The sequence below is a fragment of the Pseudoalteromonas sp. OANN1 genome (genome assembly GCF_024124685.1).
GTDB lineage: Bacteria > Pseudomonadota > Gammaproteobacteria > Enterobacterales > Alteromonadaceae > Pseudoalteromonas > Pseudoalteromonas piscicida.
In genome coordinates this window covers 1-57,671 of the sequence record NZ_JAMXSE010000018.1, presented here as the reverse complement: position 1 = coordinate 57,671, position 57,671 = coordinate 1, and the positions used below count along the sequence as shown (strand labels likewise).

The window sequence follows — 57,671 nt, the reverse complement described above, 5'->3', positions numbered from 1 at the left end:
GCATCATCCATCCTTGAAGCCGCGACAGGCATCGAAAAGGCGGTGATTAAACTCATCGAAATGGCATAGAGGCGATCACTTCCCCCCATCCATTCGTATTAGTAAAGAAAAACGTCAAGGCCGAGCAATTCGCATTTCGGCCTTGAACGATTGCAAATTTAGGCAGAAAAGCTTGCCCTAACGCAATAAATTAATGGTTTTAACCATTTATACTCAAGTTTACGTTTTATAAATGAACAGGTGACGTTATAATCCCAATAATTCCGTCATCCATTATCGTGATTGAACACGTTCAAACGAAGTGAGCAAGGTAAATGAAAAAACTTTCAGCAGCACTTTTATTGCTATCAACAGCCGCAGTTGCGCAACCATACGACAATTCTTTAACTGAAGAAGCGATTAAAAAACGTCTTCAGCCTATCGGCTCAGTATATTTAGCTGGTGCTGAAAGTGCAGCAGAAGCCGAGCCATCAGGACCTCGTTCAGGTGAGCAGGTTTATCAAGCGGCATGTTTCGCTTGTCACGGCACCGGCGCATTAGGTGCACCAAAAACAGCCGACGATTGGGCACCGCGTCTAGCGAAAGGTAAAGACGTATTACTAGATCATGCGATCAATGGCTTCAATGCAATGCCTCCTCGCGGTACTTGTATGAACTGCTCGGATGATGAGATTGCAGCAGCAATCGATTTCATGACAAGTAAATAAGTATTTCAACTTCTGTATTTAGGGTAGAAAGACTTATTGGACAGTGCAGCGTTTATCGCTGCATTTTCGTCTCAATATAGTGTCATCAAAGCCGTGATTAACACTGGTTTGATATCGCTTTATAAAGCGAACAGGAATGAGAAATTTACACTTGACCGTCTCGGCTAAAAGTGAAACTATTAAGCTCAATAATTAAACAACAATAAGAACTGGTTTCGTCATTGGAAGAGCCACAGCAACAGGTTAGGAGACTATCTCGGCGAACCGCCAGATTAGAGTCTTTACTCAAAAAGTATAAAAGAAAGTCTCAACTTCAATACACATTAATTCAGTTATCAGAACAGGCTAGCACTGTTGCTGAGCTTACCCTGTTGTATCCCGCAATCCACAATATTCTATCTCAATATTTACCTAGCAAAAGCTTTTACGTTGTCCTGCAAAATCGCTTTACTCAAGCGCTTGAGCTATCGTATTTTGTTGATGAGAAAGACGGTATTTCTGTCCCACTTCATGAAGCACATCACTTTAAAGATGGTGTGACTGGTTTTGTATTTAAAACTGGCGAAACCGTTTATCTCACCAAAGATGACATGCTATCGCGAGCCAATGCTGGCGAGTTTAAGATAATGGGCAGTCAAGCAGAGCATTGGGTGGGTGTACCTATCTACCGCGATGGCGCAATTATTGGCGTGATGGTATCGCAAAGCTACGAAGCCGAGCAATCCTACAGCGATCATCAAGTTGAATTGCTTGAAGTCATGTCACTGTATCTGGCCACAGCGATTGAACGCGTTAAAAAGCGTGAGTTACTAGAGTCTGAAGTGAAAATTCGCACGCGGGCACTAATGCAAAGTAATGAAGCACTTAATAAAGAGATAGAAAACCGCAAGCGTGCGCTAGAAAGACAGCAAATCTTATTCAAGATTTCTGAATTAGCAACCCAGTTCTCCGATATTGACGATGTTTACCAACAAGTTCACGACATTATTCGTTCTATTACTTTTGCCGACAACCTCTACATAGCGCTTTACGATAAAGAGACGAATTGGCTTACCTTCCCGTATAGCGTTGATGAAAAAACCAGTTATAACCCTCGCCCATTTGCAAAAGGGTATAGTGAGCTGGTCATTCGTACTGAGCAAAGCCAGTTAATAGACAGTACCCGTGCCAAAGCCTTAGCACTCGAAGGCACAGTAGAGCGCCCCGCAGGCTATAATCACAAGCTTGCTGCAACGAGTTGGCTTGGTGCACCATTAAAAACCGCTACTGGCGTCATCGGCCTGATCGCATGTCAGGCTTATGAGCACAAACACGAATTTAATTATGATGATGTTGAGCTGATCTCTTTTGTATCTAATCAGATTGCCTCTGTACTACAAACGCACCTAGCGAACCAAGCGCTTAAGATCAGTCACCAGCAGTTAGAACATCGAGTTGCGGAAAAAACCAAAGAGCTACAACAAGCCAATTTACACCTGCAAATGCAGATGGAAGAGCGCAAAAAGATTGAGCAACAGCTTTATCATGATGCTCATCATGATTCACTCACGGGCCTTCCAAACCGTAGTTTGTTTTTAACTCAGCTCGAAAAGACGCTGAAGAAACATCATCGTTATCCCGAAGATAACTTTGCCGTTCTTTTTATTGATTTAGATAAATTTAAAGACATTAATGATGAATTAGGTCACCAAGCTGGCGATCAGTTTTTGGTGTGGGTGGCACAGTCATTCTTAGAGTGTATTCGTGAACACGATTTATTAGCTCGACTTGCTGGTGATGAATTCGTGATCTTACTTGATCACCTAACCGATCGTCAGCAAGCGGAAGATGTCGCCAAACGTATTATCAAAGTCATGCAGCAACCTTTCTGTTTGAAGGGGGTATGCATGCAAAGCGGTGCCAGCATAGGGATCACCTACAGTAATAAGCTATACCGTAACACCGATGAAATCATCAGAGATGCCGATGCGGCAATGTACTATGCTAAAAACGCTGGCCGTGGTCGCTATGAATTTTATCATCCATTGCTAACCGCAAGCTCAAATGCTCAAAAGCAGCAAGAGCAGCATCACTTAGATAAGCTCCCTACCCACTTCCGCTGTACTGAAATCGTGAACTGGTCTGATAACGCCCAACCAATTGGCTTTTTGGAAGCCTTTGGCGAGCATCCAGTGTTAGGCAGCACCAGTTTTGATATTCTGAAAAAGTTTGCCGCAGAAAAATCTCAACTGCTTGAAATTGAATTGCACCTACTTAACAAAGCGCAAGAAATTGCCCTTAGCCGCGATGAAGATATGCTATTTGGCTGCTCTGCAATGTTACTAGAAAGCGCACATTTTGACGCGCTAAAGCAGCAGCTTAAGCGGCAAGACAAACCACTTTGTTTGCTCTTCGAAGAAAGCGAAATTCGCTTTGCTTCTAGTCAACAGGTATTAAATCTCAGAGCCCTAGCCGATATGGGGATCCCTATTGGCTTGAATAATTTTGGTAAAGATCGCTGCGATCTAACCCTAATCAGCCAAGTTGACTTTACCTATGTCTTATTAAGCTCGACGTTTAGTAAACGCGTCTTACAGCAAACGAGTTATGAGGTTCAATTACAAGGTATTTTAGCCGTTACTAAGGTGAAGAGTATTAAGGTCATCGCCCGGGGTCCTGCGATTTTAAACTTTAGAAGCTTGCTGGAAAAGCATGGCTTGCAGCTTTTTTTTGGCAAACAGCAAATGCTGGATAAGGGCAACGAACGTGTAGCCTTTATCCAGAGTTTTGATAACGAATCAGTCCCGTCTTAGCATTGCCCGTAAATTCGCAACGTTAGACTTACCTTTTTCCATTCGTTCTGCCTGTGTCGCCACAGGCTTTTTCCCTTCAATTTGTAAATCATCTTGCGGCAATTCTTGTACAAAGCGACTCAGCTCTGGGGTGATCTGCTCACCAAATTGACGACGACTTTTGGTATAAGTCAATGTTAAGGTTTGCTGAGCTCGAGTTATACCAACGTAGGCCAAACGCCTTTCCTCTTCGACATTATCTTCATCAATACTCGTTTGGTGAGGTAGTAAGCCTTCTTCCATCCCCACCATAAATACGTGTGGATATTCCAAACCTTTGGACGCATGCAGCGTTAATAACTGTACTGCATCTGAGTCATCTTCCTCTTCATTGCGCTCAAGCATATCTCTTAATGTGAGTTTGCTTACCACTTCTGGCAGTGTCATGGCGGGGTTATCAGCATCTCCCGTGAGCATATCACTTATCCAACGGTATAATTCTGATACGTTTTTCATCCGCATTTCCGCAGCTTTTGCACTGGGAGATGACTCGTACAGATACGCTTCGTAATTAATTTCACGGATCATATCTTTTACCGCTTCCAAGGTACCTCCGCGGGTTGCTCGGTCGGAAAGCTCAACCACCCAGCGCGCAAATCCCATCAATGCATTTAAGCCACGACCCGCCAAGCGATCTGAGAGCTCTGACTCAAAACACGCCGCAAATAGACTGATATGGCGCTCGTTGGCAAAGCTACCTAGCTTTTCTAGTGTCACCGGGCCAATCTCGCGTCGTGGGGTATTGACGATACGTAAAAATGCGTTGTCATCATCTTGGTTCACTAAGAATCGTAAATAAGCCATGATGTCTTTGATTTCACTGCGTGCAAAGAACGACATACCGCCACTGATTTTGTATGGAATACGGTTGGTCATGAGTGCCTTTTCAAACACTCGAGCTTGATGATTACCGCGATAGAGCAATGCATAGTCGCGATAGCTGGTACGTTTCATAAACTTGTGTGAAATGATCTCCGCGACCACACGCTCCGCTTCATGCTCTTCGTCACGAGTCGCTATCACACGGATCGGGTCGCCATACCCCAGCTCACTGAACAGTTGTTTATCAAATTCATGGGGATTGTTGGCGATAAGAATATTCGCGGCTTTTAGAATCCGACCTGCACTACGGTAGTTTTGTTCCAACTTGATAAGTCTTAGGCCCGGAAAGTCTTTGCTCAACAGCACTAAGTTTTGCGGTTTAGCGCCACGCCATGAATAGATAGACTGATCATCATCACCAACCACAGTAAAACGTGCGCGCTCACCAACGAGCAGTTTCACTAACTGATACTGGCTGGTATTGGTATCTTGATACTCATCCACCAGCAAATAGCGGAATCGTTGCTGCCAGCGCTCTCTCACATCAACCGACTGATTCAAAAGCAAAGTTGGGATCATAATAAGATCATCAAAGTCTAAAGCATTGTAAGCACGCAGCTGTGTTTGATAACGCGCATAAAGCTGAGCGAATAGCGCTTTTTGTGGCTCTCGCGCCTCTCGAATAGCACGCTCTGGCAAAATAAGCTCATTCTTCCAGTTACCAATCTGCATTTTTAGCAAGTTGAGTAAGTCTTTATCACGCTCAAGCTCTTTTTCAGTGAGTTCACTTAACAACTGATTGGTGTCTTGATCATCAAACAAGGAAAAGCCGGGTTTATAACCCAAGGTCTTGACCTCTTTTTTGATGATTTCCAGCCCTAATGTATGGAATGTCGACACCCATAAACCCTTAGCTTCTTGCTTGCCCAAAGTTTGTGCCACCCGTTCTCGCATTTCTTTCGCCGCTTTGTTGGTAAAGGTGACCGCTGCGATATTCTTGGCTTTGTATTCACACTGCTGCACTAGGTAGGCAATTTTATTGGTAATAACCCGGGTTTTACCTGAGCCCGCCCCTGCCAATACAAGGCATGGACCACTGATATATTTTACCGCTTCGTCTTGTTTTGGGTTGAGCTTCATGCAACTAATCCGGTTATCTTCTCGCTTGGCACAATGTTGGCAACAACTGTCAGTGCTGAGGGGTTGAGGCATTCTTATAAACTAAGCTCGCTAGTTTACCGTATTCATGTAAAACTATGAAGCGAACCTTTTCCGTCTGCGGCGCATAAGGTAAGATGGACTGTGTATACTGACTCGCAAGCTAAGGTAAGAAGATGATTAATCCAGCCAAAATTGAAGAAATTGCTAAGCAAATTTCCAGTAACATGCCACAGGGCGTAAAGAATCTTGCTGAAACATTTGAAGCAAGAACGAAACAGGCGATCCAGAGCAAATTATCAGAAATGGATTTTGTTAGCAGAGAAGAGTTTGATATTCAAAGCAAAGTGCTGATCCGCACGCGTGAAAAATTGGTTGAACTTGAAGAAAAAGTGGCGCAGTTAGAAGCACAACTTGCCAGCCAAGCATCCGACTCACAGGAATAAGCAACCAAAGCTTTGGAAAGTAAAGCGTGCGCTTGTGGCGCACGCAATCTCTAAACTATGTTGACCCTAGCAATAGCGCTGGTTCACGCCAAGCAGAGACTTTTCATAGCAAAGCGACAGTTGCTCCATATCTTCTACGGCGTTCACCACCTCATTCAAGAGACCATCAGCTAGACCATAGACCCACCCGTGTACCGTCAAAGTTTGACCTCGCTGCCAAGCATCTTGAACAATATTGCTCTGACACACGTTGCGCACCTGTTCAACCACATTTAGCTCACAAAGCGCCGCACACTGCTTTTCTTTGCTCACTTGTTCAATAATCGCTTGGTGTTTCTCTTTCACATCAGCGACATGACGCAGCCAGTTATCAATAAGGCCAAACTTAGCATTATCGAGCACCGCTTGCACTCCACCGCAACCGTAGTGACCAACCACCATAATGTGATCCACTTTGAGCACCTCAACCGCGTACTGCATGACCGACAAACAGTTGTGATCGGTATGCACCACGACATTGGCAACATTGCGGTGAACAAACAATTCTCCAGGCATTAAATCAACAATCTCGTTGGCAGGCACACGAGAGTCAGAGCAGCCAATCCATAAATAATCTGGATTCTGTTGTTGCGACAGTTTTTTGAAAAACTCAGGATCACTGGCATTGGTGCGATCTGCCCACTGTTTATTATTATCGAGTAAGTGACTCAGCGGACTTGGGCTCGTTTTACACATTAATGGTTCTCCGACTGACGTTCAGCCTGTATCAAAATATTCCTTGGGGTGAGTGACTTTTCGCAAAAAGTACTAAGGGTGACATCATACCCAGCTGCTTGCAGATATAAAACCCTATCTAGGACCAACCAGATCTCAATCGCACGACGAAACACGTGTCGTACTAGCTCAATTCTGTCCGTTACTTGTTTTCGTTCACGCCCAATACGTTCATATTGGTCAAAATCAATTCCATCAGGCAGGGCAAGCTGCTTCTGCTCAGCTGCCCAATAACAGAATTCACTAAACGACCCAGAAAAAATAGCCTTATTGACCGAAGGCACACTCACGTAATGTTTATCTGCGGTAAGTTCTCTACGAAGCGCATCAAACCCTAGGCGCCAACTTACCTCTTTTTTACGTACTTGTGCCACTCTCCCGGGCGCTGTAACTGTCTCTTGCAGCGCAAGCTTCATATCGTGATGAGACAAATTGAGCTGACTCTGCTGTGCTTCAACACTCATGGCTTGATAATCAGGTGGTGTAAATAAGTGATAGCAGCACGGAGAGAGCGATAGCTTTTTCATACCATTCGCCACCGCTTGGTGCATAAATACACGATGTAATTCACCACATGCATGCAGTGCAATACCATGGCGATTTTCAACGAAGTGGTGATGTATGTCATCTTTCAGCACGTCGGCACAATGAAAATGCAAGTTTAGATTTTGCCGCTTCGCGCTTTCCTCTCCTTGTCGACACAGATCCGCTTGAAGCTCAATACTGTTCACTTCAGGCGCGCCATGATAAGAAAGCAATCGACCTAAATGACCTTTACCTGCGCACCACTCTAGTACCGATGCCTTGGTTTCATTTACTGCGGCAACAAAGTCTTGAAGTTGCTCTAATTTACGCCCTTTTATGCCATTACTCAGCCAAAATGGTAACTCATCTCTACGGCCCACTTTTTGCGGTAAAGCACTTAAGACCGTAAGTTGTTCAAGTTCGGGAATATAGCGACTAAAAAAAGTAAAAAGGGCATCAGTGTCACTGTCTAATGTTGATACTGCATCGTCGCTTAACCGCAGTAATTCAGATTGCAGTTGTGGCCAGGGAATAGTGAGATGCTCAAAAGCAACGACTTGCCAATATTGTCGGGTATCGAATAATAATTTATCTAGAAGTTGAAAGCGTTTGCTCGGTTCCACAATGGCCACGGTTGTCAGGGAAACAATACCCTTATTCTAGCGTAATTGTTGATGATATTTACGAGAAAAAATTAAGTGGATATACATTGGGATACAAACCAATGTCAAAATCGCTGCAATAATCAACACCCAAGATAGCTTAGGTTGTTCATTCTTCACTTCTGAATAAATAAAGCGCGATTTGTGTTCATGAAATTGACTCACATCTAAGTGATATAGCTGTGCTATCCATTGCCATTTTGCCGTCGACATTGTTCCAATTGGAATATTAGCCACCTTTATGAACTCCCTTAACTTCTCTGCCTCAAATGCGAGCTGTTCTAGGGGTTTTTGGGTAGCGTATTGCTGTTTAGTTATCGCTAAGGTTTCTTCTAGATGTAACATAGCGTATCGCCAACCTTTAAGGCTCGCACGACGAAAACGTTTAACAAGCTCAGGACGGTTTTCTAGTACGCTTTCCGTAGTAAAGAGCACGTCAGCATAAACGTTTAAACCAAACTGCTTAGGGCAAATTTCACGGGTTGATAGACCGCTTTGCTGCACGGTATAGGGCTCATTGGTGCTATAAACTTGCATCGCATCAAATTTACCCGCGATAAAGTCTTTCAGTGGCTCACTGCCTGAATACAAGCGCATATTTTGTGTATTGACGCCTGCACGTTGCAACATCATGAGCAACTCACCGTTTTCTGTGTGTCCTAAATGACTGAGGCGTTTCCCCTGGAAATCACGGGGAACATAAATATCACTGTCGGCTCTTACCATCCAACAATAAGGAGAAGACTGTAGTATCGCAGCAAGCGCCACAAAGGGTTTACCTTTGAGCCTTTGTTTTAAAAGGCCTGAGTGAAACACACCGAACTGTGCTTGCCCGTATAGCACGCGAAAATCAACGTTAGGATTATTGGGATCGGCAGGAAGGATCTGAACGTCTAACCCTTCCCTATGATAAAACCCTTTTTCCTTTGCCATATAGTAACCAGCAAACTGAAATTGATGCGTCCACTTTAACTGTAATGTGACTTTTTCAAGGGCTGCAATCTGAGTGCTCAAAAATAAAAGTAATAACGCAACATAGTACCTAAACATCATATCCTTGCGTTTTTCAACTGATAATAGCTAACTATAGTTTAAGGTGCTCAGGCTGCCATTAAGATTGGGTAAGTATTGAATATAACAGTGAGTTAAGTACTACTTTAACTGACTAAGGTTCAAAGCAGCTGTACGTTGCAATTCTCTATATGTGTACCTAGTATGTTCTTAAGGTGATGATAGATCTGATCTTGGCTACCTTTGCACATAATGTCATAGCCATTACCATTATTCTTCTCGATGATCCCAAGGTAATTATCATCAATAGCGACAGACTCAACTTGCGCTATTGGCATCATAATTTTATTTGCCCCGTAGATGAGCATTAACTTCTCGCCCTCTTTTAATAACATTTGCTCTGGGCGTCTGTTGGTACCGATATCACCTTGGAGTACGACCGATATCACTGTAATTGCAAACGCAATTGGCAAGAAAAGTGTGTGTTCGATCAGATCTGGCCAAAGTGCACTCGCACCAAAATATAAGCCCGCAAGTAATACAAGCCTTGTAACTAACGTTATGAAGATGTCCTTGTTTTTTCTTTTTCTAATCATGTAATCCACTGATAAAATTAGATACTTTCATGACCAGCGTACCTAATTCAGTACTTATTATCCAGCCTTTTGCTTTGCTAACTGCTCGCCATGCAAAAAGCGTGTAAAACACGGGTTATCTGTTTCTTCTTGAAACTGATACGCTAACTTTGCAAGATGTTCATCAAAGCGCTCATAATCACTGGGCTCAACTTCAAAAGCGGCTAACACATTGCCTTGTGCCGCACCGTGATTGCGATAATGAAATAAAGTAATATTCCAATTACAGCCGAGCATGTCTAAAAAGCGTGCTAATGCGCCTGGATATTCAGGAAATTCAAACCGCAATAAACGTTCATTCATGACGCTCGGCGGTTTGCCGCCTACCATATATCGCACATGTAACTTTGCCAGTTCGTTATCTGATAAGTCATCAAACAGGTAGCCGTTTTGATGCAATGAAGCGGTTAACTCAGTTAGCTCTTGCTGGCCATTTCTAAGCCCAACACCAACAAAAATTTGCGCTTCGCCACAGCCGGCATAGCGATAGTTAAACTCAGTGATCGCTCGGCCACCAAGAGAGTGACAAAAACGCTTAAAGCTGCCTTTTTCCTCTGGAATAGTCACCCCGAGCAATGCTTCATGTTTAGCACCTAGCGCCGTTCTTTCGGCGATATATCTCAACCGATCGAAGTTTAAATTAGCGCCTGACAAGATAGCCGCAACACTCAGCCCCTTTTCACCCGTTTGCGTGAGCCACTTCTTCAAACCCGCGGTTGATAACGCGCCAGAAGGCTCTGCAGTTGCTCTCGTCTCCACAAAAATATCTTGAACCGCCGCACAAATTTCATCGGCATTAACCGTCACGACTTCATCACAAAACTTTTGTGCTAATCGAAAAGTTTCAGTGCCAATAAGCTTCACCGCTACGCCATCCGCAAAACCACCGACTCGCTCAAGCTCCACGGGTTTTCCCGCTTCAAGTGCAGCTTTAAGGCATGCACTGTCCTCAGCTTCTACCCCAATAATACGGATATCAGGGCGAAGTGACTTCAAATACACTGCCATTCCCGCAAGCAAACCACCACCTCCTACGGGAATAAATACGACGTCTAGTTCATCAAGTTGCTGAATTAACTCTCGCGCCACCGTACCTTGGCCGATGATCACATCTTTATCATCAAATGGCGGGACAAAAACACCATTTTGCGCTTCACAAAGATCTAGCGCGTACTGCTTTGCCGCATCAAAATGATGGCCGTGTAAGATCACTTCACCACCGAGCTTACGAACCGCGTTGACCTTGATCTCTGGCGTAGTCACAGGCATTACAATGGTAGCGTGCTGACCTAGATGCGTTGCACTTAGTGCAACCCCTTGAGCATGATTACCCGCAGAAGCGGTATACACCCGCGATCCTTTCGGTAACTGACGTAGCTTGTTATACGCACCACGCAATTTGAAAGAATAGACCGGCTGTTGGTCCTCTCTTTTCAGCCAAATTTGGTTACCAAGCTGGGCTGACATTTGCTCTAGTTGATTCACTTGCGTTACCTCAACGAGCGGTGCCACATTCGCCTGAATAATGGCTCTAAAGTAATCAAGCTCTTGGGAAACCATCGCTAGCCTAACTCCTCTAGTTTTTGTAAGTCACGTACCGCGCCTTTGTCTGCACTCGTGGCTAACAGTGCATAGGCTTTTAGCGCGGGACTCACATAACGTTCTCTGTTAACTGGTTTGTACGCTTCTTTACCACGAGCGAGTTGCTTTTCATGGCGCAGCGCCAACTCGGTGTCGTCCAGTTTAACGTCAATACTGCGGTTATAGATGTCGATAGCGACAACATCGCCGTTTTCAACCAGCGCCAGATTGCCACCACTGGCAGCCTCTGGAGACGCATGGCCAATAGAAAGTCCAGAAGTACCGCCGGAAAAACGACCATCGGTAAGTAAAGCGCAGTCTTTATCTAGCCCCATCGATTTAAGATAGCTAGTTGGATACAGCATTTCTTGCATACCCGGACCACCTTTAGGCCCTTCGTAGCGAATGATCACTACATCACCTTTCTTAACTTGGCCACCCAGTATCCCCTCGACGGCATCGTCTTGAGACTCGAATACCACAGCCGGCCCCGTAAAGCGCAGCATTTCATCGGCCACCCCGGCACTTTTCACGATACAACCATCAGGCGCTAAGTTACCTTTCAATACTGCAAGGCCGCCATCTTGCCTAAAGGCATGCTCGATAGAGCGAATACAGCCGCCTTCACGGTCTAAATCAAGCTCATCCCAGCGATACTCTTGGCTCATAGCTTGGGTAGTGCGGATCCCAGCAGGTCCCGCGCGATAGAAAGTTTGTGCCCGTTCGTTATCACGGTCTGCGGCATTCCAACGCGCAATAACTTCACCTAGATTTCCGCCAGCAACATGTCCCACCGACAAGTCCAATTTATCGCCTCTGGCCAGCTCGTTGAGAATGGCCATAATGCCGCCAGCACGGTGAACGTCTTCAATATGATATTGCTGTGTTGCCGGAGCAACTTTACATAAAAATGGTGTGCTACGAGATAAGCGGTCTATGTCATTCATATCAAAATCGACAAAGCCTTCTTGCGCTGCCGCCAATAAATGCAGCACGGTATTGGATGAACCGCCCATCGCGATATCTAATGTCATGGCGTTCATAAATGCAGCTTGGTTAGCAATGTTGCGTGGCAGCACTTGCTCATTGTCTTTACCATAGTATTCGTCACATAAAGCCATGATGCGCTTTGCTGCGCCCAAATACAGCTGTTGGCGGTCTTTGTGTGTCGCAAGTGTAGTACCATTACCAGGCAACGCTAAGCCCAGCGCTTCTAATAAACAATTCATGGAGTTGGCAGTAAACATACCTGAACACGAACCACAAGTAGGACAAGCAGAGCGCTCAACTTGCTCAGAATCTTCATCACTCACGGTTGGATCTGCGCCTTTCACCATAGCGTCGACAAGATCCAATTTTAGATCGATATCCGCTAAACGAGTTTTTCCCGCTTCCATCGGGCCGCCAGAAACAAAGATCACCGGAATATTCAACCGCAATGCAGCAAGTAGCATGCCTGGGGTGATTTTGTCGCAGTTAGAAATGCAGACCATGGCATCAGCACAATGAGCATTAACCATGTACTCTACCGAATCTGCAATTAAGTCTCGAGACGGAAGCGAGTAAAGCATGCCGCCGTGGCCCATGGCGATACCATCATCAATAGCAATGGTATTAAATTCACGGGGTACGCCGCCTGCTTCTGTTATCGCATCAGCCATTAATGCGCTAAGTTGATTGAGGTGAACATGACCCGGAACAAATTGGGTATATGAATTCACGACCGCAACGATCGGTTTATGGAAATCACTGTCCGTCATTCCCGTTGCTCGCCACAATGCACGAGCACCCGCGCGTTGTCTGCCCTCTGTAGTTGTCTTGCTCCGTAATTTAGCCATGCTTCACCTTTTTCTCGGCTTTGCCGAGCTCCTCATTCCCACAATTTACAATGCGCTTTTGTTCGGGACGCTTGGCCCCGATTCCAATAAAATTAATCGTTTACGTATTCTAACCAGCCATTTTCGTCATCAGCTTGACCTTTAACCAAAGCGAAATAGGCCTGCTGTAACTCTTCCGTAATTGGACCTCTACCACCATTACCCACGGTAATCTTGTCTACGCTGCGAACAGGTACTACTTCCGCTGCGGTACCAACCATAAAGAACTCATCAGCAAGATAAAGCGCTTCGCGAGCAATTGGCTCTTCACGTACTTCATAACCGCGTTTTTTTGCCAAATGAATGATAGTGTCGCGCGTGAGACCAGGTAGAATACAAGCTGTGGTTGGCGGGGTATAAAGCACGCCTTTTTTCACAACAAATAAGTTCTCACCAGCACCTTCGCTCAGGTAACCATTAACATCAAGTGCGATCCCTTCAACATAACCATTACGCTTCGCCTCACCTGAAATAAGTTGTGAAGATAAATAGTTACCACCCGCTTTCGCCGCGGTAGGCATGGTGTTTGGTGCAAGGCGGCTCCAAGAAGAAACACACACATCAACACCTTGCGCTAAGCCTTCTTCACCAAGGTATGCACCCCATTCCATCGCAGCGACTGTCATGTCTGCACGGTGCGATTTCGGGTTTAAACCAAGACCTACATGACCCAAAAATGCAAATGGACGAAGGTAAGCATTGGTAAAGTCATTTGCGCGGATAGTCTCTTTACACGCTGCGATTACTTCCTCTTTGGTAAAAGGAATTTCCATACGGTAGATCTTCGCGGAATCAAAGAGGCGTTGAATATGATCGGTTAAGCGGAAAACAGCTGGACCATTTGGCGTATCGTAAGCACGGATCCCTTCAAAAACTGAGCTGCCATAATGTAAAGCATGGCTAAGCACATGGGTGGTCGCTTGAAAATAAGGAACCATTTCACCGTTATGCCAAATTACTTCTGATGTTTGTGTCATTGTTAACTACCTTAATTCTTCTAAATTGCCTGTTTCTGTAGTGTATGCAAGTCAACCGCTTGCACTTCTACTAGCTTACTCAGTTGTGAGGTTAATAAATAGATAGGTTTGTCACTATCTACGGTCATTTTGACGTGGAATAAATCATCTTGACCTTGTAATTCCAAATTCGTTAAGCGAAATCCGCGATGTCTGGCTACGCGTAAAAAGCGCTCCACTGCGATGCTCTGTTGTTTTACTGCAACGGTTAAATGGTGTTTCATGAAAGGCTCTCCGTCATCATTTCATCATTGGCAGCACCAGGTGGAACAAGCGGCCATACGTTTTCTTTATCGTCGATACAAGCATGTAAAATATAGGGCCCTTGCGCATTCACTATGGCGTCAACGGCGTCATCTACTTGGTTTGCATGAGTAATTGTCTGCCCAGGAATACCGAACACGGCAGCCAAAGAGACAAAATCTGGATTGTCTGACAGGTCGGTTTCACTGTAACGACCGTCAAAAAAGAGTTGCTGCCACTGTCTCACCATACCCAGCCTTTGGTTGTCTAATATTAATATTTTAACTGGCAGGTTATTACGGCGGATGGTTGCCAACTCTTGAATATTCATCATGATGGAGCCATCGCCAGATACCGTGATCACTGTGTTATCTGGACGTGCTATCTGTGCACCAATTGCAGCTGGTAAGCCAAATCCCATCGTGCCTGCACCGCCACTACTTAAGTGATTGCTTGGATGAGTGAATTTCATGTGCTGGGCCACCCACATTTGATGTTGGCCTACATCGCAGCACACTACCGCTGTATTGGGTAGCTTTTGGCTCAGTTGATTTAACAAATACGGTGCAAATACTTTTTCGCCAGGATAGTCATAACGCCACGCATGTTGACGTTGCAGTGCTTCGATGGTCTCTAGCCATTCGCTATTCGTAACCACACATTCAAGTTGCGGCAATGACTGTTTTAAATCTGCAATAAGCGAAGCGGCCGCGGGTTTACGTTTACCCACTTCTGCAGGGTCGATATCTAAATGGATCACCTTTGCCCCTGCAGCAAACTTTGCCAAATTCCCCGTTACACGGTCATCAAATCGCGCCCCGATACATACCAACAAGTCACATTGCTGAACCGCCAGATTCGCCGCTTGAGTACCGTGCATACCGAGCATTCCTAAGTCATAATCATAATCTGGGGTTACGCTGCCCAAAGCTTTTAGCGTCGATACGGCCGGCATATGGGTCTTTTCTAAAAATTGCATCAGCTGTGACTGCGCATCGGCGCTTTGCACACCGCCGCCAATGTAGGCAACAGGTCGTTTAGCATCACATAATAATTGATTGGCTTTTGCTACTTCAGTTTGCGAAACCCTCGGCTGTTCGTCTTGTGGCGCAGCAAAAGGATGAAAAGGTACTTTAGCTAGCTGGATATCTTTGGGAATATCGACCAACACCGGACCAGGTCGCCCAGACTGCGCTAAGTACATGGCTTCTTGTAATATTTCAGCCAAGTCTTCCGCTCGCTCAACCATGTAGCTGTGCTTAGTACATGACAAAGACATGCCCAGCACATCCACCTCTTGAAAGGCATCCGAACCGATAGCAGCGGTCGGCACTTGCCCAGTGATAGCCAATAGCGGAACTGAATCCATCATGGCATCAGCAAGTGCGGTGATAAGATTTGTCGCGCCGGGTCCAGAAGTGGCAAAACAAACCCCAAGCTTGCCAGTGCTACGAGCATACCCAACAGCAGCAAAACCAGCACCTTGCTCATGACGAGTCAAATAATGCTTAACTGGCGCGCCATACAAAGCGTCATAAATGGGCATGATGGCACCACCTGGATAACCAAATACGTGTTTAACGCCTTGCTCTTCTAGCACCTTGATAACAAGTTGTGCGCCGGTTGTTGAATTGCTCATGATCTGCTCTCAGTTGCCTTTTTATGCCCTAAAACGAAAACGCCCCCCGAACCTTTTGGTGCGGGGGGCGTTTATGCTGATACTTTTCTTACAGCACTAACCAGCCCCCGCGGTAATAATAATCACCACGTTGATAATCACGACTAGTAGAGTTGCTGTTAGTAACATTGCTTGAATTCCGTAAATTTAAACTTGGCAATCATTCAGTGTAAGCACTGTGCTGCCTCTTTTTCTATTAATACCGCGCCTTGCACACTGAAGTCAACACAAAAAACTATGCTATTTAAAATTAAAAACCTGAGTTTAACGCATAAAAAAACCAAAAAACCAAAAACTAAAGAATTAAAACAACCACACATTTTAAAATGCGAATTTTCTATTGGTTCAGTTTCGATATAACGAAAAATTTACTTTCTCGATTTCCCTATATGAAATTTTTTCTACCGCCTAAGCGCACTTCATTTTTTAGTGACATTCACATTTCGATATCGCAGACTGACCCTTTAAAACCAACAGGGATCATTACTATGGTTAAAGTATTTTCACCATTGTTATTTATTTATCTTTGCTTAAGCCTTTTCAGCAATCTCGCCAACGCAGAAGTTGGCCTGTGGAAAATAGAAAAGGACAACAAAACGTCGTACTTATTTGGTACCGTCCACGTCGGTGACGAACAAATGCATGGTTTACCTGCCAAGGTAAAAAGCGCCATTGCGAGCAGTGATAGAGTCATGGTTGAAGTGAACTTAGAGGCGCTCTCTCCATTTGCGATCCAACAGCGCTCCATGCCATTTATGCTGTTAAAAAACAACCAAACTCTAAAAGACCAACTCTCCGCAGAAGTCTATCAGAAGCTACAAGACTACTTTTCGAAAAAGCAAATAGATATCGCCTTATTTGAACGCTATGCGCCATGGGCCGTGATGGTAACTATGCTACAACTGGAATATCAAAAGCTTGGATTTACCGATACCAATGGCATCGATAAACAAGTAATAGCCTATGCAAACGAAAAGAAGATCCCAATTGGTGAATTTGAAACCTTAGAATATCAGCTTGAAATGTTCAGTCAGCTGAGTATTCATAGTGACGCTATGCTCAAGGAAACATTTGCACAGATGTCTGATTTGAATACCTACTTCTTGGATTTAGTTTCCGCATGGCGAAGCGGCGATTTAGAGAAGTTATCCCATTACTATCAGGTAAGTTTTTCGGATGATAAATATGGCAAATTAGCCGAGCAATTGATGATCATTGAACGCAATAATAACTGGGTGAAAATGCTTAAAAAGCAGCTCCCTAATGAATCAACGTTTATTGCCGTTGGTGCATTACATCTTGTTGAAAAATATGGCCTTGTTGAGCAACTTAAAAACAATGGTTATTCAGTCACCCGACTATAACACTCAGCGCTATCTTGCTAAGAGGTAAGCAGTTTACTTTGTAGGCGTGTTAAACAGATACTTCCATTAACACGCCCTAAAAAAATAAAAATCTTTTTAAACCTTTTCATTTTTATGTGCGACTTACCTTTCAAACACTCTCGTTGAAGGTAAAAAATAATGAAAAAGGTAGCGTTAGTTTTAGCATTAAGTGCAGCGGCAATGACTGCACAAGCAGAAGATTCAAAAACCATTACAGCATCATTCCCAAGCAATAGCCTAGCCGAGTTAGAAGTGGATATTGCCGTAGGTAAAATCGACCTACAAACTTACAACGGCGACACCATAGAGGTCGAAATTTTGGTTGAACCGAAAGAGTCAGACAGTTGGTTTGGTAAACCAGATGTGAGTGAGGCCACCCTAAACAGCAACACATCAGGGGATAAATTATCACTTGAGATCAATTCAGATGATTATGAACTATCTTGGCAAGTTAAGGTGCCTGTTAATTTGGCCTTAGATGTTGAGGTTGGTGTTGGCAAAATTGATATTCAAGATCTTAATAACTCTGCTGATTTAGAGGTAGGCGTAGGAAAAATTAAAATTGAGACTACCACCACCGATTTCAAAAAAGTGTCTTTAGATTCAGGTGTTGGTAAAACAGCAATGTCGGGTTTTGGCAATGTAGAAACTTCCGAAAAGAGTATGGTTGGCTCGACAACAGACTATCGTGGTCAAGGCCAGTATTCCATCGATGCAGAAGTCGGAGTTGGAAATATTCGTTTAAGACGAGACTAAGTCTCCACACTTATTCAGTAATAGCGCCACTTTGCTATGCAGCACATCCGGTTGCAACGGCTTATACAAATGAGCCGTTGCGCCAAGTGCGTAGACCTTATCCAGATCCTCCGCATTGGTATTTGCGGTCACGACCAAAATAGGCACAGCTGGATCTAGCTTTCTCAAACGCTCAGTGGCTTCAAAGCCATCCATCACAGGCATATTTAAATCCATTAGCACGATATCGAACTTACCCACCTCATATACTTCAAGGGCACCTTCACCATGTTCAACATGCGTTACTTGTTTGGCTACGGGCTGGAGCATTTTTTCAATCACGCGCGCATTTAGTAAGTTATCTTCCACTAGCAAAATGCGAGCTGACACCGGCTTCATTTTACGAGCCAATGTCTGTTGGTTGTCAATTTCAATGGGAACTCTCAAGGTTGCTCTTGTACCCGTTGGCTCCCTCTCAATAAAATCTAATCGTCCCCCAAGCGCTGAGGTGAGTAATTGGCAACGTTTAAGCCCTAACTGCGCCCCTTGAAAATGTTCGCTATGCACAGCTTCTCGTAGCTGCTGATAGTCGAACCCAGGCCCAGTATCTTCAACAACAAACTCTAAATATGGCGTATCTTCATCTACAACCAGATCCGCAAATACTTGAATGCTGCCACGCTCAGTAAATTTAATTGCATTATTGACCAATTCACTGATCAACCAACCAACACGCTTACAATCACAATAACAGGTCACATCTAACTCATTGCTCAATGCCAAATTAAAAGCGAGAGATTTCTTGTGTGCGGTTAGTTGAAAGGCAATACAGGCTGATTTTATTACTTCTCGCAACGCGACTTGATGACGCTCAATTACCACTTCTTGCTCGGAAAGGTTATTAAAATCTTGAACCGAATAAAGTAATACATCCAATTGATTTGCCGCGCTTTTCACATGCTGTAAGTGTTGGATTTCTTTGTTACTCAGATATTCATCTAAATACCCATGAATAGCCTGCAATGGCGTTCTTAGCTCGTGACTAACGCGTGCTAAAAATCGTGATTTTGAGTGTAGTGCATCGTCGGCAAGCTTTCTTGCCGCCTCTAATTTATCAAGTGTCTCAGCAATTTCTTGTGCCATTGGACGAAATACAAATTTCGCTTCTATAAACAGCAGCAACAGTCCGAGCAGCCAAATTAACAATTCAATTTTCCTCACCATCTCTGTCTTACTTCGCGCTTGCTGCTCGAATAGTGAAACGGCCTCATTCAGTTTTGGGAGTATATGCTGAGATGCAGTAAAGATTTGTTCCACCAGTTGAGGAGTGGATAGCTGTAACTGAGACCTTGATAAAGTGATAAAAGTATTACTTTGCAAATCCAATTGCACTGGCTCTTGGTAGTAAAGCGCTGCAAGCGCCTCATTCAAATAAATAGCCTCTCCTCCCTCTGTTTTAGTTAAAAACTCATGATTACTTTCAAATTTATCAATGGTTTGACGCAGCACCTCACTGTCTATTTTATCCTCTTGTGCACTGAAAAGTGCGATACGTTGGGACAGCATCCGCTGCATACCCGCAATATTAATTACGTGTGCGTCTTGGCTCTGCTGATACAGTAAATACTGCATAACCCCCATCGCCATCGACAGCAATATAGCCATAGCTAGTAATGCCCCGATATAACGATTTTTAACTTTATTTATTAACGACATTTTTTTGTTTTTCATCTCATCGCATTGTCTCAGCTGCAATGCTAAGTGTAGTTAACAATCGTAATATTTACAGTCTGATGCTTGACACCTAGACGGCCAAAATGTTTCAATGCGCGCTCACCCTATTTAGATAGTTTGATGCTACGGCGTCAAACTGAGGGCTGGAAGAGGTGCGTTATTCAGGTAACTAAGTGAAGGAGAGCAAACTCCGTTGCAGCTTAGTGAGGGGAATATACGCCGAGAAATTGAGTTATTGTTTGCTAATACTCATTTCGGGCGACTGGGCTGAATCCCAGCGACTGTCACCAACATACTTGGTGGAGAGCTTCTGGTCTTAGAAAAATAAGGCCATTGGCTGCCTTATCCTTTTTAAGTCCATTGCTCTTCGAATTTTAACAGTTCGAAGTTTGGACACCCTCCTAACTCCGAACATGATTTAAGTTCGGTAGAGATGAAATCACAATTCAATTTATCTGACTATCCGTTGTGGACTGCTTTAGTAACGCCTTTTGATGCTGAAAATCAGGTTGATTTTGGCGCATTAACGACGCTTGTACGCGATCAAGAGCAAGCTCGTAACGGTATTCTTTTACTAGGCAGTACCGGCGAAGGCCTTGCGCTTACCCAACAAGAGCAGCAACAAATCGTTGAGTTTGTTTGCCAGCTCGCCCCAAGCGTACCACTCATGGTTGCCGTTGGCGGCAGTAATCTTGAGCAGCAAACACAATGGGTGCGCTTTTGTAATACGCAGCCCATTGATGCACTCTTACTTGGCTCACCAATCTACGCAAAGCCCGGCAAAGTTGGTCTGACGCATTGGTTTAGCACACTACTCGATGAGAGCCACAACCCTTGCATGCTCTACAATGTACCTGGTCGCAGTGCCGTTGCTATCGCCCCTGACCTACTCGGCGAACTAGCTTGCCACCCTAATCTGTGGGCACTAAAAGAAGCCAGTGGTGATATTGCCACCTTTGAAGCATTTCGTCAGGCAGCACCTGATGTCGCCATCTATAGCGGCGACGATGGCTTAATGCCCTACTTTGCACAAGCAGGTGCAACGGGGCTAGTGTCTGTTGCGGCAAATGCATGGCCACAGCAAACCGCAGAATTTGTAAGGCGCTCGTTAAGCGGCACCTCTCCTAATTTATTTACCACTTGGTCAGAAGCTGCAAATAGCTTATTTGCAGTGGCAAATCCCATACCAGTCAAAGTGTTAATGCACTTGCAAGGGAAGCTCACAAGTCCAAACTTGCGCCCGCCACTGACACATTTGGAACTCACCCATACCGATGCGATCACTCGCGCGAACGAAACGATTTTATCTTGGAATTAAGGCAGTAAACATGAGCTGGTTAACCCTACTAAACGATTTAGAAAATGGCACAGTACGTGCTGCAACACAGGATGAGCAAGGCCATTGGCATGCTAATGTAGAAGTAAAACAAGGGATCCTTGAAGCATTTAGAAATGGCGTAAATACGGAATTCCCGGGTGGATTTGTTGATAAAGACAACTTAGCACCACGCGGATTTGCTGCCCAAGATGGCGTTCGTATGGTTCCTGGCGGAAGCAGTGTGAGACGTGGCGCTTACGTCGCAGCGGGCACAATCATTATGCCACCGGCTTATGTCAACATTGGTGCCTATATTGATTCAGGTACTATGGTAGATAGTCATGCGTTGGTTGGTTCTTGCGCGCAAATTGGTAAAAATGTCCACCTTAGCGCAGCAGTACAAGTGGGCGGTGTATTAGAGCCGGTTGGAGCCAGTCCTGTTGTTGTTGAAGACGATGCCTTTATTGGTGCAGGCTGTGTATTGGTTGAAGGGGTTGTTGTTAAACGCGGTGCCGTATTAGCACCGGGTGTGCGCCTTTCAGCAAGTATTCCTGTCTATGACTGCGTGAACGAGCGCTTGCTTGACAAAGGTGAAGCCATCCCTGAAAACGCGATAGTGATCCCAGGCTCTCGTCCAGCCTCAAGTGAGTGGGCGCGCGAGCAAGGACTAAGTATGTCATGCGCACTTATCGTAAAATACCGTGATGAACAAAGTGATGCATCACTGGCGCTGGAAGAGGTTCTACGCTAATGACTTGGTTGAGCACGTCACAGCGAATTGCAGCTGAGGCATTGATCCAGCAACAAGATACGCCATTCTTTTGCTACGATTTAGATAAGCTAAGTGCGCATGTTAAGCCCTTAGTTGATCAGCAAATCGTTAAGCTTTGGTATGCCGTAAAAGCGAATCCGTTATCACATATCATTAAAACCCTAGATAACGCAGGGTTTAACTTTGATGTGGCATCTAGCGGCGAGCTTGATCAGGTGTTATCTCAAGGGATCGCACCTGAACGCGTGCTCAACACAGGTCCTGCCAAATCGCTAAAGCAGATCCGTCATTTTGCCACACAAGGCGTACGTATTTTCGTGGCTGAAAGTCACAATCAAGTACGCTGGTTAAATCAAGTGGCCGAAGAGTTTGAGCTTCAATTTGAAGTTTTACTGCGGGTGCAGTTACGCTTTGATAAAGCAGAGCACAATCCACTTGGTGGCAATACGCTGACTCCTTTTGGTCTTGGCGCAGAGCAGTGGCAAGCCCTAACTTTAAGTGACTACACCTACCTAGACTTTGTCGGACTGCATATTTTCCAGTGGGGCAATATGCTCTGCAGCGATACGCTCGCTGAACTTTGGCAGGCAATGGTTGCACCTTTAGTTCAGCTCGCTGCTGATTTAGGGATTACTCTAAAGGTGCTCGACTTAGGTGGCGGCCTTGGCATTCCCTATGATAGGCAAAGCCCTTCTCTCGATTGGCAGAAATTATTAGACACGCTCGCATTAATAAAAACCGCCACGCAAGTGCAAGAATTATGGATGGAGTTAGGCCGCTATGCGGTTGGCGAATGTGGTTTTTATCTCAACCCTGTGGTGGAACAAAAGCAAAACTACGGAGAACAACAACTGATTGTCGCAGGCGGTGTCAATCACCTGCTGCGCCCAGCCGTTACCGGACAAGCTTTCCCCGCTGAATTGTTACGCCAGTCTCAAGCTGAGGCCACAGACTTTCATATTCATGGCCCACTTTGCACTGCATTGGATAAATTAGGCACCCTAGTCTTACCAAGCGACAGTGCCGATGGCGATTGGCTTGTTTTCAGTCAGTGTGGCGCTTACGGCTACACCGAAAGTATGCCGTTCTTTTTATGTCATGAGCTCCCAGCAGAGTACATCATCTCAGGTGGAGAAATCAGCTGTGTCCGTGAAGCAGAGCCCGCTTCAAGTTATTTGAGGTAAACATGAATACCATTACACAACAACATATTCAGGTTGGTGAAATTGCCAATGGCTTGCCTTTGACTATTCCGGTCTATCGCATTAAAGGCGATGGCAGTGGGCCTAAGGTGTATATTCAAGCGAATATGCATGGCGCCGAAGTGCAAGGTAATGCAGTGATTTATCAGCTACTAGAACAGTTGAAGCAATTGTCATTAAAAGCGGACATCACCTTAGTGCCTTACGCAAACCCGATTGGTTGTAATCAGAAATCTGGTGAGTTTACCTTAGGGCGTTTCGATCCAATTACAGGCACGAATTGGAATCGAATGTACATCAACCATTCCGGGTTGGTTGCCGAGTTTGTGGAGCAAAACCCGACGCTACCAATAACAGAAATCGCTCAGCAATTTCGCCAACGATTAGTTGAGCGTACCCAGGCACTACTTGATGGGCCCTTAGATAGGTTGACAACAGGTAAGCGCATCGCCTTGAGTTTACAGCGCCTAGCTCATGAAGCTGACATTGTTTTAGACCTTCATACGGGACCAATTTCAGCAAAACACCTGTATTGTCCTGAGTATGCAAAAGACAGCGCTCGATATTTTGATATTCCACATGTGTTACTTATTCCAAGTGACTTTGATGGAGCAATGGATGAAGCAAGTTTTTGTCCATGGTGGAACTTGCAGCAAGCCTATCAGGCTATAGGCCGAGAGATCCCAGTATTAACTGAAGCGTTTACGGTTGAACTTGGCTCTCAAGAAAAAATTGATTTAGCGGAAGCATTGAATGACGCTAATAGCATTTTGAGCTACCTAAACCATAAACAGGCCTTTCAAGACGCGCACTTTATGCCACGAGACATCACCCGCTACGTCTGTCGACTAGAGAACTATCGTGCCTTTTATGCCCCGATGGGAGGCATGGTGGAGTACACGGCAAAGCTTGGTGAGCATATCAAGGCGGGTCAAACCATCGCCAAAATTCTCAGAATGGAGCGCTATTTATCAGAAACGCCCTTAAATGAGATCCAGTTAGACGAAGATGCCATCGCCATTTTGCACTTTGCCTCTGCTAGTGTGAATCAAGGTACTGAGCTTTATAAGTTTTTTACTCAAGTTGAAACGCTTTAACTTGAGTACTTTTATTGCGTGAGAGTAAGTCAAAGCAAATAAGCTCTGCTTGTTTAGCTTAACGCTTACTAAGGTATGGCGGCGATAGCCGCCACCTTTTTCTTATTCGTACGTATTTTTCTTTCTGACATTTTTGACCTTCGAGATTCATTTCCCTTTCATTATCATTGGTTAATAATGTAATCAATTGTACTTACTCTCGGCGCACATAGGATGAAATTTACAGACTTATCAATACCGGCTTTGGCCTTGCTTACCTTGCCACTTTACGCTCAAGAAGCCCAACAGGAAGATGAAATCGATTTAGTCAAACAGTGCGTGCTAAACGCGGTGTTAACTGGAGAAAAAGATAAAACCATAGAGCAGGTCCGTACCGAATGTGCCGAGGCTGATGCTGATAAAACCTTAAGCCAATTAGATAAACGCATGGCGCGTGAACGTGTAACGGAAAAAAACCGTAATGTCTTAACACCACATAAGCGCAATTATATTTTGCCTGTGTCCTATATGACCAATGTCAACAGCAGACCATTCGACGGTCTAAAAGCCATTGATGATGAAGATGGCGAGCCAATCGACAATTTTGAAGCCAAATACCAAATTTCGTTAAAAGCGCCTATTTATAAAAACTTCTCGGATAAAGATCAGGCAATTTATTTTGCTTTTACACTACAATCATATTGGCAGCTGTACAACAAAGATGTGTCTTCGCCATTTCGTGAAACCAACTATGAGCCAGAAATCTTTTGGATTAACTTTTTAGATGATGAAAACGTGCTGTGGGGCGATGAGATGGCCTTTGTGCTTGGGATTTCTCATCAATCTAACGGTCGCAGTCAACCAAACTCCCGCTCTTGGAATCGTATCTATGCGAATTTTATTTGGGAAAACCGAGGCTTTGTATTCAGCTTTAAACCCTGGTACCGCTTACCGGAAAATGATAAGGACGATGCATTAGATCCGCGTGGAGACGACAATCCAAATATCGATGAGTACTTAGGTCACTTTGAGTTTAGTGGGGTATATCGCCACGAAGAGCATGAGTTTGGCTTTATGTGGCGCAATAACTTAAACAGCGATAATCGCGGTGCAATTCAGCTAGACTGGTCATTCCCGATTTGGGGAAGGTTGCGTGGCTACGCACAGTACTTTAATGGCTACGGCGAAAGCTTAATAGACTACAACACGCATACCCAAAGGCTTGGTATTGGCGTATTGCTCACTGATATTCTTTAAGCACATTCGAATACAAAAAAGCTCTGAACACTCAGAGCTTTTTCGTTTGGAAAGCTGAGAATAATTCTCTGCTTATTGCGGTTTAATTACCACAAACTGTCCCTCAAATTTAGCAACTAGCATGTCACCATCATAGACATTCACTGGCACCACATATTTTGCTTTGCCAGCCGTCTCTAGCGCTTTTAATTCACCTTCACAGTCCGCAATGGTAACCGTTGCCGCTGGTGCCGTGGTTAAAGGTTTTAGGTATTTAATATTGGCGTCAGCCAACACAATATCTCCCTCTAAGCCAAGCTCTTTAAGTGCTAAATAAGTCGCCCCCCAGCCCGTTAGCGTCGCCATGCTATATATAGAGCCTGCAAACATCGAGTTGTGTAAATTGAGGTTCGCTTTTAAATCAGCCTTAGTGGAAAACTGCCAGTCGGTATAGCTTTCGACTTTAATCCCCATCGCATCACTGATTGGAATAGACTCGCGCCAAGTATTTTGTAATACATGGGTCCAATCTGGCTGCCTAAACCAGCCCGGCTCTGTAGGTCGTTGTTTTACCATTTTCCAGTGCTGTACATCGCCATAGGCTAAGTGTGCCTTTTCAACCACTTCGTAGCCATGACGCTCGTAAAATGATAACGCGCGCTCTCGAGCATACAAAACCAGCTCTTCTGCTTTTTGCGTCCAAGCAATAACCTCAAGCTCATGTAGCAAACGGCTACCTAAGTGATGACCTCGATGCCCTTCTGCAACGGCCATATAACGTACTTGTGCTTGCTTATGATTGTTAAAATGGAGCCTAGCTACGCCTAGCACTTCACCATCATTATTTTTAATGTAGCGATGTTCAGCTTCTTGTTCTAAATCATCCTGTTCGCTGCCACGAGGTTGATCCCATGGCGCTCTTAACACCTGCCAGCGTAACTGGTAATAGGCTTGCCAATCTTCGCTGCTTTGTGGTGAAGTTACCTCAAACATCACTGACTCCTGTTTTGTTATTAGCCTGTTAAACGACTTTGAATCTCGTACGGATACACCCTACAAGATAAGCTCAGTGTAGGGAATAAAATGCGCCAAAACACTTATCCTTTAGTGTAAAAACTGGTGGACAAGCTGGCATTCACAAAATCCTCGTCTATGATGATGTTATCATGGGAGAATTTATTACGCATTCAGGCACTATCAGCAACGATTTTGTGGACCGGAGCCACCAGCTAGGACACTTGCTATATTGGCATAAACAAGGCAGAAATAGCATCCAAGTGCGCCAAGAGAAATCGTTAAGATGGCTTCTGATAAACAACACATTACAATCCGTTGTGGAGTTAAACCACCCGGAGCACTTGTTATTTCCTCATTTAAAAACATTCGCGAGTCGCTGGCAGCAAGTCGCCCCGCCAACTAGCGTACTGGAGCTGGGTCTTGGCGCAGGTGCCATCCGTGATTACCTCAATGCCACTTATCCAAATTGTCACATTACCACCATAGATAACAACCCAGATGTGATCCATTGTTACAAACGCTACTTTGGTGGCGACCCTTTGTGCGATGTTAATTGTGTTGATGTATTTAAAGCGTTGCAACAAGGCAAACGCTACGATTGGATTGTGCTCGATTTATTTAGCGAACTTGAGCCTCCCATCTTCTTGTTTCAGCACCAGTTTTATCGCCTACTCAGAGCTGCTATTAATGATGGGGGTCGACTGTATATCAACTTTTTAACTGAGCATGAGTCGCAGCTCAAGCAACTTCAACACTTATTAATTACCAACTTTGGTAAAAAGCCCTTTATCGAAAAAGTGCCGGACTACGCCAATATGATTATCGAGGTTAAGCGCTAACACTGGCTGGCCCTAGTTTTTACGTCAAATCACTATTCAACATTAAAGTTAAAAGTCACAGGGCCATCATTCAGTAAACTCACCTTCATATCCGCAGCAAATTGTCCCGTCGCGACTTTCAACCCTGCTGCCTTAGCTTGGGTCACAAAGTAGTTGTAGAGTGTATTCGCTTGCTCAGGTGTTCCTGTGCTCGAAAAACTTGGCCTCATGCCTTTTTTGGTGTCTGCCGCCAAGGTGAATTGCGATACAACTAATAGTTCACCTTCAATGTCTTTTAAACTTAAATTCATTTTCCCCTTGTCGTCAGTAAAAATACGGTAGTTACTTACCTTGTGCAGTAACTTATCCGCCGTTTGCTCCGTATCCGGCTTTTCAACGCCTAATAGTAACAATATCCCCTGAGCGATTTGGCCTACAACCTCACCTTCTACTTCTACCTTTGCTTCGCTGACCCTTTGAATTAGTCCCTGCACTACCTACCTCTTGTGACTGCTAATGATGCTGAATTTTGCACAGTAATAGATCAGCCGCTCGCCTTATGGCTTCTGCATAAACGGGGTTAGCACTACAATGCCCAACTCCATTCAAAATCAACAACTGCGCCTTAATGCTTTGTGCTAACTGATAAACCGGTGCGTATCGACACATTAAATCATGCCGACTGTGAATAAACCAGACAGGTAAGTGATTGAGCTGATGTGCATCTGCTGTAATTTGCTCTTTTTTGATAAAGCATTGGTGACTAAAAAAATGCACCATATGCTGTGCTTTACTGAGCTGTTTGTCTGCTTTGCAGAGCCTAATACCTTGCGTATCGCTATCCGTTGTGATCAGGTTATCCCACTCACACCAGCGCTGTGCTGCTTTTCTTTTGAGTAACTCATCCTCGCCAAAAAGTGCCGAATGATAATGGTCTAGCAAGGATTCCACAGTTTGTGCACCTTGTGCAAAGGCAAGATACTGCTCTGGATAAATTTGTGCGGGGGCACCTTGGCTACCATAAAGCCAATGAAGATCCGCCTCATTACCCAAAAAACTCGACCACAACACTATCCCCAAGACATCTTCACGATGTTGCTCAGCATAAAGAAGTGCCAGCATGGCACCGAAAGACTCCCCAGCGAGTACAACCTTTTGCAGCCCTAAATGCGCACGAATGGTGTGAATATCTTTCAGCAGGTTCGCGGTATTTATATTACCAAAGTCAGCAGGCGTTGAGTTGCCACAGCCTCGCTGACTAAACAGGATGATGCGGTATTTTTGCGGATTGAAATAACCGAGCACATTACGAGAATGGCCCTGACCTGGGCCACCATGCAGCATGATAAGTGGTGTGCCATCACTGCAGCCATATTCCTCTATGCCCAATTGATGTCCTTCACCTACCGCGAGATGAAAGCGACGCAATGCATCGCCATGTTGATACAATAAGCTCATAACTCCCCCTTGGGGGCTTAAGCTAACCGTTATCGGTAAAAGCTAAAGTCCCTGCGCGTCTGGTGGGTCAAACTCCGAGCTTGCATCTAGTCCTGCAGCTTCCATATCTTGGGTTAAGCACACGGTAAACTCAGCACCTAACAACACCACTATCCAAGATAAATATACCCAAACAAAAAGAATAGGTACTGTTGCGAGCGCCCCATAGATAACTTCGTATGAGGGAAAATGGCTAATGTATAATGCAAAGCCTTTTTTCGTTAGCTCGAATAACAAAGCTGCAAACAAAGCGCCAGGAACCGCGGCTCGAAATGACACACTGGTATTTGGTACTAAAGTATAGAGCATGATGAAGCCAACCATAGAAATTAAATAGGGCAACATCTTAATTAGTGCACCACTAAATCCTGGGATCCCTTGATCGGCAAATGTCACTAAAGAAACGATATAAGATGTCATACCAATACTCGCGCCCAATAGCACAGGGCCAAGCGTGAGCACCATCCAATAAATCGCAAACGAAATCATCAATGGGCGCTTTTGCTTCACTCGCCAAATTCGGTTGAGTGTGGTGTCAACATTACGAATAAGTAACAAAGCCACGACGGCCAAGAAGCTCACCCCTACAGCTGTCATCTTATTCGCGTTGCCAGTAAACGCACTGATGTGCTCTTTAATGGTGTCCGTCGATGTTGGCACAAAGTTATTGAACACAAAGTTTTCAATTGCAAAACGCGTATCTTCAAATCCAGGAAACGCCGAAAAAATGGCTACACCAACCGCAACTAAGGGGACTAACGATAACAGTGTGACATACGCTAAATAGCCCGCGTTGACCGTGATCTGGTCCTCAATACACCGCTTACTATAGCGGCGCCACCAGCTAGGCTGAGAATGTAAGAATCGCAGTGCTACGACCTTCATTTCGGTTATTCTTTGCATCATAATCAAGTTAATATTCATGGATCACTTTACACATCATAACAATCCCCGCCATAATTTATAGTGCTAAATGGTCACGTGGCCACTTACTGATTATTGACCTTCTAGAGCCCGGGAGTGCAAATGAAGAAACTCACCTTAAGCGCAGTGTTACTTTTACTCGTTACTGGCTGCCAAAGTGCCTATTACGCCACCATGGAAAAGTTTGGTGTGCATAAACGCGAGATATTGGTTGATCGTGTCGAAGAAACCAAGGAGTCCCAAGAGGAATCACAAAAAGAGTTTCAATCGGCATTGGAAAGACTCACCACCTTAATTAATTTTAACGGTGGTGAATTACAAGAAGCCTATAACCTGCTTAACGATGACTACCAATCATCCCTTGCCGCCGCAGCTGAAGTAAGTAGCAATATAGACAAAGTGGAAGACGTGGCTAATGCGCTATTTGACGAATGGCAAGATGAACTTGAGCAATATTCGAGTGCAAACTTAAAACGCGAGAGTGCTAAGCAATTAAGCCAAACACAACGCCAATTTGAACGCTTACTTCGCTCAATGCGCAGCAGTGAAGCCAAAATGCAGCCCGTGCTCGACTCACTACAAGATAATGTGCTGTACCTTAAACACAACTTAAATGCACAAGCGGTAAGCGCTATTAAAGGTGAGTTTACGGGGTTAAAGCGTGATATTAGCGCCCTAATCGCAGATATGAACCGTTCTATTGAAGATTCGAACAAGTTTATTGCTGAGATGAATGCACGTAGAGCGTAACAGATAGCATCAGCGAGGATAAATCTCACGATATCAGGAAATTGCCTCCTGATATCGTGGTCATTTTGTTTGTAAAGCCAGACGCTTAACCTTTATTGATAAGATCTTCAATGATGCCATTCATTTCCATTGGCATTTGCGCCAATACAGCATCATATCCATCAGCCAGTACCAAGTCTTTTTCTATGTAAGACACTACAGCTTGATTCTCCAAATCAATGATCCCGCCAAATGCCGTTACACGATTTACACCCGGTACTGGGATCCCACCAGAACTATCAACATGCAGTACGATCACTCTGTTAAAGTTAAACCCGTTATCTTTGATCACTCCTGTCGACTTTAGCGTCTTAGTCAGCTTTTGTATTGCACCTGTAAGATCATCTGCAATGCGCTGAGCCGAACCTGTAAGTGCATAATTACCTTGATTAACATGTCTACGCATGTTTTCACCCACAGTCCAAGACAAGTTACCAACCACATCATATAACTGTTGACTTGAAACAACAGACGCACCATGTTTTCCCGTTACGCCAGCGGTAATTGCTAAACCCACTTCACGGTCGTTTCCTGGAACACCATGCAGCGAAACCGGGAATATCAATACAGGTTGTTGAGCTGAGAGTGTGATTGGAAATTCATATGCCGTATTTTGTTTAACCTCAGTAGAAGTAGAAACACAAGCAGTCAAAGAGATAGTAAATAGAGAGGCTAGTGCTAAACGCACGATATTTTTTGTCATTATATAGTTCCTTTACGTGATTATTAACTCTCAACAACCCAGCTGAGAGCGCGTTGAAACGCGGCGCAAATTATGTGACAAATCGTAACCACTATCAATAATAAAGTACTAGGGCCTGTTTATCTTTCAAGTTTGTTTTTGCAGCAGTTTGATTGGTATTTATACAAGGCAGAGCCTGCGTAGCATAGTTGTTCTATGTGAGTCAGGCGATAACAAAGTAGAAATGCCAATCAAGCGCTGCCCTTTGGGTTCACCTGAGTGCGCTTTGTTCATTGTTGCTCAACTTTTGCCTAGATCACTAGGCGGCAAGTCGAGCGTCGCGACCAAAACACACTCAGGAGAACAAAAATCAAACAGCAAAGGTCAACAGGCCCTAGATAAAAGTGCATTTTCTTCATACTAAGCAGCTGAGCGATAATTAAGGGGAAAAATAGGACTTTTAGATAACTGAGAAGGTATGTTGATTACAAGCCACCCTGTGACAGCAGCGCAGAATGACAAATGTAGCGCAGCTCGCGTTACAGCCAGCTGCGTGCATAGCGTGGTAACTCAGCTTTAGCTCAATCCTAACTAAACACCATCTCCGGTACGTCATCTGGGCAAATCAACATGCCTGCGGTTTTGGCTTGAATTTCCGAGGCGCTAACACCTGGAGCTCGCTCAAGTAAATGAAATGCACCCTCTTTGACTTCAAGCAGCGCAAGATCGGTTACTATCTTATTGATACAGTTTACGCCGGTGAGCGGTAAACTGCAGTGCTGTAGCAGCTTGGACTCGCCTTGTTTATTCGCATGCGTCATGGTGCAAATTATATTTTTAGCCCCAGCGACAAGATCCATCGCGCCACCCATGCCCTTGATAAGCTTACCTGGGATCATCCAGCTGGCAAGATTACCTTGCTGATCTACTTCAAAAGCGCCAAGCACCGTCAGGTCCACATGACCACCACGGATCATTGCAAAGCTTTCTGCCGAACTAAAAATGGCGGCTCCCGTACGGGCCGTAACGGTTTCCTTACCCGCATTGATCATATCCGCATCCACTTCCTGCTCGGCCGGATAAGCGCCCATGCCTAATAAACCATTTTCCGATTGCAGCATCACATCCATGCCCTGTGGCACATAATTGGCCACCAGCGTGGGGATCCCAATGCCAAGGTTGACATAAAACCCATCTCTTAATTCCTGTGCCACTCGCATGGCCATTTGCTCTCTGGTTAATGCCATTACGCTTGCTCCTTCACAGTACGTTTTTCGATGCGTTTTTCAAACTGCCCTAGAATCACTCTGTCGATATAAATTCCGGGGGTATGAATTTGGCTCGGTTCGATTTCGCCGGGCTCTACAATTTCTTCCACTTCAACGACGGTAATTTTTCCAGCCGTTGCAGCCATTGGATTAAAGTTCATGGCGGTGTGGCGATAAACACAATTGCCAAAACGGTCTGCTTTCCACGCTTTTACAATGGCAAAGTCTCCCCTAATACTCGGCTCTAAAATATATTCTCTATCACCAAACGTTTTTACCTCTTTGCTCTCAGCGACGGGTGTACCAACGCCTGTTGCGGTGTAAAAAGCGGGGATCCCAGCTCCACCTGCGCGCATCTTTTCTGCAAGTGTCCCTTGTGGGGTTAACTCAACTTCCAATACACCGCTCAATAACTGCTGCTCAAACAAGGCGTTTTCTCCCACATAAGAAGCCACCATTTTGCGGATCTGCTTATCCTCAAGCAAAATCCCTAAACCAAACCCGTCTACTCCGCAGTTATTAGAAACCACGGTTAAGTCCTTTGTGCCCATGTGGCGTATTTGGCTTATCAAACCTTCTGGGATCCCGCACAAACCAAAGCCCCCCGCAATCACGGTCATGCCATCACACAGTCCTGCCATTGCCTCTTCGTAGCTTACGACTACCTTATCAAATCCAGCCATCGTTCCTCCTATTGCACTGTCCAGCCGCCATCCAATACAATGGCTTGGCCAGTAATGTTGCGTGACTCATTTGCGAGTAAAAAATTGACAGCATGGGCAATCTCATCCAACCCTATAAAGGCCTTTTTCGGCATTGGTGCCAACATGATATTGTTTATCACTTCATCTTCGCTGATCCCATGCTGTTTCGCTTGCGCGGTAATTTGCTGTTCTACCAATGGGGTTTTTACATAAGCGGGGCAAATGGTGTTCACGGTGATATCGCAGTCTGCGGTTTCCAGCGCCAATACTTTACCAAATCCCATCAACCCATGTTTTGCAGCGACATAAGCAGACTTATATTTAGAAGCGACTAAAGCATGGATAGAACCAATATTGACGATGCGACCAAAGCCTCCTTTACGCATATGCGGCAATACCGCCTTACACAACATGGCCGGGCCTGTTAGCATCACGTCTTGCAGCAATTGCCATTTATCTTCTGGATAATGCTCCAGTGCTTCAACATGTTGCACGCCTGCGTTATTGATAAGCACATCAATGTTATCGTGCTGACGGACAAAGTCAGCGATGTCTTGCTTATTAGCGATATTGAGCGCAAACGCTTGTGCATTTCCTCCGTCACTGACGATAGACTCGGCTACCGTCTGTGCTTGCGCTAAGTTCAAATCTACGAGCAATAAGCTGTAACCTTGTTTGCTCAGGGCCATCGCGATATAGCGACCAATGCCACTTGCAGCCCCTGTGATCAACGCCGTCTTCATCGTCGCTCCTTGATTATTTTGCTAAGAACTGAGCAATGGTGTCAGCCTGTGATTGAATTGAAAAAATACCGTCTAAATGTCCCCAAGCACCTTCTATCTCTGTGATCTGCACGTCTTTATTCTTGGCTTTTAGGGTTTCTGCTAGCTTACGAATGGGCTCAGGCCTTAATAACAAGTCATTGCTTGCAGGCATCAACAAAACCTTTGCTGTGATTTTATCGATAGCGCTATCAAAATTACCTTGCATGCCTGCGGTATATAGTTGCGAGGCGCGGACTAAATACAAGATTGAATTCGCATCTTGCGTTTCAGCCCTCGCTCGTGCGCGCGTGGCTAGCGTTTGGCTGAGTTTAGGAAGCTGACGAATATCTTGTTTTGCTTTGGGATCAAGCACAATAAAGTCTGGAAAACTGGCGTTGTAAATAGCGGGGTGCATCGCGTCTTGAGTAATATTAAGCATCGTGGCAGTCAGTCCAGCAAGCGGCCTTTCCCCGTCGTAGTAGTCCCCGCCCTGCCAATTTGGATCAAGTCGAATAGGTAAAGCCCATTTCTCTAACGCCGCAACGGTCCAAGCATCCATCTTTGCCGCGCCAATCACATGAATTAAACGTGACACTTTTTCGGGATAGCGCACCGACCATTCTAACGCTTGGAAAGACCCCATAGACGCGCCCATCACCGCATGTAGTTTGTCGATACCTAAGCTATCCAGTAGTTGCTTTTGCACTTCAACAAAATCACCGATGGTCACCACGGGAAAATCCAAGCCATAAGGTTTGCCCGTCTTTGGATTAATGGATGCAGGGCCCGTTGTGATCACATCTTTATTATGCCAATTTGCGTTGACCAAAGTATCTGAACTTATCACGAAGTATTTGTTAGTATCTATCGCTTTGCCCGGGCCGATAATGGCATCCCAGTAACCTGCCAATACGTCAGACTCTCGATACTTACCCGCAGCGTGAGATGTGCCTGAAAAGAAATGCGTGATCAAAATTGCATTGCTTTTGTCGGCATTTAATTTGCCATAGCTTTCCCAGCCGACCTTAACGTCAGGAATGCTGACTCCAGACTCTGTAGTAAAATGCGCGAGTGTAAATGCCCGCTTTTCAACTAGCATAGATTTGTTTGTCTCACTGCCATAGACAATATTGCTGGCAACGAACAAAAGTAACAGGAAAATCCGCTTCATTGCTGTATCTCTCCGTTAAAATAAGATGAATAGGGTTAATGCGAGGGCAACGCCCACCAGCGGCACGACCGCAGTCAACGCAGCCATGGACCAGTATGCTCGTTGATGTGTTTCTTTACAGATGGCGCGAATGGTTGTGACCACATAACCGTTGTGCGGTAAGGTATCCAAAGCGCCTGAGCTAATAGCGACAACACGGTGTAATTGTTCTGGATTGACACCCGCATCAATGTAGTGTGGTGCCACTAAAGGTAACGCAATAGCTTGCCCACCGGATGCCGAACCGGTTAAACCGGCTATTACACTTACCGCCACAGCGGCGCCAAGTAGCTCATTACCCGGCATTTGTGTCATCAACTCGACCGCAAATTGAAATGCCTCGGTGTTTTTTGCTACCGCACCAAAACCCACTACCGCACTGGTATTACCGATAGCGACTAGCGCCCCAGTTGTACCTAAGTTAATCGCGGCTCCTATGTTGTGAAAATGCTTAAAGTTAATAGCGACAATACTGAGTACACCGCCAAGTAGAGCTACAATAAGTGCACTTTGCTGCAGCACATCATGAAGTGTAAAAGATAAAATCAACACCACGATTAGAGGCAGTACGCCAGTGATTGGATGAGGATAGTTACGTTCATAGATTTCAGGGTCATCTTCTTTCGCCTCAAAGTGCTCACCATTTGCCACCGCTTTGGCTATCATCTTTTTCAACCACCAATAGCCAGTAATAGCCATAAATGTGGCAACCACTAGACTGACTTCCCAAGCTGCATAAGGTGAGGTACCCAAATATTTTATTGGGATCCAGTTTTGGATTTCAGGGGAGCCTGCCGAAGTCATGGTAAAGGTGACTGAGCCGAAGGCCAGAGTTGCGGGAATAAAGCGCCTTGGTAAATTGGCATCTTTAAATAAGCTAAGCGCCATAGGATAGACAGAGAAAGCGACAATAAAAACACTGACGCCGCCATACGTTAACACAGCACAGGCAATCACCACTGCTAATACCGCATGTTTCATACCTAACTTATCGACAATATAGCGTGCCACGCTGTCGGCAGCACCGCTGTCTTCCATGAACTTACCGAACAAAGAGCCAAGCAAGAACATGAAAAACCAAGCACTCAAAAAGCCAGCAAAGCCATCCATATAAAGTGTAAGAAAGCTGCTTTCGACAGCTTCTGTGGGAAATAGCGCAACGCCACTCGTGAATGCGACCAATAAAGCGCAAAGTGGAGCTGCGATAAACAAGTTTACGCCACGGAGAGTTAGCCAAATAAGCAGGCCAAGTCCTCCTGCCAGTCCAAGCATACTGAGCATAAGGGCTTCCTTTTATTGTTATTAATGCCCGTTATAAATTGATGTGTTGGGCATGCTGTTGATGAATATCAGTGTGGCGTGCAGGCGCAATAAAAACCATAGTACTAAGGTTATAGAAGCCCTACACCCCGTGTTAATCCTAGCGTATCAAGGTATTAGTACTAAGGTACTAATAGAAAAACTTTACAACTCCCCTATGCTTTGGTGTGACAACAAGCACCCAAAATGACAATAATAGGGACCACAGGATGAACATTTACCAACCTAGATATTCAGCTATCGCGTTGGCTATTACACTCGCAACTCAAGTCAACCCAGCGGCAGCAGAACAAGCAACACAATCAGAAGGCAAGCTAGAACGCATTGAAGTCACGGCGCGTAAGACGGTAGAAAACCTTCAAACCGTTCCAGTTGCAGTGACTTCTATCGGTGAAACCGATCTACTCGAAAATGGCATCTCGGTACTCTCTGAAGTCCAGCAGTTTTCACCCAATACCACGCTTCAAGCTAGCCGAGGCACTAACTCTACCCTCACTGCCTTTATTCGTGGTGTCGGGCAACAAGACCCATTATGGGGTTATGAACCCGGTGTCGGCATTTACGTCGATGACATTTATTTGGCAAGGCCGCAAGGGGCTGTACTCGACCTCCTTGATGTACAACAGATTGAAGTATTACGTGGACCGCAAGGAACGCTATATGGCAAAAACACTATTGGTGGCGCTATAAAATATGTCACTAAGGAAATGTCTGGCGATGCGACTTTTAACGTGGAAGGGACTGTTGGTAGTTATAATCAACGCGACCTTAAGATCACAGGTCAATTGCCGCTCGTGGAAGACACACTCTACTTAGGTTATGGCTTTGCTACTTTAAATCGAGATGGTTTTGGCGAGTTCAAGGTTTCAACGCTACCCGGCCAAGATAAGGAAAACTACAATAAAGAAATTCAAGCTGCACGGTTAACCTTGGAATATCGTCCAAGCGACGACTTGTTCTTCCGTTTAGCATGGGATAAAACCGACGATGACTCTAACTCTAAAGGGGGTTATCGCTTGTTGCCGAGCTTACTGACTGACGCTCCCGTGCCTGACAGCGTATTTGATTCTTACACCAGTATGCCAACCTGGAATAAAGTCGAACTTGAAGGATATAGTTTGACCGCTCGCTGGGATCTTTCTGACGCCACCACAATAAAATACATCGGTGCTAGCCGAGATAGTTATTCCCCGACCAATATCGACTTTGATAATACGCCATTGCGGATCTTTGATGTACCCGCCATTTATGATGATGAACAAACCACGCATGAGATACAGCTAAGCCATGCAGGTAACGACTACAAATTTGTCTCAGGTCTATATTATTACGATGGCGAGTCATGCGGCCAATTCCAAGCAATTTTGGAGGTATTAGGACAAAGCTTGGGCGCTCTCGGTCTTACGCGAGAAGTGAGTGGTTGTAACAACTCAAATAGTAAAGCCGCGTATATTCAAGGCACCATTGATTTAGCAGAGCAGTGGTCGCTCACATTGGGCGCTCGTTACACTAAAGACAGTAAAGAAGCACAAGTCAGTAATGGTTTGGTCTTTGATGTCGTGTATCCCGAATCAAATTGGATCCCAGGTTATACACGCCCTGCCGGTGAGCTCGTACCGTCAGTGCTTGATGATGAAGAAGATTGGTCACGGTTTACGCCAAGAGTGGGAGTGGAATATCAATACAACCGCGATATCATGTTCTTTGCCAGCTATGCTCAAGGATTTAAATCCGGCACCTTCAACCCCAGAGCTAGCACCGCAGAGCCTGCTGCAGACCCTGAAATCGTAGATTCATTCGAAATCGGTATGAAAAGCGAATGGAACGACAATCTAAGAGCCAATATCACGCTATTCACATTAGATCACAAAGACCGCCAATATATTTCCGTATTGCCTGGTGCAACTTCTGCCGATCTAAACCAACGACTTGGTAACATTGGTAAGTCTACAGCAAATGGTATTGAAGCAGAGCTGAGCTATGTCGCTACAGAGGCGCTGAGTTTTGACGCCGCGATAGGATATATAGACAGCGACTTCGAAGAGGTACTCGATACTAACCCAGACACGGGTGCGACATTTGACAAATCAGACCGATTTAGTATTTCTAACACCCCTGATTTAACTTTTAACCTTGGGGCGACATATAAACTCTACAGCGATATTGGCGATTGGGTATTCAATGCCAGCTACTACCATCGTGGTGATTATGTCTTATTTGAGGAAGATAGCCTACTGACGCAGGATAGCTATGGTTTAGTCAATCTGAGTATTAATTGGTATAGCACAGATGGCAATTGGCGTGTTGGTCTTCATGGGAAAAACCTGGCCGATGAAGAATATATGATAGGAGGCTATCAGTTCGTGACACCAGATCCGAGCGATCCGAGTAATGTGAGTAAATATACGCCGGGGCTTGGTGGTGATAATACTTTGATAGGCTACTTTGGCGACCCAAGAACCGTTTCGCTTACCGTAGGTTATCGTTTTTAGCATCGAAAGCGAGGCTGCAAGGAAGCCTCGCTATCTCAATCACTTGATGTAGTTTTGGAAATACCCTATAACAACGGATACTAGGAGTTAGTTAAGGATGTCTCAGGTGCAAGCAATCATCGCTGATGACCACCCATTATTTCGCAGCGCTCTCAAACAAGCCGCTGCACAAGCGATCGGTCATGACCCTATCAAAGAAGCCAGTACCTTAGACAGCTTATTCGAGATGTTGCTCGCGCATCCTGAAACAGAGCTAGTATTTTTGGACTTATCTATTCCTGGCGCGAAAGGTCTCGAAGGTCTTGCCCGGTTAAGAAATCAGTATCCAGACATATTAGTGATCATGGTTTCAGCCAACGAATCGGCAGCCGTTATTAGCCAATGCATTGCCCTCGGGGCAAGCGCTTATATTCCCAAGTCTTCCTCACTAGAGGTGATCAGTGATGCCATCAAACTCGTTATTGAAGGAGAAACTTGGTTACCTGAAATCGTGGATATTGCGCCTGAAAATGACAGCGAACAAGCACAATTTGCACGTAATTTAGAAAAACTAACTCCCCAGCAATATCGAGTATTAACCATGATTGCCGACGGCCTTTTGAATAAGCAGATTGCGTATGCAATGTCGATTCAAGAGACCACCATCAAACAGCATGTTTCAGCTATTTTAAAAAAGCTCAATGTGTATAACCGCACCCAAGCTGGGATCCTCTTTAATCAGCTGGCTACGGATGTACATCTCGACGATGAAGCGAGCACATAAACAACTAGATTAGTCGCTTAATCATGCGCTTTAGGGCAGGCGTTTTGAGTGGCTTATAGAGTAATGGGATCCCTGCATCACTCACTCGCTCTCGAATAGCCTCGTCGTGGTTAGCTGTGTTAATAATGATTGCCATATCATCAAGCGCAAGCGCTGCTATTACCTCAAGTCCAGTGACACCATGATCAAGCTGATAATCCGCGATCAGCATATCAGCCCGGCTCGTTGCTTGCAGCGCGCTAAGCTCTGCCTCATCTCGCGCTACGGCCACCTGACACCCCCAGCTCAGTAATACTTGAGATAGTGCATTAAGCGCGTTGGCATCATTATCGAGCAACCAAATAGACAGACCCGATAATTGCGAATCACCGCTGGGCTTGTCAGCGGTTACTTCGGTCTTTTGATCCGTCTGCATTCCATAACTTGGCAGTGTTAAGGTAAATTGCGTGCCTTTATTAAGTTGTGAGCCAAGGGTGATGGGTATTTCCAACACTTCGCAAATTCGTTTACTGATCGCAAGTCCAAGTCCTAACCCCTGCGCCAGCTCTTTACTATGCAGCTGTTTAAACTCTTGAAATATGGCGTCCTGATCTTGCTTTGCAATGCCCACGCCAGTGTCTTCAACAATGATAGAAACACTCTCCCCCTGACATTCAGCGATAAGTCTTACCGTACCAGACTCAGTGTAACGGATAGCGTTACTCAGTAAGTTCCCCAATACCCTTTTTAGGAGAGCTTTATCGGTGTAGAGCATGACATCACAAACCTGCACCGCAAACGCTAACCCTTTGTCTTTCGCAACCGCCCCATATTCATTTTCCAATGGTTCCAGCAGTGACGACAATGCAAAGCGCGAGCGGTTAACCTTAAACGCCCCAGCCTCTAATTTTGTGAGTTCAAGAATGCTCGACAACAGTTCTTCAGCACTTGCCAATGAACTTTTGATGCTTTGCGAAAGCTCAGCTAAGTCGGTCCCTTGGGCCTTTTCACTCATCAATGAGCAAAACAGGCTCGCTGCGTTAAATGGCTGTAACAGATCATGACTCGCTGCAGCGAAAAAGCGGGTCTTACTCTCCGTTGCATGTTCCGCTTGGCGTTTCGCAGAAGATAAAGCACGGTTGGCGTCTATCAACTCTTTGGTCCTTGCCGCAACCGTTTCTTCTAGATTGACATTAACTTGCTCTAGTAAGGATTGTTGTTTTACAAACTCGGTGATATCTGTATAGGTCGTTACAAATCCACCTCCAGGCAATGGGTTACCTTGCATTTCAAACACTCGACCATCGTGATGCTCGCGGCGGTAGCGATACGCATTGCCTCGTCGTAAATGTGATAGACGCTTCTCTACTTGCTGCTCGACATCGGCATCACCAAATAGTCCACGCTGCGCATTGTAACGAATAAGCTCAGCCACAGGACGCCCGATAAACAACGCATTGTCTGGATAATTAAACATTTCTGCGTAGCGCTGGTTCCAAGCGACCAATTGCAGTTGGCTATCTACTACACTTATCCCCTGACTGACGTTTTCTATCGTCGACTGCAGTAAGTCGCGATTAAAACGTAGCACCTGTGACGCTTCATCGACAAATTCTGCAACTTGCTCTAAAGGCTGGCGTTTTTCATCTTTGGCGACATCTAAAATCAGTTTCGCAGATGCCCCTCCAACGAGCGTCGACATCTCCCGCTCGATCATATTTTCAACTTGCAATGGCGCTGGCTGTTTCCAGTTTGCAGGCTCTTTAGGAAAATGAAGCTCAACAAGCTGCTGCGCACGTGCTTGCTCGCTAAAGCGCTGCAGTAATGTTGCCAAGTCTTGGTAACTCAATACCGTGTTTGCGGATTGTGCAGATTTGGACGGCATTACAAATTTATTGCTTTGTAAGCGCTCAGCAAGACGTGCAGATGAAATAAACGGCACCAGCAAATAAACCAACAAATTTGCACTTAAAGAGATCAGGACGGACTGGCTCGTACTGTCTAACCCCAGACCCAAAAAATCTAAAGGCGCTAACCATATGATATTCATAGGTCCTGCACTCAACCAGTGACTTTCGAAGTTAAAGCCACTAATGAGGCTCGGTAACAACAGCGTGTAAAACCAAATAGCAAACCCTGTCACAATCCCCAATTGCGCGCCTAAGCATGAAGCCCCACGCCACCATAAACCAACCACCATCGCGGGCGCAAACTGCGCAACCAAGGCAAATGACATGAGCCCCATATTGGCCAACGTGTTGCCCTCAGCAAGCACGCGATGACTGGCATAACTCAGTAATAAAATGCCAACAATGACCACCCGTCGAGCATTGAGCAGATTAAACTTAGATAAACCCCGATGGCTCGAATTTAACTGCGAGCGGCGCAACAAAAATTGATTGATAAAGTCATTGGTGATCATGATAGATAGCACGATGGCTGAGACTATCACCATGCTCGTCGCCGCAGAGAACCCTCCTAAAAAGGCTATCAAAGCGACTAACGGTGCGTCAGATCCCAGTGGTAAAGCGAGCACAAACGTATCGTAGCCAACATCTTGACCATTAAAATACACCAGTCCGGCGTAGGCGATTGGCAAAATAAACAAATTAATCAACAACAAATAAACGGGAAATAACCAGCGTGCGGTCTTAAATTGGTTTTGTTCATCATATTCAATAAAAGAGGTATGAAACTGCCTCGGTAAACAAAGCGTTGCCAATACCCCTAAAAGAACATGGACTAAATAAACATAGGTTGGGCTAGCCGATGCCTCTATTTGCTTGGTAATTCCCTGCAGCTCCGCTTGGTTAAATAAGTGAGTGGGCGATTCAAAGAGCACAAAACAGACATAAACACCGACAGCAATAAACGCCAGCAACTTAACTAATGACTCAAAGGCGATGGCAGTCATCAATCCCGGGTTATGCTCACTCGGTCTTAGCCTACGTGTGCCAAACAAAATAGCAAAAAGGACTAACAGCAAGGTGATGTAAAAAGTACTATCCTGCCAAAACGCGACACTCACCCGCTGAGTGTCGCTTGTTAGCATACCGATACTGGCGCTGGTAGCATTGAGCTGAAGGGCAATATAAGGCACGACCGCAATAACAGAGATCAGAGAAATGAGTCCAGACAAACTAGAAGAATTACCGTAACGAGTGGCTATAAAGTCCGCCATGGAAGTGAGCTGCTGCTGGCGGCATATTTCAGCAATTCGTGTGTAGACTTGCCAACCAAATATAAACAGTAAAATCGTGCCAACATAAGTTGGGGCAAGCCACCAGCCATTATTTGCCGCTTGCGCGGTAGTACCAAAAAACGCCCAAGAAGTGCAATACACCCCTAGTGACAAGGCATAGGTGACTTGCTTGGCGCGATAAGATCTAAATTTAGTACTCGCCCTATCAGCGCCCCATGCAATGGTAAATAAAAGCGCTAAATATAGCAGCGCAATAAGACTGATCAGCCCGATAGAAAACATAACTGTGATGATTTTTTATTGTTTGCTCTAGCATAACGGCTGTACAGTAAAAAGACAGCACACTTTAGTGCTATCCCCCAATGCTTGGTATCATCACTTATAATCTAAAACTGCTCACCGACTTATCTAGTGCGCGGGATAAAGACAACAGTGATAACGCTTCCTCTGATGCCCGCTCCGCTCCCGTTGCAGTCTCTTGCGCGGTTTCGCTGATTTCTGTCACACTTTGCGAAATTTGCTGTGTAACCGTATTTTGTTCCTCAGAAGCACTGGCTATTTGTAGATTCATATCTTTAATCGTACTCACAGATGAAGAAATCGCTTGTAACACTTCATCCGTTTTCGCCGACTTGTCCGCTGTATCTTTAGCATCTTTAACGTTCTCTCGCATCATGCCAACGGAGCGCTTCGCTTCATTTTGCAACTTAGAGATCATCTCTTGAATTTCGTCCGTGCTCTTTTGGGTGCGACTCGCAAGGCTTCTCACCTCATCTGCCACTACGGCAAAGCCACGCCCTTGTTCACCAGCCCTTGCAGCTTCAATTGCTGCGTTGAGCGCTAACAGATTAGTTTGCTCCGCTATACCCCTGATGACATCCAAAATAGAACCTACCGACTCTGTTTCTTGTTCAAGATTCTCAATGGTCTGGCTAACATTTTCTATTTTACCCACTAGACCTTCCATTGCTTGCTGTGTTGCAACGACAACTTGAACACCTGAATTAGATTGAGAATCCGCATCGGTTGCGGCATCCGCTGCGAGTTGAGCACTTTGGGTTATCTCAGCAATCGTGGCAGCCATTTCATTCATCGAAACAGCACTATGACTGAGTTGCTCCATTTGGTTGTCCGCCCCTTGTTTGGACTGGGCGGTGATAGCACTAAGCGTTTCTGACGAGGAAGATAGTGCATGTGTAGAGCTTTGAATTTCTGCAATGATGGCTTTTAGTTTGTCAGCCATATCACGCATTGCCAAATAAATACCGCTGACTGATTCCCCTCTGTCAAATTGTATAGTGAGGTCGCCACTGGCAATCCTTGATGCCACTTCCGCGATTTCTTTTGGCTCCCCACCAATAGGGGCTTTGATTAGTCGTGTGATATACCAACTTAAAAAGCAGCCTAACAAAATTACCACAACAGATACTGCAATAATAATTGTTACTGTCTTCCTACTCTCAGTTTGAGCTATGGGGCCTAATTCATCCTGCCTTTCCTTGATCGATTCTTTCACACGTGCCAAATGCTCTGCGATATTTTGACCATTAATATTTAGTACTTCGGTAATCAGTCGATTTCTCTCTGTGATAATATCTTGTACTTCTCTCACTCCATCTAAGTAGCGTTCTCCTGATTGTTCTATATCAAGCAGTAAATTTTTTGCATTTTCATTCATAAACCTAGACTTAGACTGAGTTAGAAACATCTTCTCTTGCTTTAGTTCATCCATGGCTCTGTTGTAGTCATTTAACTGGTTACTCACTAAGAATTTCGTTACGAAAAGTCTTCCTAGCAGCAGCTTTTCCTGCATATGTGTAGCAGCGGCAAGTCCTTCAAAGTCACTCATATCAATGCTAGATTCTATTAATTGCGAAATATTCTTGCGCATTTGAGGGCCTATTTTATCCAGCCCGTCATGAACCACAGTATTTCTACGACCATAAAGTGCCATAATGTCTCTAAAAGCAGTTTCATATGTAACCAAAGCTGTTTTACTTTTCTCAATAAGCTGCTTGCTTTCTTTTTGACTAAGAGCCTCCTTGGCTTCCGCTAGTTCATCATGTAAAAGCCTTACCTTCTGTTCAAATTGTTCAATATCGTCTTTTGATTGCTGCTTCAAATAATTCAGCACATTGATCCTAAGTGAGAGCAAATTCGCTTCTAATGTACTTGCTAGATTGCTAGCCCTTGCCAAAGAGCGATACTCAACAAAATTACTATAACCGCCATTCAATCCAACATAAGCGACGCTAGAGAGTGCAACCATAAGTACAATCATTACTCCAAATGAAGTAGATAATTGTTGGCTTAACCTTAACTTAGAAAGCATAAAAGCACCTGACATTGTATTTATAGATAAGCCCATCAGCATTCATAGATGCCAAAACTATTAGCTTGTATTTAATACAATAATCATTGTCGTGTTTTTTGATTTAGTAAAGAAATGTACCGATTAAAAATCGAACAAAGTAAAGTAACGATCCTTAATGCTCCATATTTATGATTGGCTTGTTGAATAAGGAGCGACGCATTACGTCCAGCACTGTGATAAAACTATCTACTCTGGGACAAATATGTATATAGAGGTAATAACCAACCATCTTCGTTGCGCTCAAACATACATCCAGAAACGCAAAAGCCCCAGCAGATGCTGGGGCTTTATCAAAGTCTAATTTAGTTAAAAACTAAAATTAAGCTTTCTTAGGACGTTCAATCACGTCAACTAGCGTCCAAGATTTTTTCTTAGAGATTGGCGCACATTCGCGAATAGTCACGACGTCACCTGTGAGTAGCTGTGTTGTTTTCATCGTGTGCGTGCAACTTAGTTGTACGCTTGATGCTTTCTTTCTATAAAGAGTACCGTAGATCGGGTGCTTAATACCAATTTGACTTAATACTTGCTCAATTTGAAGGAGTAAATCTGACGCTAACAGCGTTAAAAATTTCTCATTTAGAACAACTAAATAGCAAAATTTTTGCCTTGTTATCGACAAGATTTTCTCGCCCCAAAATAGACCACTTAATTAAACAAATTGGTATAACCTGACGTTCGATAGCTATTTATAAAAATTATCCAGAAACGCAAAAGCCCCAGCAGATGCCGGGGCTTTATAAAAGTCTAATTTAGTTAAAAACTAAAATTAAGCTTTCTTAGGACGTTCAATCACGTCAACTAGCGTCCAAGATTTTTTCTTAGAGATTGGCGCACATTCGCGAATAGTCACGACGTCACCTGCTAGTGCTGTGTTGTTTTCATCGTGTGCGTGCAACTTAGTTGTACGCTTGATGAACTTACCGTAGATCGGGTGTTTAACCTGACGCTCGATAGCAACAACGATTGACTTGTCCATTTTGTCGCTAACTACACGACCTTGTACAGTACGGATCTTATCGCTCATTATGCACCTGCCTTCTGGTTGATAACCGTTTTCACACGCGCAATATTGCGACGTACTTTCTTAAGCTCGTGAGTTTGAGCTAGCTGACCAGTGCTCGCTTGCATGCGCAGGTTGAACTGCTCACGAAGAAGCTCTAGAAGTTCAGCATTTAGCTCTTCTACGCTTTTGTCTTTAAGTTCGCTAGCTTTCATTACATTACCGTCCGAGTTACAAATGTTGTTTTGAAAGGTAATTTACGAGCAGCTAGGTCGAATGCTTCGCGAGCAAGCTCTTCTGAAACACCTTCCATCTCGTAAAGTACTTTACCAGGCTGAATTTCAGCAACCCAGTATTCAACAGAACCTTTACCTTTACCCATACGAACTTCAAGCGGTTTCTCTGTAATTGGCTTATCTGGGAATACACGGATCCAGATTTTACCTTGACGCTTGACGTGACGTGTCATAGCACGACGAGCTGCTTCGATTTGACGAGCAGTCATACGGCCACGGCCAGTCGCTTTCAAGCCGAAAGAACCGAAGCTAACTTTGTTACCGCTGGTAGCCAGACCACGGTTGCGGCCTTTGTGTACCTTACGGAATTTTGTACGTTTTGGCTGTAACATTAGTCGCTACCTCTTACTTAGCACTTTTTTTAGCTTTCTTCGGCGCACGTTTAGCTGGCTTCTCTTGCTCTTGAACTAGTGGAAGACCACCAATTACTTCGCCTTTGAAGATCCAAACCTTAACACCGATGATACCGTAAGTGGTCAAAGCTTCTGAAGTTGCGTAGTCGATATCAGCACGTAGAGTGTGTAGAGGTACACGACCTTCACGGTACCACTCAGAACGTGCGATTTCAGCACCGCCAAGACGGCCGCTTACTTCAACTTTGATACCCTTCGCGCCTAGACGCATTGCGTTTTGTACTGCGCGCTTCATAGCACGACGGAACATAACACGACGCTCTAGCTGAGAAGAGATACCGTCAGCAACTAACTGTGCATCTAGCTCTGGCTTACGTACTTCTGCGATGTTGATTTGCGCAGGTACACCAGCAAGCTTAGTTACAGCTTGGCGAAGCTTTTCAACATCTTCACCTTTTTTACCGATAACAACACCAGGACGAGCTGTGTGAATTGTTACACGGATTGATTTAGCTGGACGCTCGATAACGATCTTAGCTACAGAAGCACTTTTCAATTCCTTAGTAAGGTATTGACGTACTTTGTGATCGCCAAAAAGCTGTTCAGAGAAATCTTTTGTATTCGCGTACCAAGTAGATACCCAAGGCTTTGAGATACCTAGGCGAATACCAGTAGGATGAACTTTTTGTCCCATTACTTATATCTCCTAGCTATCCGATACCACAACAGTGATGTGGCTTGTACGCTTAAGGATGCGGTCTGCGCGTCCTTTAGCACGTGGCATAATACGTTTCATTGTAGGACCTTCGTCTACAAATACTTTAGCCACTTTAAGCTCATCAATGTCAGCACCTTCGTTGTGCTCCGCGTTCGCGATAGCAGACTCAAGTACTTTCTTAACTAATACAGCCGCTTTCTTCGGGCTGTACGCCAGGATTTCTAGCGCGCGATCAACCGGAAGTCCACGGATCTGATCTGCCACTAGACGTGCTTTCTGCGCCGAACCAGAGGCGAATTTGTGTTTAGCTAATGCTTCCATCATACCCTCCGATTAACGCTTCTTAGCTTTCTTATCCGCAGCGTGACCGCGGTAAGTACGTGTAGGTGCAAATTCACCCAGTTTGTGACCGATCATTTCGTCTGTGATGAACACAGGAACGTGCTGACGACCATTATGGACAGCGATGGTCAATCCGATCATGTTAGGTATGATCATTGAACGACGGCTCCAAGTTTTAATTGGCTTCTTGTCACCGCTTTCCAACGCTTTCTCTACCTTCTTCAGCAAGTGTAGGTCAATAAATGGACCTTTCTTGAGAGAACGTGGCATGGCAATTCCTCAACTATTATTTAGTACGACGACGTACGATAAACTTATCAGTACGCTTGTTCTTACGAGTCTTGTAACCTTTGGTAGGTACGCCCCATGGAGATACAGGGTGACGACCACCAGAAGTACGACCTTCACCACCACCGTGTGGGTGGTCAATCGGGTTCATGGCAACACCACGAACTGTAGGACGGATACCACGCCAACGATTTGCACCAGCTTTACCTAGTGAACGTAGCATGTGTTCTGCGTTACCTACTTCGCCAAGAGTCGCACGACAATCAGACTCAACCTTACGAACTTCGCCAGAGCGAAGACGTAGTGTTACGTATTGACCTTCACGAGCAAGGATCTGTACGTAAGCACCAGCAGAACGTGCAATTTGTGCACCTTTGCCAGGTTTAAGTTCAACGTTGTGTACAGTAGAACCTACAGGGATATTACGCATAGGTAGTGTGTTACCAACCTTGATTGGTGCATCAACACCAGATTGGATTGCATCACCTGCTTTAAGACCCTTAGGTGCAATAATGTAACGACGCTCACCGTCTGCATATAATACAAGAGCGATGTTTGCGCTACGGTTTGGATCGTACTCTAGACGCTCAACTTTAGCTGGAATGCCATCTTTTGTGCGTGTAAAGTCGATTACACGGTAGTGTTGCTTATGACCACCACCGATGTGACGAACCGTGATACGACCGTTGTTGTTACGACCACCTGATTTAGAGTTTTTCTCTAATAGCGGAGCGTAAGGCTTACCCTTGTGTAGATCAGGGTTAACCACTTTAACGACGTGACGACGACCCGCAGAAGTTGGTTTACACTTTTGAAGTGCCATAATTCTAACTCCCCTTATTACTCGGCGCCGCCGACAAAGTCTAGCTCGCTACCTTCTTTAAGAGTAACGTATGCTTTTTTCCAATCGCTACGACGGCCAAAACGCATACCAGTACGCTTTGTCTTACCCTTAACATTTAGAGTGCGAACACCAGTTACTTCTACTTCGAAAAGCTTTTCTACAGCTGCTTTAACTTCAGCTTTAGTTGCATCTTTAGCTACTTTGAAAACGATAGTATTGTTTTCTTCAGCAGATACAGTGCTCTTCTCAGAGATGTGTGGAGCAAGGATTACTTTTAAAAGACGTTCTTCACGGATCATGCTAGCGCCTCCTCAAGTTGCTTAACAGCAGCAGCAGTAATCAGAACCTTATCGAAAGCGATTAGGCTTACTGGGTCGATGCCAGCTACGTCACGCGTGTCAACCTTGTACAGGTTACGTGCAGAAAGGAATAGATTTTCATCTACTTCTTCAGTCACGATTAGTACGTCTTTAAGCTCAAGTTCTTTAAGCTTAGCTACTAGTTCTTTAGTCTTTGGTGCTTCTAGACCAAAGTTTTCAACAACTACTAGACGATCTTGACGAACAAGCTCAGAAAGAATGCTCTTGATCGCACCGCGATACATTTTACGGTTAACTTTTTGGCTGTGATCTTGCGGCTTAGCTGCAAAGCTCACACCACCGCTGCGCCAGATTGGGCTGCGGATTGTACCAGCACGCGCACGGCCAGTACCTTTTTGGCGGAATGGTTTCTTACCACCACCGCGTACTTCAGAACGTGTCAGTTGAGCTTTAGTACCTTGACGAGCACCTGCTGCATAAGCAACAACTACTTGGTGTACTAATGCTTCGTTAAACTCACGTCCAAAAGTAGCTTCGGAAACTTCAAGCGCGCCAGCGCCTTTAATTGCTAATTCCATCACTAAATCTCCAGGACTTATGCTTTAACAGCTGGTTTAACGATAACGTCACCGCCAATAGCGCCAGGTACTGCACCTTTAACTAAAAGCAAGTTACGCTCTGCGTCAACACGTACTAGTTCAAGGTTCTGTGTCGTTGAACGAACATTACCCATTTGACCGGCCATTTTCTTACCTTTGAAAACTTTACCAGGAGACTGGTTTTGACCGATTGAACCAGGAGCACGGTGAGATAGAGAGTTACCGTGAGTTGCGTCTTGCATGCTGAAGTTCCAGCGCTTAACACCACCTTGGAAACCTTTACCTTTTGAAGTACCAGTAACGTCTACTTTTTTCACTTCAGTGAAAAGTTCAACAGTTAGCTCTGAACCTACTTCAAATTCACCTTCACCGCCGTTAAGACGGAATTCCCACAGGCCGCGACCCGCTTCAACGCCAGCTTTAGCGAAGTGACCCGCTGCTGGTTTGTTTACACGGCTTGCTTTTTTCTCGCCTGCAGTAACTTGAAGCGCGTTATAACCGTCAGTTGCGTCAGATTTGATCTGCGTAACACGGTTAGGAGTCGCTTCGATAACTGTCACAGGGATAGATACACCATCTTCAGTGAAGATACGTGTCATACCCACTTTACGACCGACTAGACCTAATGCCATTTTCCTAAAACCTCTCTAATCTTCCGATTAACCCAGGCTGATTTGAACATCAACACCAGCAGCAAGGTCTAGGCGCATTAGAGCGTCTACAGTCTTGTCAGTTGGTTCTACGATGTCGATCAGACGTTTGTGGGTGCGGATTTCATACTGATCACGCGCGTCTTTGTTTACGTGCGGAGAGATCAATACTGTGAAACGTTCTTTGCGCGTAGGTAGTGGGATTGGACCACGAACCTGTGCACCAGTGCGCTTCGCTGTTTCCACGATTTCCGCCGTTGATTGGTCAATCAAACGGTGGTCAAAAGCTTTTAGGCGAATACGAATGCGTTGATTTGACATTCTTAAACCTCAAAATAAAAAGAGCATTTAAAAAGAGCATAAAAAAACGACCGAGACTAACTCAATTATTCCTGAGAAGTCGGTTGTTAATTTATTTCTACCGTTGAACTCACAATTGGAGTTCCTGTTCATAGGGCCTGAAATCCAGACCTTTCATTTACTTTCCTAGACGCTATGGTCAAGAAAGTCTGCATATTATAGTGATATTGGTGATAAATGCAACAACTAATACAAAGTAATTTTATCGCTCGGATCCGTGGGCGCTGTCGCGCAGATAAAGCACATTGAACATACATAATATTTCACTCACACAAAGCATATAGAACAAAATTCACTCTACTCAAGCATTCGCTTCTGTTAGTCTTCTATAAAGAAATATTGTGACAAGAAAACATGGATGACGCCTTTGTAAATGGTCAGTCCAGTTAAATCTTGGTATTCTATGGCTAATGATAATTGTTCGGTATTCCCATGCAGATTTTTTCTTATTTGCTTACAACCATCGCTCGCTGTAGCAACTGGCTTTTTGTTAAAAGTAAAGTATTGCCAGAGCATCCCATCGAGGATTACGAGCTAGATCCCAGCATTCCCACATTCTATGTAGCGAGACTCGACTCGGTATCAGACATGATAGCGCTAGACGTTATGTGTAAAAAGCTTGGTTTACCAAGACCATCTCAAAAAGCGCGAATTGGCAATAAAGAGCTCAATCGTTTTGTTGGGATCCAGACTCCGCCAAGTGTCTTTGGTAATAGTCATAAACCAAGTGATGCGCTTGAACATAGCAAAGCAATTTTTGAAGCCTTAAAAGATGACGACAATACCGATGCGCAAGTTATTCCGGTCACCATATTGTGGGGTCGTAATCCAGGTAAAGAAAAGCCAGGTGTGGGAACTTTATTATCCAACTCATTAACTCCAAGCTGGCTACGCAAATGCTTTGTGGTCTTGTTTTCAGGCAGGGATAACTTTGTTCGATTTTCCCGCCCGATTGAACTCAATCAATTGTTAAATGATAAAGCCGACGTTGACGAACTGCCACATAAGCTGCTGCGCGTTGCACGCGTGCACTTCCGTCGTCAAAAATTGGCTGCTACGGGCCCCAAATTGCCATCACGTGAGCAGCTATTTAATTCTATCTTAGCGTCGCAAAGCATTAAAAAGGCCATTGCTGACGAAGCAAAGGCAAAAGGTCTAAGTCAAGAAGAAGCAAGATTACAAGCACTTAGGTTATTAGACGAAATAGCCGCAAACTATTCAGACGCCATGGTGCGAGTAGCTGACAGGGCCCTCACTTGGCTGTGGAACAAGCTTTATAATGGTATTGAAGTTAATAACTCAGACAAAGTACAAGCGCTTGCAGACAAAGGACACGAGATCATTTACGTGCCATGTCATCGTAGCCATATGGATTACTTGCTTCTAACTTATGTGATTTACCATCAGGGTTTAGTACCACCGCATATCGCAGCTGGCGTTAATCTCAACTTTTTCCCTGCGGGCCCGATTTTCCGTCGTAGTGGTGCCTTCTTTATTCGCCGTTCTTTTTCGGGTAACAAACTCTATTCCGCGGTATTCAAGGAATATTTAAGTCAGTTATTTATCAAAGGATATTCCGTTAAGTTTTATACCGAAGGTGGTCGCAGTCGTACCGGTCGTCTTCTACCACCAAAAACGGGGATGCTGGCAATGACACTGCAATCTATGCTTCGCGGCATTGATAGACCTATATCATTAGTGCCCGTTTATCTCGGCTACGAACATGTTATGGAGATCAACACCTACCTCAAAGAGCTGGCTGGCAACAGTAAGAAAAATGAGTCTATTTTTGGTATTTTTAAGGCGATTAAGAACCTTAAAAACTATGGTAGAGGGTATTTAAATTTCGGCGATCCGATATCAGTCAACCAATTTTTAAATGAGCATCAACCAGATTGGCGTGGTTCTATTCACCCTACCGAAACTCAAAAGCCTGCTTGGCTGAACAAGCAAGTTGCCGATCTCGCTGATGTCATCATGACTGAGATAAATAACTCAGCAGCACTGAACTCAGTTAATTTGCTTGCGACAATTTTGCTGAGTAACGAGCAGTTTGCACTGCCTAAATCACAACTGCTACAACAGCTTGATTTGTATCTTGGATTACACAGAAATGCACCTTATCACGACAATGCGACGGTGCCAGATTCGAGCTCTGAGGGCCTACTCGATCATGCACTTAAGCTTGATAAGTTCGATATTATTGAAGACAGTTTTGGCAGCATCATTAGTGTTAAGGAAAAAGAACGCGCTCTACTTAATTATTACCGTAACAATATTCTGCACCTGTTTGCCGTACCTAGCTTAATCGCTCAGCAACTGTTCAACCGCTACAGCTTAACCGTTGATGAGTGCTGTAAAGAGGTAGCGCTTTTGTATCCCTTGTTTGCAAAAGAGTGGTTCTTAACAGGCCTTAAGACAGGATATATAGAGTCTATTTTTGAATACTTTGCGGCTAAGGATCTGATCACCTTTGATGGTCATCTAGCCTCTGTTAACAAAGATGGTAGCGCGTTGGCACAATTAGAAATGCTAGGTAAAGTGATCCACTTAACGCTTGAACGCTATGCAATCACGATTAACCTGGTTAAGCGTCATCAAGGATTAAGTCGTAGCGAGCTTGAAAAAGAAAGTGCACTTCTTGCCGACCGACTAGGAACTTTACACGGCATCAAAAGCCCAGAGTTTTTTGACAAAAAAGTGCTCAGCGCATTTGTCACTAGCCTAAAAGAGCAAGGCTTTATAGAACAAGATGAAGCCGCTGGCATTCGCGGCACAGAATCACTACATACTTTAGAGCAGTACTTAAAAGCCCTGCTACCGGCACGAATACATCAGTCTATTCAACATATCGTCTAATATCATAAGGCCCCAATTTAGGGGCCTACTTTATGGTGCATAGCAAAGCTTAAGCTAGACGATTATCTACTACTTGCTTTGTAACAACAGCAACAACACATAGTGCCGCCGCTATATCTACAGAGATTATTTGGTGCGGCCAAACTAAAGCGATACCTAAAAGCGCTAACCCTATCCTGATTGGTTTATTGAGCTTTGCCTCTGCATAACCGTATATCGCTGCTACCAAAGCGTACATTCCCACAAGCGCAGTGAAAAAAACCTGCATGATCTCAAAGTTACTCCCCCCAATAAACGGCGTATAAGCAAACAGTAAAGGAACGATGTATAGTGCTTTGGCCGTTTTCCATGCTTCTATTCCTGTTGCCATCGGCGGTGTTTTGGCAATTCCCGCAGCGGTAAACGCGACCAAGCATACCGGCGGTGTTACATTGCTATCTTGCGATAACCAAAAAATAATCATATGGGCAGAGAGTAACATCATGGCTAAATGCGTGGCATCAAATTGGCTACTGCGAATAATATCAATAGCCTCTGGCGGCAAGCTTGCCAAAATAGTAAACACTTGAGCCGTGGTAATATTTGGCTGGTTGTATATCTCACCTAGTGCTGGCGCCATCATACTCATCATCATCGTCGCAGTGTCATTGAGTTGACCATTTACTATGATCTCTACCAGTGCTGACTGGCTGATCAAGCCATACAAAGCCGGTGCAGAAAGCGTTGCCAATACAATATACGATGCCGTCACGGGCAGTCCCATACCGATAATTAACGAGGCCAATGCAATCAATACCAACAACAGTATCAAGCTTGCTCCCGCCCATTCATTTATCATTAGAGAAAAAGTAACCCCTAAGGAGCTGATCGAAATACAATTCACCAGCATGCCAATGGCAACCAATAATATTGCTGTCTTGGCGCTGTTTTCAGTTGCATTTGCAAGCCCAGCCAAAATCTTTGACCACCTCATCGGCGCAGGTGAAAACAAAGAAAACAGACACACACTGATCGTCGCAATGCTGACTGCATAAGTTGGCGTAAAGCCATAAATCATCAATGTTACGAGCAACACGATAGGTAATAAATGATGCCAACCGGACTTCAGCTCTTGCCAAGCACTCAATTGCCCTGACTCTAATGCTGGCTGGATATTCAAACGTTTAGCTTGAATACGTACAAAGATGGCAATAGATGCAAAATAAAGCAGTGCGGGAACAAAGGCCGCCGCAATTATCGTAAGATAAGGAATTTGAGTATAAGAGGCCATCACAAATACACCTGCCCCCATAATCGGCGGGATCAGCTGACCTCCCGTCGATGCTCCGGCTTCAACTGCTGCTGCAAACTTTGCAGGAAAGCCAGCTTTCTTCATTAATGGAATGGTGATCACCCCAGTTGCCGCTGTATTCGCGATAGCAGAGCCCGATACGGAGCCCATCATACCCGAGCTCACGACAGCAACAAGTCCTTGCCCACCAACCATGCGGCCAACAAGTGCATTGGCAAAGCGAATGATAAAATCCCCAGTTCCTGCTTGGACTAGAAATGCGCCAAACAAGATAAACATAAAGACAAACGTCCAAGAAATTTTAGCAATAGGTCCAAACAAGCCGTCATCAAAGTAATTGCGAAACAAAATAGTTTCAGCGCTTAAACCAGCAAAATGAAACACACCATCAATATACTGTCCCAAAAACAGCACATAACTCATCGCCAGTAGGATCATCACCGGGATAAACCAGCCCATACAGCGCCGCACCAACTCAAGCGCGAGGAGTACAGCGGTCGAAGATGCTATCCAGTCAGCCGTAGCAAATTCATAATTACGCGCAGCCAACGCATCACTGTATAGAACAAGATAGCCGCAGCTCACGATTAAACCGATAAATAGCCCGATATCAATAACGCTAGAAAGCACTGCCAATTTGCCAACTCTAAGTGGCAAGGTGAGTAAGATAATGCTACCAAATAACATGAAATGGATGGCTGAAATATAATTATCCGGCCAAGTGGCGACCAAGTTAAAATAGAGGTGCAACAAACTCGTGAATATCGCTAAATAAAAAGCGATCCGCTCACGAGCCGCTGTTGGTACTGCTAATGTGCTTTGCTCATTGCTACTATTACTCATTGATAGATACTATCCCGTTTTACTTAGTTGGCGGCGTTACTGCAGATGAGCAGGTACGGTAATACCTATTTCTTTATAATACTTCAGCGCGCCGGGATGTAGCTTAGCAGGTAGTCCCATGAGTGCCTTTTCTATCGCCATGGCTTTAGTCGCTTTATGGATGGTTTGAAGAAAGACTAAATTTTCATAAATTGCCTTGGTGAGTAGATATACATCTTCCTCACTCATGTCTTTATGTGCTGCAAGAAAGTTTGGCTGCGCAATCGTTTTGATTGCGTTAGTTTGGCCGGGGTAAGTGTTCGCTGGGATCTCGAAGCGTGACCATAACTCTACCTCAGCGTTGACTTTATTTAGCTGCTCATCAGTGAAATCCAGCACAGTGATACCATTGGCATCGGCTGCATAAGCACTCGTAATAGCGCTGACCGGTACGCCTGCCGGAATATTCATTCCCGCAATCTGACCATTTTGTAGGGCGCTAGAAGAGCCCGCGTAACCTTTATGCACCAAAGTGAATTTGTCACTATCAACGCCCAGTGCAGCCATGATGTGCTTCCCAGAACCTTCCGTTCCAGAGTTACGCTTACCAATGCCAAACCCTTGTGAATATAGGTTTTTCAAATCTGAGACGTTGCCCGTTTTGGCATACTTCTTAGCAATGACAAAGTGCTCTACGTTTTGCCACAACATAGTCACTGAACGCAGATAATCTTGTTTGCCAACGGGTGCCATTGCCCCCGTCCCCTGCGTCGCCCACGCACCATAAAGACCCTGTAAAATAGCCAGTTCAGCTTCTTTATTACGCATGAGTTTGAGGTTATCACCAGAACCGGCAGAGGTAATGGCCGACACACTCATACCGTGCTGCGGCGTGACTTTTAGCTTAGTTAGTGTCGCAATCGCGACACCTACTGGGTAAAAAGTGCCACCAGATGAGGCTGTCGCCAAAATATAGGATCTGTCCTTATCTACATTGGCAAAGCTTGCAAAAGTACATAGTGACATTGTGATACTGAGCACAGCAGAAATCGTTCGAGCCGAAAGACCTAACATCTTTACACTCCCTAATTTTAGGTTTTATATGGGCTTATTGTGCACACCTTTACGTAATTAACCAAATTTTTACGTGACTGGTGGCAGGATATCAGCATATAGAATAGGGAGATTAAATGGTGAGAATATGGATTTTAAGCTGTCGAAAGTAAATATAAGAACATTATCGAATTGTTCGTTATAACCATCACAACGACAAAAATGATGCTTTAATAGGAGAATGACCCTTTTCGTTGGTCGCGATATAAAATCGCTGCTACGACAAAGAGTTTATCGCGAGGTAAACTCGCTCCCACCACAAAAATTCTATCTTTAAAATCGCGATGTAAAGTCACTGCTTCGACAAAGAGTTCATCTTTTAAAGCATAATAATAAAAAGGTCTGTACTTCTTATTAGAGAACGACCCTTTTCGATAGTCGCGATATAAAATCGTATCAACAAAGGCATTAAAAAAGGCCGCCAAAGCGACCTTTTTTATGTGTGTTACGACAATCTACAGATTACTCTTCGATTGTTGCTACAACACCAGCACCTACTGTACGGCCACCTTCACGGATAGCGAAACGTAGACCTTCGTCCATCGCGATTGGTACGATTAGCTCAACAGTCATCTTGATGTTGTCG

Annotated in this window: 52 protein-coding genes, 2 pseudogenes and 1 riboswitch (1 of these 55 running past the window's edge); of the genes and pseudogenes, 16 read left to right on the top strand and 38 right to left on the bottom strand. The window is 44.7% G+C overall.

Annotation, left to right across the window (positions count from 1 at the left end; all coding sequences use genetic code 11):
- The 3 genes from elbB to NH462_RS15110 all read left to right on the top strand — a co-directional run.
- On the top strand, positions 1 to 69 hold the 3' portion of the coding sequence (gene elbB / locus NH462_RS15120) for an isoprenoid biosynthesis glyoxalase ElbB (protein ID WP_253106406.1). The gene continues 582 nt to the left of window position 1, outside the view; the window shows 69 of its 651 coding nt (coding positions 583-651); the start codon falls outside the window, past its left edge; the stop codon is at positions 67 to 69.
- Positions 70 to 314: 245 nt separating this feature from the next.
- The gene (locus NH462_RS15115; protein ID WP_010376308.1) at positions 315 to 707 is read left to right on the top strand and encodes a cytochrome c5 family protein; all 393 of its coding nucleotides are present in this window, start codon (positions 315 to 317) and stop codon (positions 705 to 707) included.
- Positions 708 to 928: 221 nt separating this feature from the next.
- The gene (locus NH462_RS15110; RefSeq protein WP_253106404.1) at positions 929 to 3,499 is read left to right on the top strand and encodes a diguanylate cyclase; all 2,571 of its coding nucleotides are present in this window, start codon (positions 929 to 931) and stop codon (positions 3,497 to 3,499) included.
- On the opposite strand, the gene rep is transcribed toward NH462_RS15110, so the two are convergent.
- Entirely contained in the window at positions 3,485 to 5,500 is a 2,016-nt protein-coding gene (gene rep / locus NH462_RS15105) for a DNA helicase Rep (protein ID WP_253106402.1), read from the bottom strand. The two genes, NH462_RS15110 and rep, sit on opposite strands and share 15 nt — an antisense overlap.
- Before the next feature lie 194 nt (positions 5,501 to 5,694).
- On the opposite strand from rep, the gene NH462_RS15100 reads away from it, so the two are divergent.
- On the top strand, positions 5,695 to 5,964 hold the full coding sequence (locus tag NH462_RS15100; RefSeq protein WP_010376312.1) for an accessory factor UbiK family protein: 270 nt from the start codon (positions 5,695 to 5,697) through the stop codon (positions 5,962 to 5,964).
- A 66-nt stretch (positions 5,965 to 6,030) separates the two neighbouring features.
- On the opposite strand, the gene can is transcribed toward NH462_RS15100, so the two are convergent.
- From can to ilvG, 9 genes are all read right to left on the bottom strand, one after another.
- Positions 6,031 to 6,699: a carbonate dehydratase gene (gene can, locus NH462_RS15095; protein ID WP_010376314.1), complete on the bottom strand. Its 669-nt coding sequence runs from the start codon at positions 6,697 to 6,699 to the stop codon at positions 6,031 to 6,033.
- Positions 6,699 to 7,895, bottom strand: coding sequence for a methyltransferase (locus NH462_RS15090; protein WP_130163354.1), 1,197 nt, complete (start codon positions 7,893 to 7,895; stop codon positions 6,699 to 6,701). The genes can and NH462_RS15090 overlap by 1 nt, the downstream gene beginning before the upstream one ends.
- A gap of 27 nt (positions 7,896 to 7,922) precedes the next feature.
- Positions 7,923 to 8,975 (bottom strand): ABC transporter substrate-binding protein, encoded by a 1,053-nt coding sequence (locus tag NH462_RS15085; RefSeq protein WP_253106449.1) that lies wholly within the window; start codon positions 8,973 to 8,975, stop codon positions 7,923 to 7,925.
- Between the two features lie 122 nt (positions 8,976 to 9,097).
- Positions 9,098 to 9,532, bottom strand: coding sequence for a hypothetical protein (locus tag NH462_RS15080; RefSeq protein ID WP_253106401.1), 435 nt, complete (start codon positions 9,530 to 9,532; stop codon positions 9,098 to 9,100).
- Positions 9,533 to 9,589: 57 nt separating this feature from the next.
- Complete coding sequence (gene ilvA / locus NH462_RS15075; protein WP_253106400.1) at positions 9,590 to 11,131, bottom strand: threonine ammonia-lyase, biosynthetic; 1,542 nt, start codon at positions 11,129 to 11,131, stop codon at positions 9,590 to 9,592.
- Between the two features lie 2 nt (positions 11,132 to 11,133).
- The gene (gene ilvD, locus NH462_RS15070; protein WP_010607767.1) at positions 11,134 to 12,990 is read right to left on the bottom strand and encodes a dihydroxy-acid dehydratase; all 1,857 of its coding nucleotides are present in this window, start codon (positions 12,988 to 12,990) and stop codon (positions 11,134 to 11,136) included.
- Positions 12,991 to 13,082: 92 nt separating this feature from the next.
- Positions 13,083 to 14,006, bottom strand: a complete 924-nt coding sequence (locus tag NH462_RS15065) for a branched-chain amino acid transaminase (RefSeq protein ID WP_010376327.1) — start codon at positions 14,004 to 14,006, stop codon at positions 13,083 to 13,085.
- 20 nt (positions 14,007 to 14,026) lie between these two features.
- Complete coding sequence (ilvM, locus tag NH462_RS15060; protein WP_010376329.1) at positions 14,027 to 14,269, bottom strand: acetolactate synthase 2 small subunit; 243 nt, start codon at positions 14,267 to 14,269, stop codon at positions 14,027 to 14,029.
- The gene (gene ilvG, locus NH462_RS15055) at positions 14,266 to 15,927 is read right to left on the bottom strand and encodes an acetolactate synthase 2 catalytic subunit (RefSeq protein ID WP_253106399.1); all 1,662 of its coding nucleotides are present in this window, start codon (positions 15,925 to 15,927) and stop codon (positions 14,266 to 14,268) included. The genes ilvM and ilvG overlap by 4 nt, the downstream gene beginning before the upstream one ends.
- 527 nt (positions 15,928 to 16,454) lie before the next feature.
- Here ilvG and NH462_RS15050 point away from each other — a divergent pair.
- Complete coding sequence (locus NH462_RS15050) at positions 16,455 to 17,330, top strand: TraB/GumN family protein (protein ID WP_253106398.1); 876 nt, start codon at positions 16,455 to 16,457, stop codon at positions 17,328 to 17,330.
- 159 nt (positions 17,331 to 17,489) lie between these two features.
- Positions 17,490 to 18,107 (top strand): hypothetical protein, encoded by a 618-nt coding sequence (locus NH462_RS15045; RefSeq protein ID WP_010607762.1) that lies wholly within the window; start codon positions 17,490 to 17,492, stop codon positions 18,105 to 18,107.
- Here the strand turns inward: NH462_RS15045 and NH462_RS15040 are convergent.
- Entirely contained in the window at positions 18,093 to 19,817 is a 1,725-nt protein-coding gene (locus NH462_RS15040; RefSeq protein ID WP_253106395.1) for a response regulator, read from the bottom strand. The two genes, NH462_RS15045 and NH462_RS15040, sit on opposite strands and share 15 nt — an antisense overlap.
- 142 nt (positions 19,818 to 19,959) lie before the next feature.
- Positions 19,960 to 20,138: riboswitch (Lysine riboswitch) on the top strand.
- A gap of 115 nt (positions 20,139 to 20,253) precedes the next feature.
- On the opposite strand from NH462_RS15040, the gene dapA reads away from it, so the two are divergent.
- The 5 genes from dapA to NH462_RS15015 all read left to right on the top strand — a co-directional run bounded on the left by dapA (position 20,254) and on the right by NH462_RS15015 (position 25,445).
- Complete coding sequence (gene dapA / locus NH462_RS15035) at positions 20,254 to 21,138, top strand: 4-hydroxy-tetrahydrodipicolinate synthase (RefSeq protein WP_010376342.1); 885 nt, start codon at positions 20,254 to 20,256, stop codon at positions 21,136 to 21,138.
- Positions 21,139 to 21,148: 10 nt separating this feature from the next.
- On the top strand, positions 21,149 to 21,889 hold the full coding sequence (locus tag NH462_RS15030) for a 2,3,4,5-tetrahydropyridine-2,6-dicarboxylate N-succinyltransferase (RefSeq protein ID WP_010376345.1): 741 nt from the start codon (positions 21,149 to 21,151) through the stop codon (positions 21,887 to 21,889).
- Entirely contained in the window at positions 21,889 to 23,094 is a 1,206-nt protein-coding gene (locus NH462_RS15025; protein WP_010376346.1) for a PLP-dependent decarboxylase, read from the top strand. Before NH462_RS15030 ends, NH462_RS15025 begins: the two co-directional genes overlap by 1 nt.
- A 2-nt stretch (positions 23,095 to 23,096) precedes the next feature.
- Positions 23,097 to 24,209 (top strand): M14 family metallopeptidase, encoded by a 1,113-nt coding sequence (locus NH462_RS15020; RefSeq protein ID WP_253106392.1) that lies wholly within the window; start codon positions 23,097 to 23,099, stop codon positions 24,207 to 24,209.
- A gap of 213 nt (positions 24,210 to 24,422) precedes the next feature.
- On the top strand, positions 24,423 to 25,445 hold the full coding sequence (locus NH462_RS15015) for a phospholipase A (RefSeq protein ID WP_253106390.1): 1,023 nt from the start codon (positions 24,423 to 24,425) through the stop codon (positions 25,443 to 25,445).
- Between the two features lie 72 nt (positions 25,446 to 25,517).
- Here the strand turns inward: NH462_RS15015 and NH462_RS15010 are convergent, their stop codons facing one another.
- Positions 25,518 to 26,417, bottom strand: coding sequence for a bifunctional GNAT family N-acetyltransferase/hotdog fold thioesterase (locus NH462_RS15010; protein ID WP_010376349.1), 900 nt, complete (start codon positions 26,415 to 26,417; stop codon positions 25,518 to 25,520).
- A gap of 173 nt (positions 26,418 to 26,590) precedes the next feature.
- Between NH462_RS15010 and NH462_RS15005 the strand changes: the two genes are divergently transcribed.
- The gene (locus NH462_RS15005; RefSeq protein WP_010376350.1) at positions 26,591 to 27,280 is read left to right on the top strand and encodes an SAM-dependent methyltransferase; all 690 of its coding nucleotides are present in this window, start codon (positions 26,591 to 26,593) and stop codon (positions 27,278 to 27,280) included.
- A 32-nt stretch (positions 27,281 to 27,312) separates the two neighbouring features.
- On the opposite strand, the gene dtd is transcribed toward NH462_RS15005, so the two are convergent.
- From dtd to NH462_RS14990, 3 genes are read right to left on the bottom strand one after another with little or no spacing between them, the layout of a single operon-like run.
- A complete protein-coding gene (dtd, locus tag NH462_RS15000; RefSeq protein WP_253106389.1) occupies positions 27,313 to 27,753 on the bottom strand; it encodes a D-aminoacyl-tRNA deacylase in 441 nt (146 codons plus the stop codon).
- A gap of 19 nt (positions 27,754 to 27,772) precedes the next feature.
- Positions 27,773 to 28,717: an alpha/beta fold hydrolase gene (locus NH462_RS14995; protein WP_253106388.1), complete on the bottom strand. Its 945-nt coding sequence runs from the start codon at positions 28,715 to 28,717 to the stop codon at positions 27,773 to 27,775.
- A 42-nt stretch (positions 28,718 to 28,759) separates the two neighbouring features.
- Entirely contained in the window at positions 28,760 to 29,641 is an 882-nt protein-coding gene (locus NH462_RS14990; RefSeq protein WP_102057833.1) for a virulence factor BrkB family protein, read from the bottom strand.
- Positions 29,642 to 29,782: 141 nt separating this feature from the next.
- On the opposite strand from NH462_RS14990, the gene NH462_RS14985 reads away from it, so the two are divergent.
- Positions 29,783 to 30,430 (top strand): DUF2959 domain-containing protein, encoded by a 648-nt coding sequence (locus NH462_RS14985; protein WP_010376354.1) that lies wholly within the window; start codon positions 29,783 to 29,785, stop codon positions 30,428 to 30,430.
- Between the two features lie 85 nt (positions 30,431 to 30,515).
- Here NH462_RS14985 and NH462_RS14980 read toward each other — a convergent pair whose 3' ends face one another.
- The 6 genes from NH462_RS14980 to NH462_RS14955 all read right to left on the bottom strand — a co-directional run bounded on the left by NH462_RS14980 (position 30,516) and on the right by NH462_RS14955 (position 36,378).
- Positions 30,516 to 31,172: a hypothetical protein gene (locus NH462_RS14980; protein WP_253106386.1), complete on the bottom strand. Its 657-nt coding sequence runs from the start codon at positions 31,170 to 31,172 to the stop codon at positions 30,516 to 30,518.
- A 566-nt stretch (positions 31,173 to 31,738) separates the two neighbouring features.
- On the bottom strand, positions 31,739 to 32,398 hold the full coding sequence (locus tag NH462_RS14975) for a 3-oxoacid CoA-transferase subunit B (RefSeq protein WP_253106385.1): 660 nt from the start codon (positions 32,396 to 32,398) through the stop codon (positions 31,739 to 31,741).
- Complete coding sequence (locus NH462_RS14970; protein WP_253106384.1) at positions 32,398 to 33,102, bottom strand: CoA transferase subunit A; 705 nt, start codon at positions 33,100 to 33,102, stop codon at positions 32,398 to 32,400. Before NH462_RS14970 ends, NH462_RS14975 begins: the two co-directional genes overlap by 1 nt.
- A gap of 8 nt (positions 33,103 to 33,110) precedes the next feature.
- Positions 33,111 to 33,866 (bottom strand): 3-hydroxybutyrate dehydrogenase, encoded by a 756-nt coding sequence (locus tag NH462_RS14965; RefSeq protein WP_010376360.1) that lies wholly within the window; start codon positions 33,864 to 33,866, stop codon positions 33,111 to 33,113.
- Positions 33,867 to 33,879: 13 nt separating this feature from the next.
- Entirely contained in the window at positions 33,880 to 35,058 is a 1,179-nt protein-coding gene (locus tag NH462_RS14960) for a homoserine O-acetyltransferase (protein WP_253106383.1), read from the bottom strand.
- Between the two features lie 15 nt (positions 35,059 to 35,073).
- Entirely contained in the window at positions 35,074 to 36,378 is a 1,305-nt protein-coding gene (locus NH462_RS14955) for an SLC13 family permease (RefSeq protein WP_253106382.1), read from the bottom strand.
- Between the two features lie 248 nt (positions 36,379 to 36,626).
- Here NH462_RS14955 and NH462_RS14950 point away from each other — a divergent pair, with 248 nt between their 5' ends.
- Both NH462_RS14950 and NH462_RS14945 read left to right on the top strand, forming a co-directional pair.
- Positions 36,627 to 38,909 (top strand): TonB-dependent receptor, encoded by a 2,283-nt coding sequence (locus NH462_RS14950; RefSeq protein WP_253106381.1) that lies wholly within the window; start codon positions 36,627 to 36,629, stop codon positions 38,907 to 38,909.
- Between the two features lie 97 nt (positions 38,910 to 39,006).
- On the top strand, positions 39,007 to 39,672 hold the full coding sequence (locus NH462_RS14945; protein WP_253106377.1) for a response regulator transcription factor: 666 nt from the start codon (positions 39,007 to 39,009) through the stop codon (positions 39,670 to 39,672).
- Positions 39,673 to 39,676: 4 nt separating this feature from the next.
- On the opposite strand, the gene NH462_RS14940 is transcribed toward NH462_RS14945, so the two are convergent.
- The 14 genes and pseudogenes from NH462_RS14940 to rpsJ all read right to left on the bottom strand — a co-directional run bounded on the left by NH462_RS14940 (position 39,677) and on the right by rpsJ (position 50,961).
- On the bottom strand, positions 39,677 to 43,135 hold the full coding sequence (locus tag NH462_RS14940) for a PAS-domain containing protein (RefSeq protein WP_253106374.1): 3,459 nt from the start codon (positions 43,133 to 43,135) through the stop codon (positions 39,677 to 39,679).
- Between the two features lie 97 nt (positions 43,136 to 43,232).
- Complete coding sequence (locus tag NH462_RS14935; RefSeq protein ID WP_026345609.1) at positions 43,233 to 45,185, bottom strand: methyl-accepting chemotaxis protein; 1,953 nt, start codon at positions 45,183 to 45,185, stop codon at positions 43,233 to 43,235.
- Between the two features lie 361 nt (positions 45,186 to 45,546).
- Positions 45,547 to 45,735: pseudogene (locus NH462_RS23040) on the bottom strand (30S ribosomal protein S17); the annotation flags it as partial.
- Between the two features lie 261 nt (positions 45,736 to 45,996).
- Complete coding sequence (gene rpsQ / locus NH462_RS14925) at positions 45,997 to 46,254, bottom strand: 30S ribosomal protein S17 (RefSeq protein WP_010376371.1); 258 nt, start codon at positions 46,252 to 46,254, stop codon at positions 45,997 to 45,999.
- Positions 46,254 to 46,445, bottom strand: a complete 192-nt coding sequence (gene rpmC, locus NH462_RS14920; RefSeq protein WP_010376372.1) for a 50S ribosomal protein L29 — start codon at positions 46,443 to 46,445, stop codon at positions 46,254 to 46,256. Before rpmC ends, rpsQ begins: the two co-directional genes overlap by 1 nt.
- Positions 46,445 to 46,858 (bottom strand): 50S ribosomal protein L16, encoded by a 414-nt coding sequence (rplP, locus tag NH462_RS14915; protein WP_010376373.1) that lies wholly within the window; start codon positions 46,856 to 46,858, stop codon positions 46,445 to 46,447. The genes rpmC and rplP overlap by 1 nt, the downstream gene beginning before the upstream one ends.
- A 13-nt stretch (positions 46,859 to 46,871) precedes the next feature.
- Positions 46,872 to 47,573: a 30S ribosomal protein S3 gene (gene rpsC / locus NH462_RS14910; RefSeq protein WP_010376374.1), complete on the bottom strand. Its 702-nt coding sequence runs from the start codon at positions 47,571 to 47,573 to the stop codon at positions 46,872 to 46,874.
- 12 nt (positions 47,574 to 47,585) lie between these two features.
- Complete coding sequence (rplV, locus tag NH462_RS14905) at positions 47,586 to 47,918, bottom strand: 50S ribosomal protein L22 (RefSeq protein ID WP_010376375.1); 333 nt, start codon at positions 47,916 to 47,918, stop codon at positions 47,586 to 47,588.
- Between the two features lie 12 nt (positions 47,919 to 47,930).
- Complete coding sequence (gene rpsS, locus NH462_RS14900) at positions 47,931 to 48,209, bottom strand: 30S ribosomal protein S19 (RefSeq protein ID WP_010376377.1); 279 nt, start codon at positions 48,207 to 48,209, stop codon at positions 47,931 to 47,933.
- A 16-nt stretch (positions 48,210 to 48,225) separates the two neighbouring features.
- Entirely contained in the window at positions 48,226 to 49,050 is an 825-nt protein-coding gene (rplB, locus tag NH462_RS14895; RefSeq protein ID WP_010607737.1) for a 50S ribosomal protein L2, read from the bottom strand.
- Positions 49,051 to 49,067: 17 nt separating this feature from the next.
- The gene (gene rplW, locus NH462_RS14890) at positions 49,068 to 49,370 is read right to left on the bottom strand and encodes a 50S ribosomal protein L23 (protein WP_010376382.1); all 303 of its coding nucleotides are present in this window, start codon (positions 49,368 to 49,370) and stop codon (positions 49,068 to 49,070) included.
- Positions 49,367 to 49,969: a 50S ribosomal protein L4 gene (gene rplD, locus NH462_RS14885; protein ID WP_088529602.1), complete on the bottom strand. Its 603-nt coding sequence runs from the start codon at positions 49,967 to 49,969 to the stop codon at positions 49,367 to 49,369. Before rplD ends, rplW begins: the two co-directional genes overlap by 4 nt.
- A gap of 17 nt (positions 49,970 to 49,986) precedes the next feature.
- Positions 49,987 to 50,622 carry a 50S ribosomal protein L3 gene (gene rplC / locus NH462_RS14880; RefSeq protein WP_010376387.1) on the bottom strand — a complete coding sequence of 212 codons (636 nt, stop codon included), beginning with the start codon at positions 50,620 to 50,622 and terminating at the stop codon, positions 49,987 to 49,989.
- A 27-nt stretch (positions 50,623 to 50,649) separates the two neighbouring features.
- Positions 50,650 to 50,961 (bottom strand): 30S ribosomal protein S10, encoded by a 312-nt coding sequence (rpsJ, locus tag NH462_RS14875; protein ID WP_010376390.1) that lies wholly within the window; start codon positions 50,959 to 50,961, stop codon positions 50,650 to 50,652.
- 471 nt (positions 50,962 to 51,432) lie between these two features.
- Here rpsJ and plsB point away from each other — a divergent pair, with 471 nt between their 5' ends.
- The gene (gene plsB / locus NH462_RS14870; protein ID WP_010376392.1) at positions 51,433 to 53,859 is read left to right on the top strand and encodes a glycerol-3-phosphate 1-O-acyltransferase PlsB; all 2,427 of its coding nucleotides are present in this window, start codon (positions 51,433 to 51,435) and stop codon (positions 53,857 to 53,859) included.
- A gap of 49 nt (positions 53,860 to 53,908) precedes the next feature.
- Here the strand turns inward: plsB and NH462_RS14865 are convergent, their stop codons facing one another.
- From NH462_RS14865 to tuf, 3 genes and pseudogenes are all read right to left on the bottom strand, one after another.
- On the bottom strand, positions 53,909 to 55,993 hold the full coding sequence (locus NH462_RS14865; protein WP_253106373.1) for a TRAP transporter fused permease subunit: 2,085 nt from the start codon (positions 55,991 to 55,993) through the stop codon (positions 53,909 to 53,911).
- Positions 55,994 to 56,029: 36 nt separating this feature from the next.
- A complete protein-coding gene (locus NH462_RS14860) occupies positions 56,030 to 57,046 on the bottom strand; it encodes a TAXI family TRAP transporter solute-binding subunit (RefSeq protein ID WP_010376395.1) in 1,017 nt (338 codons plus the stop codon).
- A 501-nt stretch (positions 57,047 to 57,547) separates the two neighbouring features.
- A pseudogene (gene tuf, locus NH462_RS14855) lies at positions 57,548 to 57,671 on the bottom strand (elongation factor Tu); the annotation flags it as partial.

Excerpts from the sequence above, each read along its gene's own strand:
- NH462_RS15115 (WP_010376308.1), top strand. The coding sequence starts at position 315 with ATGAAAAAACTTTCAGCAGCACTTTTATTGCTATCAACAGCCGCAGTT.
- rep (WP_253106402.1), bottom strand. The coding sequence starts at position 5,500 with ATGAAGCTCAACCCAAAACAAGACGAAGCGGTAAAATATATCAGTGGT.
- NH462_RS15100 (WP_010376312.1), top strand. The coding sequence starts at position 5,695 with ATGATTAATCCAGCCAAAATTGAAGAAATTGCTAAGCAAATTTCCAGT.
- can (WP_010376314.1), bottom strand. The coding sequence starts at position 6,699 with ATGTGTAAAACGAGCCCAAGTCCGCTGAGTCACTTACTCGATAATAAT.
- NH462_RS15085 (WP_253106449.1), bottom strand. The coding sequence starts at position 8,975 with ATGTTTAGGTACTATGTTGCGTTATTACTTTTATTTTTGAGCACTCAG.
- NH462_RS15080 (WP_253106401.1), bottom strand. The coding sequence starts at position 9,532 with ATGATTAGAAAAAGAAAAAACAAGGACATCTTCATAACGTTAGTTACA.
- ilvA (WP_253106400.1), bottom strand. The coding sequence starts at position 11,131 with ATGGTTTCCCAAGAGCTTGATTACTTTAGAGCCATTATTCAGGCGAAT.
- ilvD (WP_010607767.1), bottom strand. The coding sequence starts at position 12,990 with ATGGCTAAATTACGGAGCAAGACAACTACAGAGGGCAGACAACGCGCG.
- NH462_RS15065 (WP_010376327.1), bottom strand. The coding sequence starts at position 14,006 with ATGACACAAACATCAGAAGTAATTTGGCATAACGGTGAAATGGTTCCT.
- ilvM (WP_010376329.1), bottom strand. The coding sequence starts at position 14,269 with ATGAAACACCATTTAACCGTTGCAGTAAAACAACAGAGCATCGCAGTG.
- ilvG (WP_253106399.1), bottom strand. The coding sequence starts at position 15,927 with ATGAGCAATTCAACAACCGGCGCACAACTTGTTATCAAGGTGCTAGAA.
- NH462_RS15050 (WP_253106398.1), top strand. The coding sequence starts at position 16,455 with ATGGTTAAAGTATTTTCACCATTGTTATTTATTTATCTTTGCTTAAGC.
- NH462_RS15045 (WP_010607762.1), top strand. The coding sequence starts at position 17,490 with ATGAAAAAGGTAGCGTTAGTTTTAGCATTAAGTGCAGCGGCAATGACT.
- NH462_RS15040 (WP_253106395.1), bottom strand. The coding sequence starts at position 19,817 with ATGAAAAACAAAAAAATGTCGTTAATAAATAAAGTTAAAAATCGTTAT.
- dapA (WP_010376342.1), top strand. The coding sequence starts at position 20,254 with ATGAAATCACAATTCAATTTATCTGACTATCCGTTGTGGACTGCTTTA.
- NH462_RS15030 (WP_010376345.1), top strand. The coding sequence starts at position 21,149 with ATGAGCTGGTTAACCCTACTAAACGATTTAGAAAATGGCACAGTACGT.
- NH462_RS15025 (WP_010376346.1), top strand. The coding sequence starts at position 21,889 with ATGACTTGGTTGAGCACGTCACAGCGAATTGCAGCTGAGGCATTGATC.
- NH462_RS15020 (WP_253106392.1), top strand. The coding sequence starts at position 23,097 with ATGAATACCATTACACAACAACATATTCAGGTTGGTGAAATTGCCAAT.
- NH462_RS15015 (WP_253106390.1), top strand. The coding sequence starts at position 24,423 with ATGAAATTTACAGACTTATCAATACCGGCTTTGGCCTTGCTTACCTTG.
- NH462_RS15010 (WP_010376349.1), bottom strand. The coding sequence starts at position 26,417 with ATGTTTGAGGTAACTTCACCACAAAGCAGCGAAGATTGGCAAGCCTAT.
- NH462_RS15005 (WP_010376350.1), top strand. The coding sequence starts at position 26,591 with ATGGGAGAATTTATTACGCATTCAGGCACTATCAGCAACGATTTTGTG.
- NH462_RS14995 (WP_253106388.1), bottom strand. The coding sequence starts at position 28,717 with ATGAGCTTATTGTATCAACATGGCGATGCATTGCGTCGCTTTCATCTC.
- NH462_RS14990 (WP_102057833.1), bottom strand. The coding sequence starts at position 29,641 with ATGAAGGTCGTAGCACTGCGATTCTTACATTCTCAGCCTAGCTGGTGG.
- NH462_RS14985 (WP_010376354.1), top strand. The coding sequence starts at position 29,783 with ATGAAGAAACTCACCTTAAGCGCAGTGTTACTTTTACTCGTTACTGGC.
- NH462_RS14980 (WP_253106386.1), bottom strand. The coding sequence starts at position 31,172 with ATGACAAAAAATATCGTGCGTTTAGCACTAGCCTCTCTATTTACTATC.
- NH462_RS14975 (WP_253106385.1), bottom strand. The coding sequence starts at position 32,398 with ATGGCATTAACCAGAGAGCAAATGGCCATGCGAGTGGCACAGGAATTA.
- NH462_RS14970 (WP_253106384.1), bottom strand. The coding sequence starts at position 33,102 with ATGGCTGGATTTGATAAGGTAGTCGTAAGCTACGAAGAGGCAATGGCA.
- NH462_RS14965 (WP_010376360.1), bottom strand. The coding sequence starts at position 33,866 with ATGAAGACGGCGTTGATCACAGGGGCTGCAAGTGGCATTGGTCGCTAT.
- NH462_RS14960 (WP_253106383.1), bottom strand. The coding sequence starts at position 35,058 with ATGAAGCGGATTTTCCTGTTACTTTTGTTCGTTGCCAGCAATATTGTC.
- NH462_RS14955 (WP_253106382.1), bottom strand. The coding sequence starts at position 36,378 with ATGCTCAGTATGCTTGGACTGGCAGGAGGACTTGGCCTGCTTATTTGG.
- NH462_RS14950 (WP_253106381.1), top strand. The coding sequence starts at position 36,627 with ATGAACATTTACCAACCTAGATATTCAGCTATCGCGTTGGCTATTACA.
- NH462_RS14945 (WP_253106377.1), top strand. The coding sequence starts at position 39,007 with ATGTCTCAGGTGCAAGCAATCATCGCTGATGACCACCCATTATTTCGC.
- NH462_RS14940 (WP_253106374.1), bottom strand. The coding sequence starts at position 43,135 with ATGTTTTCTATCGGGCTGATCAGTCTTATTGCGCTGCTATATTTAGCG.
- NH462_RS14935 (WP_026345609.1), bottom strand. The coding sequence starts at position 45,185 with ATGCTTTCTAAGTTAAGGTTAAGCCAACAATTATCTACTTCATTTGGA.
- rpsQ (WP_010376371.1), bottom strand. The coding sequence starts at position 46,254 with ATGAGCGATAAGATCCGTACTGTACAAGGTCGTGTAGTTAGCGACAAA.
- rpmC (WP_010376372.1), bottom strand. The coding sequence starts at position 46,445 with ATGAAAGCTAGCGAACTTAAAGACAAAAGCGTAGAAGAGCTAAATGCT.
- rplP (WP_010376373.1), bottom strand. The coding sequence starts at position 46,858 with ATGTTACAGCCAAAACGTACAAAATTCCGTAAGGTACACAAAGGCCGC.
- rpsC (WP_010376374.1), bottom strand. The coding sequence starts at position 47,573 with ATGGGACAAAAAGTTCATCCTACTGGTATTCGCCTAGGTATCTCAAAG.
- rplV (WP_010376375.1), bottom strand. The coding sequence starts at position 47,918 with ATGGAAGCATTAGCTAAACACAAATTCGCCTCTGGTTCGGCGCAGAAA.
- rpsS (WP_010376377.1), bottom strand. The coding sequence starts at position 48,209 with ATGCCACGTTCTCTCAAGAAAGGTCCATTTATTGACCTACACTTGCTG.
- rplB (WP_010607737.1), bottom strand. The coding sequence starts at position 49,050 with ATGGCACTTCAAAAGTGTAAACCAACTTCTGCGGGTCGTCGTCACGTC.
- rplW (WP_010376382.1), bottom strand. The coding sequence starts at position 49,370 with ATGATCCGTGAAGAACGTCTTTTAAAAGTAATCCTTGCTCCACACATC.
- rplD (WP_088529602.1), bottom strand. The coding sequence starts at position 49,969 with ATGGAATTAGCAATTAAAGGCGCTGGCGCGCTTGAAGTTTCCGAAGCT.
- rplC (WP_010376387.1), bottom strand. The coding sequence starts at position 50,622 with ATGGCATTAGGTCTAGTCGGTCGTAAAGTGGGTATGACACGTATCTTC.
- rpsJ (WP_010376390.1), bottom strand. The coding sequence starts at position 50,961 with ATGTCAAATCAACGCATTCGTATTCGCCTAAAAGCTTTTGACCACCGT.
- plsB (WP_010376392.1), top strand. The coding sequence starts at position 51,433 with ATGCAGATTTTTTCTTATTTGCTTACAACCATCGCTCGCTGTAGCAAC.
- NH462_RS14865 (WP_253106373.1), bottom strand. The coding sequence starts at position 55,993 with ATGAGTAATAGTAGCAATGAGCAAAGCACATTAGCAGTACCAACAGCG.
- NH462_RS14860 (WP_010376395.1), bottom strand. The coding sequence starts at position 57,046 with ATGTTAGGTCTTTCGGCTCGAACGATTTCTGCTGTGCTCAGTATCACA.